We start from the raw sequence: 56,680 nt of genomic DNA on the forward strand, positions 1-56,680 counted from the left end.
AACCTTCATTCCCTAACAGGATCAGCAGCAATTCTGGCGCCCAGAATTGCAATATTCCCTGAAAAATCCCATGTATCAGGGAAGGTCTGACCAGAGACCCGTTCCTACCAGACTGCACCACGCACCAGGATTTCTCACATATCTCTAGCGATTTGCAAATATTGCCTTCGGGCGATGATTTTCCCGTTAACCTGGCACGCCATTTACGATGGATGCATCCACGCCCAGGTCGCGGGCAATCTCACGGGCGGTCATTTTAGCCGACATCATAACCGACGGCGTGCCGCCCCCTGGCTGTGTGCCTTGGCCGACGAGATAGAGATTGTGCACATCTTCCGACTTATTGTGCGGGCGGAAGAAAGCGGTCTGGGTCAACACGGGTTCGACGCCAAAGCCATTGCCCAGATAGGAACCCAAAGTTTCGGCAAAATAATCCGGCGTGATGAAACTCATATGCTTCAATCGCGCGGCAAGATCGGGAATATAGCCACGTTCTTCTAAGAAGCTCAGCACCCGCGCGCTCAGCTTGGGCCCCTCGACGTCCCAGTCGATGCCGCTGGCGTTATTGGGCACGGGGATAAGCGTATAGGCCGCATGATGCCCCGCAGGCGCCATGCTGGGATCGGTCAGCGTCGGGATGTGCAGATATTGCGAGAAGTCCGGGCTCATGACCTTCTGCTCAAAAATCTCATCTAGCAACGCTTCGTAGCGGGGGCCCAATATGATGTTATGGTGGCGCAAATCGGGGTCATTGTCGCGGCGTTCATAACCGAAATAAATCACCATCAACGACATGGATTGCTTACGGAATTTCACCAAAGCATCTCGGTTAATGCGCCTATGCGCCTTATCGACCAGCTTGAGATAAGTCGTGGCATAATCCGCGTTCGACACCACAACATCGGCAGCAATTTTTTCACCGCTTACAAGCTCGACGCCTTTGGCAACGCCGTCTTCGACCAATATGCGCTGCACGGGTGCATGCAACCGCAGCCGCCCGCCCATGTCTTCAAACTTTTTGACCAACCCCGCCACCAAAGCGCCGGTGCCGCCTTTGGCATAATGAATGCCCCAGGTTTTTTCGACGAAATGGATCATCGCATAAATCGCCGGCACCTTCATCGGGTTGCCGCCAACCAGCAAAGGTTCAAAGCTGAACACCTGACGCATTTTGTCTGACTTGAAATATTTGCTGACCATGCCGAACAGCGACCGCACCGCGCCAAGCTTCAGCAAGTCAGGCACCACGCGCAACATCGACCCAAGGCTGCCGAAATAGGTATAGCCCAGCGTCAAAAATCCACGTTGGAATATCGCGCGGGCTTGCTCGTGAAAGGCTTCATATCCCGCAAGATCCTCGGGCGCCAACTGCTGTATCTGTTCGCGCGTGCTGACAGGATCGCCATCATAATCAAAAAATGTGCCGTCATCGAAATAGATGCGGTAAAAGGGGAGTATCGGGATAATCTCGACATATTTGCTGGTATTCGGGCCGCCCGAAATGCCTTCGCGGACGCGGTTATCTTCGTCCAGAACATGGGCTGGAAAGTCCGGCTCTCCCAACATGGCATGGTCTTGCTGCAGGCTAAACAATTCCTCAATGAAATGCGGGACAGTTAGAACCGTTGGCCCCATGTCAAAGACAAAGCCATCGGCCTTGCGGACATATGCGCGGCCACCGGGGGCATCCAATGCCTCCAATATTTCGGTGTCAAAGCCCAGGCTTTGTAACCGCATGGCGCATGCTATGCCGCCAATACCTGCACCAATGACAACTGCTTTACGTCGCAACATTTTGTGGAACACCCCTTATGGCAACGCTGCTACTGCCTAAAGCGCCGCGCAACAACCTAGATGTTATCCTAGGTTTGGTTGGAGGCAACCCGTCACCGCGCAAAACCCCGTCGTACCAGTGGGGGCTGGTGCCCATCACATGTGTTTGGGGGGATCGACAGGCGCGATAGGCCCCAGCCTGCGCTGGGGCGACGGACGATGGGTTGATTGAATATACAGCGCCCGCCCCTTAACCCTTGACGCCGCCATCGGTTTCCCGTCATGCGGACGCTTATGCGTTTCTTTTCTGACAATGCCGCCCCGGTGCATCCTGCTGTCATGCAAGCCATGGCCGATGCGAACCATATCGACACCGCTTATGACGGTGACCAATATAGCACGCGGTTGGATGCGGCGTTTTCGGAACTCTTTGGCCGCGATGCCGCGGTTCTGTGGGTGGCAACAGGCACCAGTGCGAATTGCCTTGCGCTGGCCTCACTCGTGCAACCGCATCAGGGCATTATCTGCCATAAAGAGGCACATATTGAGGTTGATGAATGCGGCGCACCGGGTTTCTACACCGCGGGCGCGAAGTTGATGTTGGTCGATGGCGACGGCGCGAAGATAACGCCCGCGACCGTCACCTCTACGCTCGACGCCATTCGCAACGATGTGCATCAGGTGCAGGCCGCCGCTGTGTCGATTACCAACGCCACCGAATATGGCATGGTCTACACCCCAGCCGAGGTCGCGGCGCTGGGGGCCCTGTGCCGCGAACGCGGGCTTGGCCTGCATATGGACGGCGCGCGTTTTGCCAATGCGGTGGCGCATGTGGGATGCGCGCCAGCCGATATCACGGTCAATGCAGGCGTCGATATCTTAAGCTTCGGCTTTGTCAAAAATGGCGGCATGGGGGCCGAGGCCTTGGTCTATTTTGATCCCGCTCTGGCCGATGCCGCGCGCTATCGCCGCAAACGCGCGGGGCATTTGCAATCCAAGGGCCGGTTCTTGGCGGTGCAATTGCTCGCCATGCTGCAGGATGATCTATGGCTGCACAATGCGCGGTCCGCCAATACAGCGGCGATGGTCATTGCGCAGGCCGCGGGTGAACGCTTGTTATACCCTGTGCAAGCCAATGAGGTGTTCCTGCGGCTCATGCCTGCCGAGGCGGCGGCGTTACGGGCGCAGGGCTTTGACTTTTATGACTGGGGCGTGGTGGACGATCATTGGGGCGCGGCGCGCTTGGTTACAAGTTGGCAGCATACAGAAACCGACGTCGCCCCTCTGGCAAAGGCAATATCAGCCCTATGAACATAGCAAAAACTGAACCCGCCGAAGAGCTCAGCTTTCTGGAGCCACGGGTGTGGATACCCTTCATGGTGACGTCGTTGATTTGGGGGTCAACCTGGCTGGTGATCCGCGATCAATTGGGCACGGTGCCGACAACTTGGTCGGTGGCCTATCGTTTCATCCTTTCCGCGATCGGCATGTTCCTCTTGGCGCTTGTCATGCGGCAATCGCTGAAAATTGACCGGGCGATGGTCGGTTGGACGATGTTGCTTGGCCTGTTGCAATTCGGGGTGAACTTTAACTTTGTCTATACCGCCGAACATTATGTGACATCGGGCCTTGTCGCGGTGGTGTTCGCCTTGTTGATTGTGCCCAACGCCGTGTTGGCCAAATATTGGTTGGGACGCCCCATCAGCGGGGCGTTCAAATGGGGCTCCGCAATTGCCAGCGTCGGGGTCGGGTTGTTGATGTTACAGGAATATCGCGCTGCGCCAATGGGCGGAGCAGATGTGCTCTTTGGGCTATTTCTGGTGTTATGTTCGGTGGCGACGGTATCTGTGTCTAACGTCCTGCAGGTCACGCCAAAGATTGCGCGTTTTCCAACGATCACGATATTAGCATGGTCGATGTTGTGGGGCAGCATTGGCAACAGCATATATGCCTTCATCACGGCTGGTCCCCCCATTATCGACATGCGTCCCGGCTATATCGGCGGTGTTTTTTATCTCAGCATCATTGGAACGGTCGTCACCTTCCCGCTCTATTTCCGCCTGATCCGCGACATTGGCCCCGGCAAGGCGGCGTATACGGGCGTCGTCATTCCCGTGGTCGCAATGATCCTGTCGACAATATTCGAAGGCTATGTCTGGTCCACGTTGGCGCTGGCGGGCGGCGCGTTGGCGATGCTTGGCTTGGTCGTCGCGATGCAGACGCCTAAGCCCAGCCGGTAATCGGCATATCGCGGTAACCAGTTTAGTAAGCGCTTCGCCTTTTTATTCGCTACGCGGCGGTTTTCGGCATAAAATCCACGCGCCATAGGTGACAGTCCAGCCGCCTCGAGTGACATTAAAGGCGGCCAATCGCGATGCAGCAGGTCGCAGGCATATTCGATCACGTCATTTTGCGGCGCGGGCATGTCATCGGCGATATTGTAAACACCCGCGGGGCCATTGAAGGCGGCCATGACTGCATCGACGATGTCGTCCACATGTACGCGGCTGAAAATCTGATCGGGCATGTCGATGCGGTGCGCCTTACCTTCTGCCACCCGCTCCAGCGCCGATCTGCCGGGGCCGTAAATACCGGGCAAGCGGAAGACATGGACATCTTGGCGCAAGGCCTGCCACGCAAGGTCGGCTTCGGCCCGCGCGGTCCGGCGTCCCTCACCCACCGCGGCGCTTTCGTCGACCCACGCGCCGCCCGTATCGCCATAGACCCCGGTGGAGGACAGATAGCCAATCCATAAATCGGCGCGCGCCGCAATGGCCGCGCCATATTTCAAAAGCACCGGATCGCCGCCCTCGCTCATGGGCGGGACGCTCGACAAAATATGCGTCGCGGTCTCCATCGCGGTCAGCACCGCCACTTCATCGTCAAAGGCAATGGCATTGCCGCCGCTCATCCGCCTTGTGCCCGTGACCAACCAGCCATCAGCGCGCAAGGTGGCGGCAAGGCGAGTGGCGGTGTAGCCCATTCCAAATATCAGCATGTGTCTCTGCATATATTCTGGTTCGCAATCTAATGGCTTGCCGTCAAGCGCCGCAGTTGCGAATAGAGGCGGCGGGAGGAGGCGCAAGGCATGGCAGTTGAGGTAATCCAATCAGGCGTGCTGCGCACAGTCGCCCATGGCTTTTTGGGACGAAAGGGCGGGATTTCGACGGGAATCTATGCCGGACTAAACGTCGGGCTGGGTTCTGAAGATACGCGGGAATCCGTCATTGAAAATCGTTTACTGGGCGTGCAGTCGGTCCTGCCTGGCGCTATGCTTGCGCGCGTCTATCAGTTTCATTCTGCCGATGTTGTGCAGGTCGACAATGCTATTTCGCAAGATGATCCGCCGCGCGGCGACGCTATGGTGACGGATCAACCCAATGTGCTTTTGGGCATAGTAACCGCCGATTGTGTCCCCGTCTTATTTGCAGACACCGAGGCCGGAGTCATCGGCGCGGCGCATGCAGGCTGGAAAGGCGCGATAAATGGCGTGCTGGAAAACACCATAGCCGCGATGGAAAAACTTGGCGCGCAGGCAAGTCGCATAAGCTGCGCCATTGGCCCCTGCATTGCGCAAAAAAGCTATGAAGTGGACGAAGGATTTTTCCGTAACTTCGTCGCGCAGGCCGCGCAAAATGAACGATACTTTGCAGATGGTAAAGCAGGCCATTATCAATTTGATATTGAAGGCTATGTCGCGGCGCGATTGGCGGCGGCGGGTATCCGGACGGTCGCATGTCTAGGTGAAGACACCTATAGCCAGCCCGACCGCTTTTTCAGTTACCGGCGCAGCTGCCATTTAGGTGAGCCCGGATATGGCCGCCAACTTTCCCTGATTGGACTGCACCCATGAAGGTGGAAAGGATCGGTTTTTGGGGCGGTCTTATCGTCTTTGCCGTCATGCTGTTTTTGCCTGCGCCAACAGGTATGGAACCATCTGCGTGGCACGTCGCCGCGCTCACCATCTTGATGGCGACATATTGGATGACGCAAGCCTTGCCGTTAACGGTGACGGCATTGCTGCCGTTTCTGGCGCTACCGCTGATGAATATTATGACCGCGCAGGATGTCGCGAAGGAATATTATTCACCTATCCTGTTTCTCATTCTTGGTGGCGCATTTCTGGCGCTCACCATTGAACGTACGGGCATGCACCGCCGCGTCGCACTCGCCATATTGGGAAAATCAGGACATAGTGTCACGGGCCTGATGATCGCGTTCATGGGTTCAACCGCATTGCTCAGCATGGTGATGTCTAACACGTCCATCGCGCTCATCATGGTGCCGATCGCAATCGCAGTGCTTGCCGCAGGCGGAACCAAACCTGGAGAAACCGACGGGCTGGCTGGCGCGCTTATCATGGGTGTGGCCTTTGCCGCGTCGATTGGTGGACTTGGGACGCTTGTTGGTTCGCCGACCAACGCGATTGCAGCCGCGCTCGTGGAAAAGCAATTGGGCATCGAGATCAACTTTCTGACATGGATGCTCTACGGCCTGCCCGTGGTGATTATCGGTGTGCCGTTATGCGCGTTCATCCTTATGCGGGTTCAGAACGTAACCGCTAGCAGTTTTGACGTCGATACCGCGCGCGCGGCCATTGGCAAGGCGCGGCCTATGTCCGTTGCGGAAAAACGGCTCGTTCCAATATTTCTTTTGGTCATCTTTATGTGGATTGGCCAACCTTTGTTGGAACCGCTTTTGCCCAAGGGTGGGATTACCGACGGCAGCATTGCGATTGCGGGTTCACTGTTATTGTTCCTGATACCCGATGGCACAGGTCGCCCGTTGCTGACCTGGCAGGAGGCGGACAGAGCGCCTTGGGGAGTGATCATGATGTTTGGTGGTGGCTTGGCGCTCGCTGCCGGCATCACGCAGTCCGGGCTGGCAGCGTGGCTTGGTGAGGCATTAGAGCCTTTGTCAGTCGTACATCCCATCATCATCGCATTGGCGCTGACTGCTTTAGTCATATTAATCACTGAGTTTGCGAGCAACGTCGCAACCGCCAGCGGTGTGCTACCCGTGGTGGCTGGCCTCGTGGCAGCAACGGGCGCGGATCCATGGTTGATGGCGATGGCTGCCTCCATGGCGGCCAGCTGGGGTTTCATGATGCCATCCGGCACGGGGCCAAATGCCATTGCATGGGCCAGCGGGCATATCGCCCTGCCCAAAATGGTGAAGGCGGGATTTTATCTCGACCTCGCGGGCATTCCTCTCATTGTAGGAGCGGTATGGCTCGTGGGTGCGCTTTGGGTGCTATAAATTTAGGATCAATTTTCTGCCAAGCGCCAATCGACGATGGGCCAGCCCTTTGTCTCCGCCAGACGCGCCAGCGGGCCATGCGGATTGGTGGCGAAAGGTTCATCGGCAAAATTCAGCAATGGCGCGTCAGAGACATGGTCGGAATACGCACGGATATGACAATTGGCGCGCTCAAGGCCGTGTCGGTCCATCCAGCCCTTCACCAGCTCCAGCTTGGCCGCATCATAACAATTATGCCCGTCAATCCGCGCCAGCACATGGCCGCTGCTGTCGGTCGATAAGTCTGTTGCAATGACATCATCAAAGCCAAGCCGTTTGGCAATCGCCTCCACATATAAACGATAAGAGGCAGTCGCCATGATATGGCGATAGCCAGCCGCTTTCTCCTCCGCCACGCGCGCCAGCAATTGCGGATAGACGTTTTTGCCAACGACCAGATCCGCATGGCTTTCCAGATATTTGGCGAAATGCGCCCGAGGAACACGTCTGCCGATCAGCAGAATTTGCGAAAACTGCTTCAGCCGCGAGCGGTCCCAAATTTTCAGCGCATATAGAGCCAAACCAACCGGCAAAAACGGTGCAAGCAACAATCGCCACGGTGACTTGTTCAACGCCATATGCAGGAGGAACCCATTATAGGTTGCGCGCCGCGTGATTGTCTTATCCATATCATATATGGCGAGCAGGATCGTTTTGGATTTCGTCATCATGATCTTAAAGGCATAACTTTACCGAAGAAGTCTACAGGCTTGTGATAGTCCCCATAATAGGCCAATTATAGTGCTATGGCTAACTCTGCCGATTTCACTGTTGAAGATCTGCCCAGCGGGCAACTTCTCCGGCTGTCCGGTGACTTTGTCATTGCGTCCATTGGTGCACTAGACGGCAGTTTGCGCGACATTAGCGGTCCCGTTTCTGAAATCGACATTTCCGGCATCACCCATATGGACACCGTTGGCGCTTGGCTCGTCCATCGGACCGCTAAAGAGCATGATGCCCAAATCACCGGCGGCGCAAATGACGCCAGCCGCCTGATTGATGCTGTGCGCGGTGTCGATCAAGACGAAGTCGTCGCCAAACCACCTATTTCGTCGCTATATCATTTTTTGGCCGAAATAGGCGGCGCTGTTGTCGTCGGTGTAACGACGTTTTTGCAATTTCTGGGCTTTGTCGGGCAGGTGGTCAAAGCGTTCTTCAATTTACTTATGAACCCGCGCCGCTTTCGCTGGCACGCGGTGGTTCAGCATTTCGATATGGTGGGTGTCCGTGCATTGGGCATTGTCGGTCTGATGAGCTTCCTCATCGGCATCGTCATTGCGCAACAAGGCGCGGTGCAGCTGCGCCAATTTGGTGCGGAGGTTTTTACCATCAACCTGATTGGACGGCTTACACTGCGTGAACTCGGCATATTGATGACTGCGATCATGGTCGCTGGGCGGTCTGGATCTGCCTTTGCCGCACAGATCGGGACGATGAAGATTACCGAAGAAATTGACGCCATGCGCACAATCGGCGTTGTCCCTGTAGAAGCATTGGTCGTGCCGCGCGTAATCGCCGCGGTGGTCATGATGCCATTGCTGGGTATTTTCGCTTCGTTAATGTCCATCATTGGCGGCGGATTATTGTGCTGGATTGTCTTGGACATACCCCCGGCGACCTTTGTGCAGCGACTGCGCGAAGTAACGCCAATGACTGACTTTTGGGTTGGCATGATCAAGGCACCGGTCTTCGGCGCAATCATCGCTATGGCGGGCTGCTTTCAGGGGATGCAGGTGAAAGGCAATGCCGAACAAGTCGGGTTAAGAACAACTGCAGCGGTGGTGCAGGCCATTTTCCTCGTTATCGTTCTCGACGCATTTTTTGCCGTGTTCTTTAGCGAAATTGGTTGGGATTAAGCGATGAACGCACCCAACATCATCTCCGTGACTGGCCTGTGCAACAGCTTTGGCGACCAAGTCATCCATCAGGATCTCAACATCGAAGTGCGCCGCGGCGAGATATTGGGCGTCGTTGGCGGTTCTGGCACAGGTAAATCCGTGCTCATGCGGTCAATCATCGGCTTACAAAAACCCGATTCAGGCGAAATCCGCGTCTTTGATGAAGGCATGATTGGCAAGGAAGAAGATCAAGCTACCGACGTCCGGCGACGCTGGGGCGTCTTGTTTCAGGGTGGCGCATTGTTTTCGACCTTAACCGTCGCGGAAAATGTGCAGGTGCCCTTGCGCGAATTTTATCCGGATTTCAGTCAAGAGCTGCTCGACGAAATCGCCCGCTACAAAATATTCTTAAGCGGCCTTCCGCCAGAAGCGGCGCATAAATATCCATCCGAGCTATCGGGTGGAATGCGCAAGCGTGCGGGTGTGGCACGGGCATTGGCGATGGATCCGGAATTGTTGTTTCTGGATGAACCGACCGCTGGACTTGACCCCATTGGCGCCGCCAAATTCGACAATCTAACACGCGATTTGAAAGAGACGCTTGGACTAACCGTCTTTTTGATTACGCATGATTTGGATACGCTCTATTCCATTTGTGACCGCGTGGCCGTTTTGGCCGATCGGAAAGTTATAGCCATCGGTGCGATTGAAGAATTACTGGCTATCGACCACCCGTGGATCAACGATTATTTCAGCGGCCCACGCGGTCGCGCGGCACGGCGCGGTCACAGCGACCAAGGCGATTCCGCCCGTGCAAAGACGCAGCAGCTAGGAAGGTCATAAGGCATTAAGATGGAAACCAAATCCAATTATGTGATGGTGGGCGCTGTCACGCTTCTTCTTATCACGCTGCTGGCGGCCTTCACCGTTTGGCTTTCGCGGACAAGTGACGGCGACAGAAAAGAATATGACATATTCTTTCAACAATCGGTCAATGGCTTGGCCAAGGGCTCGGGCGTATCCTTTTCTGGCGTTCCAGTGGGCCAAATTGAAAGCATCGAATTATGGGAGCCCGATCCAGAATTCGTTCGGGTGCGCATCAGTATCAAGGATACGGTGCCCATACTTTTGGGTACGACTGCGACAATCAATGGTGTTGGTTTCACCGGTGTCTCGGAGATTCAGCTGGATGGTGCGGTTAAAGACGCACCTGCACTGGATTGCCCTAAAGTGAAACCGCAGACCGCATGCCCGACAGGCGTGCCTGTCATTCCGACAAAGCCCGGCGCTTTGGGTGAGCTGCTCAATAACGCGCCTTTGCTTTTGGAACGGCTGTCGACTTTGACTGAACGGCTGACCAACATATTGTCCGACAAGAATCAACAGTCCATCGAACAGATTTTGGACAATGTGGAAAGCCTTTCGGGATCATTGGCAACGCAAGGACCCGACTTGCGTGCAGCCATACAGGAATCGCGCATTGCCTTGCAAAAGGCAGGTCTGGCTGCGGATGAGATTACCAAAATGGCAGGCGCGACCAATAAGCTACTCGACAGCGACGGTCGCCCGATGCTGGATGAATTGCGCAAAACGCTGCGATCCGCAAATGGCAGTCTGGCTGCTTTGGAAACTACTTTGAACAATGCGAATCCGGCGATTGAAACTTTAAATTCCCAGACTTTGCCTGAAGTGACGCAACTGGCCCGCGACTTGAGAGACCTGTCGACATCGTTAAAGTCGGTGACCGAGAAAGTGGATCAAGGCGGCATAAGCAGTGTCGTCGGCGCGCCCGCCTTACCCGATTATAAACCCGGCAGCAGGAACCCAAAATGATGTTCAGCAAAATCTCCGGATCGCGCTTATGTGCGTTACCTCTCATCATGGCCCTTGGCGCGTGCGTAAGCTTCGGTGGTAAGGCGCCAGTCTCCATGCTCGTCCTGACAGCTGACAATACCGTGGCAGCCGGTGTCGCGCGAACAGCGACAGCGAAAGACATATTGGTAATCCAGATGCCACAAGTCCCGCGCAAGCTGGATCATAATCGGGTGCCAGTGCAGATTGATCCCAGCAGCATTGCCTATCTCAAAGACGCATTTTGGGCGGATAAACCCGCCCGTTTGATGCAGAGCTTACTCGTCGAAACCGTTTCGGCAAAGAGCGGGAACTTAGTGCTGAACGAAGCCGACGCAGGCGGCAAGGCCGTGCGCTTTTTATCGGGAAGCCTGCTAGAATTTGGCATCGATGCGGAAACGAGCGAAGCTGTAGTCGTCTATGACGCGGTCAAAATCATTCGCGGAAGTGCGACCGAAAAGCGCCGGTTTGAGGCGCGCCGTCCCGTATCCGCGATTGCACCCGTATCGGCAGGCGCGGCGTTAAATGCCGCCGCAAACGACGTTGCGGGTCAGATCGCCGACTGGGTAGGCTAAAGACCGAAACCCTCCGGCTGCGGCCAACCTTGGGCATAAGCGGCCAATGTCTTGAATAAGGCCCCCATGGCGTCAGGCTCTACCAGCCGTTGACGCGCCGCGTTTATGTCTGCAGCTCTGTCGGGGTTGGACGCAGCCAAATGTTGCGCACGCTGCTCAATGCCCAGACCCAAAAGCCATGCACCTTGGTCACTTGGTCCAGCCGTCAAAAGACCACTATTTTTCGCGCAGGTCGCCAATTCAAAAAAGTCGACATGCGCCGTCAAATCCAGCTGTCCCGGATTGGTAAACGGGTCGGCATAATTGTGGCTCTGGACCGCTTGTAACGTGTTGCCCAACGCAGGCTGTGTATAGCCATAGTCGATGACCAACATCACCCCGCCCTGCTTTACCAGCCGTGCCGAAAGCTGCTGCATGATCGACGATGCATCAGGACAGATTTCATAAATACTGCCCATGGCGGCCGTGCGAAAATGTGCGGGAATGAGGTCATCAGCCGAGGACGCGCCGGGCACAGCCGCAAAACCCGATTCACTATCCCGCACAACGACCCGTTCCCGCCAGCCAGATTGTGTCGCAACCATCTGTCGAACCGGTAAGGCGTCGAAAAACTCGTTTGCCACAATGCACAAAGGCGCATCGGTCGGAAGACTATCCAGATTGTCATGGAATGTCGCGTCTGGCACTGCCTGCAACTGCTTGGCGCGTAATGCCGGGCTGTTTTCCACGAAATGGACCGATGGTTCCCATCCAAAACGCTTCATTGTTCTGAGCGCGTCTGCTGCCAAAGTTCCCCGGCCAGGGCCAAGCTCCACATAATGGCAAGTGGCCGGACGATGGCGTAACCAGATATCGCTCAACCAAATGCCCACCATCTCGCCAAACATCTGGCTGATTTCTGGCGCAGTGATGAAATCACCTTCTGCGCCCAGCGGGTCAGCGCGACCATAATATGCGGTGTTGGCCACACGCATATATTCGGCAACGCTGATGGGTCCTGATGCCTCTATCTGCTGCGCTAGACGGACTGCAACTTGCGCGCTGTCAGGTGACACTATTACTGCCGGACATGGCCTCGGCGCGCTGCTTGCGGGCACCTGCGGTGAATACCAAGAACAGTCCAACCAATATCATCGGAGCGGTGAGCCACTGCCCCATGGTCAGGCCGCTTGTTTCCACCAGCCACTGCAACTGTAGGTCAGGTTCCCTGACAAACTCGATGGAAAAACGGGCTGTGCCATAAATGATTGCCGCCATACCTGTCAGGAGCCCGGGCCGATACCGCGCAGTGGTTTTCCAGAATAATGGCCACAATATTGCGGCCATCAACAGCCCTTCAAACACAGCTTCATACAGCTGGCTTGGATGGCGCGGCAAATCACCGCCATTGGGAAACACAATCGCCCATGGCACGTCGGTGACGCGGCCCCAAAGTTCATCATTCACAAAGTTCGCCAGGCGGACGAGAAATATCCCAAAAGGCACGACGCAGGCAACATAATCGCAGACCCGCAAGAAAGAGAGCTTATGCTTGCGCGCCAAAAGCCAGATCGAAAATATGATACCAATCGCGCCGCCATGGAATGACATCCCGCCTTCCCAAAGTTTGAAGATGTCCATAGGATTCTGCAAAATGGAGGGTTGGTAGAATAAAATATACCCAATCCGTCCACCCAAAATAATACCTAAGGTGGTATATAAGATTATGTCATCGGCTTGCTCGCGTGACATGGGCGCACCGGGACGTGCGAGCAATTTCAACAACATCCAATAGCCGAGCAAGATGCCGACCAAATATCCAAGCGAATACCAACGGATTTGGAAGAAGCCCAAATCGAGCGCAACGGGACCTACGCCAAGGCCCGTAAACTGAATAAAACCGGCAGCGGTTGAAATAATCTCGAATGACACAATATTTCCTCAGGATCTTTTGACATTCCTATAGAGCCAAATAGAAGTCGCACAAAGAGTTTAGGAGAGAATCACATGCCGTCGCAGTTGGACCTTGCAATCGATGCCACCATTAACCGGCTCATGGCCGATGATGGACCCTTAGCCGTTACCTATGCCGAGAAAAACGGTGTTCAAATGCCCGTTTTCGCCAAAGCACCGGGTAACATGGCCGACTATTTCGCATTTTTCTGTGCGACCCATGCGGACAAGGAATTTTTGGTCGATGGCGATATCCGCTTAAGTTTCGCAGAAACCTATGGTGCGGCGCGCGCTTTGGCTGGTGGTCTTGTAGAAGGCTACAAGCTGCAAAAGGGTGAGCGCGTCGGCATTGCGGCGCGTAATTCCGCCAATTGGATCGTTGCCTATATGGCGATTGTGATGGCCGGCGGCGTTGCAACGTTGCTCAATGGCTGGTGGCAAGGTGGAGAATTGGCAGAAGGCATTCGCATGGTTGGCTGCCGCTTTGTTCTCGCCGATGAACAGCGTGCCGCGCGGATGGCTGGACAAGATATTGGTGGGTGTGAACTGCTCATCATCAACCATGATTCCAAACCCTTGGATGGCTTATCGGTGATGACCGCTAAGGGTGGCGGCGCGGCGACAGCGCTGCCAACCATCGATCCACTCGATAACGCGACGATTTTATACACCTCTGGATCAACCGGACAGTCGAAGGGTGCGGTGTCAGACCATCGCGCTGTCGTCCAAGGCGCAATGAGCTATGTCGGTCAAACGCTTGTCTTTTTTGAGCTTATGTCCGCCAGTGGCCAGTCGATGCCGGCCCAGCCTTCAGCGCTCGTCAATGTGCCCTTGTTCCACGTTACTGCGTCGATACCTTTGGTGCTGCAAAGCTTCGCCATTGGCCGCAAGCTCGTTTTGATGCCCAAATGGGACGCAGAAGAAGCGATGCGGATTATCGAAAAAGAACGCATCACATATTTCGTGGGCGTTCCGTTGATGAGCATTGAGCTTGCAACGCACCCGGCCCGACACAAATATGATTTAACAAGCTGCACCGCATTTGCCGCCGGCGGCGCGCCACGCCCTGTCGAGCATGTCAAAAAAATCCGCAAGGAAATGAGCTGGGGTTATCCATTATTGGGCTACGGCCTTACTGAAACCAACGGCGTTGGCTGCGGCAATTTCACCGACAATTATCTAGAAAAGCCAACCAGCACGGGCCCTGCGACCAAGCCACTTGTCGAGGTCCAAATGCTGGACGATGATGGCAATGTATTGCCGCAGGGTGAACGCGGCGAAGTGGGCATTCGGACGATTGCCAATTTCAATGGCTATTGGAATAACGAAGATGCCACGCGTGATGCCTTCACCGCCGATGGATTTTTCCGGACCGGCGACATCGGCTATCTCGACGAAGATGGCTATTTGTTTATCGTCGATCGAAAGAAAGATATCATCATCCGGGGCGGCGAGAATATCAGTTGCCCAGAGGTCGAAGCTGCGGCCTATGAACATGACTCGATAGTCGAATTGTCTGTCTTTGGTATCGCTGATGACAAATATGGTGAGGTTCCGGGCATTGTCTATCAGACAAAGGAAGGCGTCACGCTAACCGCGGATGAATTGAAAGCGTTTTTGGCACCCCGTCTTGCACCATACAAAATTCCTGTACATTTCTGGCAAGTGGCCGAACCACTTCCCCGTCTGGGGACACAGAAAATCGACCGGGTGACGCTGCGACGCGAATATAATGCCAAGATATCTGCTTAATACTGACATGATGCCGGATCGCGACTAAGGTCGCGTGATGGCATCAACAGTAGAACGGATATTCAAGCAGCGCGACATTATCGACCGGAGCGTGCTGGCCGAGAAAATTGACGGCATTGTTCACGCATGTGGAGCCGAAGCACGCCGTCCACACGTCGTAGAGATATTGCAAACGGCACTGGCCAACGGTCGGACCGAAATTCAACGACGCCTCAATGCTGCGCCGTCGCAAGGCTATCGTGCGTCTGCGGAGCAAGCATTTCTTGTCGATCAAATCGTCCGGCTTATCTACGATTATGTCACTGTTCATGCTTATCCCGCTGCCAATCGCTCGGCATCCGAAAGGATCGCGGTTCTGGCTGTCGGTGGATATGGTCGCGGGGAAATGGCGCCACATAGCGACGTGGATATTGGCTTTGTAACGCCCTTCAAGCGCAGCTCTTGGACCGAGCAGGTCGTCGAAGCGATCCTCTATTTGCTCTGGGATCTTGGGTTGAAGGTTGGTCAATCAAGCAGATCCCTCGATGAAACGGTAAAGATGGCGCAAGAGGATTTAACCATTCGTACCGCGTTGCTGGAAAGCAGGTTTGTGTGGGGCGATCGCGGCGTTTACGAAGAGGTTTCACTACGTTTTTGGAATGAAGTTGTCGCAAACACGGCATCAGACTTTGTCCGCCTAAAAATGATTGAACGCGACGATCGGCATCGACGCATGGGTGACAGCCGATATGTGGTCGAACCCAATATCAAAGATGGCAAAGGCGGGCTTCGCGACCTCCACACACTCTACTGGATTGGGAAATATATCCATAAAGTGTCAGCCGTGTCCGAACTTGTCGATGTTGGCCTGCTCACAATCGATGAATATAATCGTTTTAGAAAAGCCGAGAATTTCTTGTGGTCCGTGCGTTGTCATATGCACAATATCACCGGACGCGGGGAAGACCGTCTGACATTTGATCTGCAACGCGAAGTAGCAGAGCTTATGCAATTTGCCGATCGCCCCGGCCGCTCAGCGGTTGAAAGGTTCATGCATTTTTACTTTTTGAACGCAAAAACGGTTGGCGATGTGACGGGACTTTTCCTGGCGCATTTGGATGAAGCTATGGCCCAAAAAGGCCGTCGATTTTTACCCAGCTTTGGCCGGAAGCCAAGAAAGCTCAACGGCTTTCAATTGGATCGTGGTCGCCTTGCGTTACCAGATGATGGCTTTTTTGCGCAAGACCCCGTGCGCTTGCTCGAGATATTTCATTTGGCGGACCTGCATGAATTGGAAATTCACCCGCTGGCGATGCGTGCCGCCCAAAGGGATGCCCGGCTGATCGACAAAGTATTGCGGCGCGACCCCAGAGCCAACGCCCTTTTCCTCGAAATATTAACATCGCCGCGCGACCCGGAAACGGTGTTGCGCTGGATGAATGAATCTACCGTTTTTGGGCGATTTATACCGGATTTCCGTCGCGTCGTAGCGCAGATGCAGTTCGACATGTACCACCATTACACGGTCGATGAACATTCGATCCGCGCCATTGGTTTGCTGGCCGATATCAACCGCGGAAAGCTCAAAAAAGATCACCCATTATCTACCGCGATGGTGCAACAGATTGTCAGCAAGCGGGTATTGTTTGTGGCAACCTTGCTCCATGATATTGCGAAGGGGCGTGGCGGCGACCATAGTGTGTTGGGCGCGGAGATTGCCGAAACCTTATGCCCGCGGCTCGGCCTTTCACCAGCCGAAACGGAAACCGTTGCGTGGCTCGTCCGTTATCATTTGTTGATGTCGGCCACTGCGTTCAAGCGGGACTTGGCAGATTTCAAGACCATCCTGGATTTTGCCCAGGCGGTACAGTCGCCCGAGCGGTTGAAGCTGCTATTGGTCTTAACCGTCGTTGATATCCGCGCGGTTGGACCAGGCGTTTGGAACAGTTGGAAACGACAGCTTTTGTCGGACCTGTTTGAAGCGACAGAAGAAGTGCTGCGCTTGGGACACAAACAACGCGGCCGGGATGAGAGGATCACCTCGAAAAAGGCGCAGCTGGAGTCCACGTTGCAACTACCGCCCGATAGCTTCGCGGCTTTTGCCAAAACGCTTCCTGACGCTTATTGGATCGCCGAACCAGACGACATCATTGAACGCAACGCCCAGCATCTTCTTTCCAATGCCGGTACAGAACTTGCCATTGATGCCTGTTTCTATCCTGATCGTGGGGCAACGCTCGTCACGGTTTTTGCGGCCGACCATCCAGGATTATTTTACCGCATAGCGGGCGCCATTCACCTAGCGGGCGGCAATATTATCGATGCGCGGATTCACACCAGCAGTGACGGCATGGCGGTCGACAATTTCCTGATCCAGGACCCGCTGGGTCGTCCGTTCCAGGAGCAAAGTCAGTTAAACCGCCTCAAGCGCAACATTGAAGAGGCGCTCACCAATCGCGCACGTTTGATGACACAACTGGACGCAAAGCCAAAAGCACTGCGCCGGGCTGACGCCTTTAAAATCGCGCCATCGGTGTTGATTGATAATCAAGCATCTAACAGGTTTACAGTGATTGAAGTGAATGCGCTGGATCGCCCCGCCTTGCTTAACAATTTGGCGCTCGCGCTGTTTGAATCCAAAGTCACATTGCACAGTGCGCATATCGCCACTTACGGGGAACGCGCCGTCGACACATTTTATGTGACGGATTTATTCGGCGGCAAAATCGAAAACAAAAACAAGTTAAAGGCACTTGAAGCGAGGCTTTTGGAATCCGCCGCAGTAAAGGCGCGAGCAAAGCCAAAGGTCGCAGCCTAAAGTTTGAGCCCCACCTGTGAGGTCGCACACAGGGGGTCAAAAAAAAGGCCGGTCTTTCGACCAGCCTTTCTTTTAACCTGAAATCAGATTGGGAATTACATTCCCGAACCTGGACCATAGGTGACTTCCACGCGACGGTTTTGCGGTTCACGCTCACCATCTGCAGTTTGTACCAATGGTGCAGTTTCACCGAATGCTTCGCTGGCAATCGCGCCAGCTGATACGCCCTTGGACTCAAGATACGTACGAACGGTATCGTTACGACGCTGTGAGAGGCCAACATTGTACTTTGCAGCACCCGACTTATCGGCGTGACCTGCAAGCATAACCTTCGCACTGCCACAGTTCGAATATTGCGCAACGGCATTATCGAGAACCGAAGCCGCGTCTGGACGCAGGTTCGATTTATCCCAATCGAAGAACACGATATAAGGACCCGTGTTGCACACTGGCGCAGGTGGCGGTGGTGGCGGTGGTGGGGGTGGTGCCACATAAGGTGGCGGTGGTGGTGGTGGTGCCACTTCAACAGGCGCAGGTGCACCGCCGAAGTTATAAACAAAGCTACCCATCACGCTGTGCGAACGGAAGCGTGTCTCTACGGCACGGCCAAGACGATCAACAAGACCGACCTTATCCGCGTTGAAGAAACGATACTTCAGGCCCACATCCCAGTTGTCGCTCAATGGCGCACGAACGCCAGCAAGTGCCTGCCATGCAAGACCCGTATCGGAGTCATCGAGGAATGAAGGTGCTGCTAAAGTGGTTTGCGCGTCTACACGAGCAACACCAACGCCGCCACCAACAAAGCCCTGAAGGCCGTCGTCATCACCGAAATCAAACATCGCATTGACCATGAAGCTCAATGCATTTGCATCACCAGCTACGGCGTAGTTACCGCCAGCTACCAAAGTCGTGGCCGTGCCCCGTGTGATCTGAGGTGCGGAGCTGTTGAAACCAGACACATTCGCTTTACGGTATGAGACTTCTGATTCGAGACGGAAACCGCCAAAATCATATCCGACTACGCCGCCGAAATCATAACCCTTGTCTGTGTCTACTGTTGCCGCATTTTTCTGGGCACCAATATCCAAAGCAAGGTCTTCTACTATCATGGCACCGCCATCAACTCCGACATACCACTGGTTATCGCGGGCCAAAGCCGGTGACGCCAGAGCAGTAGAAGCGAGTGCCAAACTTATGGCTAACTTACGCATCAACTTTCCCCTTATCTATCTTAGGAACGGAAATTCGAGAACGCTGGTTTACCCATTCTGTTCCATCGATGCAAGTCGCTATGTCCTTATACTGTTGCTAAAATGTCGCCATTTTTGGCGATTTATCATAATATTTGCTGCGTTTTTGAGCGTTATCGGCCCATGCTGCTAAGCTCATGTTGCTAATATGCCCAATAGCCGGAAATATTGCAAAATTGCCACAAGTGCCGCGCGCGCTTCGCTGTCGACGGCAGTGCCACCGGTTGGATTGGATATCGAAGGCGCGGTGGTCCATTGGCCTGATATGAACAAGCTATGCCGCCGTGTGGACTTATTCCAAACCCGCATAGCTTCATGGGGAGCGATAAAGCGCCAACTGCCGCCAATCCAGTAAGCGATTTGACCGGCTTTGTTCGCCCACGCCCCCGCTGGCGTTCCATTAATGATCCAAGATTTGCCAATATCATTGTCGGTTACGGCGGGTACCGCGGACAAGGCCAGCGCCCATGCGTCACGAAACGCCGGCGAGCGCCGCCGTTCGGCATGGACCGCACTGCTCAACACCCCCGCCGCGCGCGCCGACGCCGCCACATTCGCCGTCTGCGCCAAATGGTCCAGAAAAAGGCTACGGATTTTCATATTCAACCGCGCATCCGGCACGGGTGTTTTGTTGATGGCCATATCCAGCCCTCCTGAGCGCAAAGAAAAAGGGCCGAAGTTTGCGCTTCGACCCCAAAGGTGATGATGAAAGCGAGCCCCAACGCGACTCGCAATTTTCGACTATGACATAAATTAAGCTTTTATGGTTACGATGTCAATATGTTTTTAGCCTATTTGGTTATTACGTAAAGCCCCACACCCACAACAGCATTTCGCATCTCCCCCGCTTTCGCTAAAGCCCCCCCCCATGTCCCGCATCATCCTGTTCAACAAACCTTATGGCGTCTTGCCGCAATTTACCGACAAGGGGACGGAGGGCTCGCCGCGGCCGACTTTGTCGCAGTTCGTCGATGTGCCGGGCGTCTATCCGGCGGGGCGGCTCGATATGGACAGTGAGGGGTTGATGCTGTTGACCGATGATGGCCGGTTGCAGGCGCGGATTTCGGACCCGAAATATAAAATGGCGAAAAGCTATCTGGTGCAAGTCGAGGGCGATATGTCCGACGATGCGTTGCTGCAGTTAAGGCGCGGCGTTTCATTGAAGGATGGCCTGACCCTGCCTTGCGCGGCGGAGCGGATTGCCGACCCGATGCTCTGGCCACGCGACCCGCCGATCCGTGTGCGGCTGTCGGTGCCCGATAGCTGGATCATGCTCACCATTCGTGAAGGCCGCAACCGTCAGGTCCGGCGTATGACCGCCGCCGTTGGGCATCCGACATTACGGCTTGTCCGGCGCGCGATTGGCGAATGGACGATGGATGGCCTTGCACCAGGCACTTGGCGCGAGGTTGAGGGCTAAGGCTTTACCGGCCGTGCGATGCGCTTGCCCTTGGTCCGGCTGGTCAGATGAAATTGCCCGCAACGGTCGCAGGCATAATGCCGCAGCGTGATGGTCGCCGCTGCAATCGCCGATAGCGCGTCTGCCGCGGTCGCATAACGCGCTTTCTTCGCGCAGATGCTTAACCGCGTGCGCAGATCAATCCTCGCTATCGAACGCGATGCAGCCCTGATTGCAGAGTTGCGTCAGAAGATCGACGGCGGCGGGGCTGCCCGCGATGGCGGCATCCAGAACAAGGCTGTCCGCAGCGCACAAATCTTTAGCCAACGCCGCCGTCTCGCCAACACAGTCGAAACAGATGCCATCGGCAAACAGCATCAGCGCGTCCTTGCCGCCTGCGATAAAGGCCAGACGGCTCGCCGGATTACGCGCCAGCGGCAATTGCGCGTTGATCGCCGCGCGCAGTTCCTCCGGCGTAACGGGCTCTTCGGGCCGCCAATCCATATCGGGATATTTGGGGGTGCTGTTGAAGGTGCCGAACCAGCGGGCGAAATGGGCGGGGTCGGACAAGGATTCCAACATCATCTGCTGAAGCCGCCCAAGCGCATCGGGTAAAATCTCGCCTGGATTGGCTTGGGCCTTCAAATCGGGGTCGCGGTAGAGTTCATCATCTGGAATGCCGTCGAGAATATCGTCGACATAATGCCCCAAAATGTCGGCGCGCGATGGGGCGCGGAAACCGACCGAATAGGTCATGCAATCCGCGCCCATAGCAACGCCATTATGCGCGATGCCCGGCGGGACGTAGAGGATATCGCCGGGCTCCAGCACCCATTCCTCGGTCGCCTCAAATGCGCTCAGCAGTTTCAAATCCTCATGCGGCAGCAAAGGCGTATCGGCATCGCAGTGCGCGCCAATCTGCCAATGACGGCGGCCAAGCCCTTGGATCAGGAAAACATCATATTGGTCGAAATGCGGCCCGACCCCACCTTGGTCGGCGGCAAGGCTGACCATCACATCGTCGATGCGCCAATTGGGAATGAAACGAAACGGCGCGATCAGGTCGGCGACAGCAGGGACATGATGGTCCACCGCTTGCACCAGCAACGTCCAATGGCTTTCGCTTAAACCCGAAAGCCGTTCTTCGGCCAGCGGGCCTTGCTCCATCTCCCAACCAGTTTCGGTCTGAATAATCAGCCGCGATTCCGTTTCCTCTTCGCACGCCAGCCCCGCCAGCTCGTCCGGCTCCAGCGGGTTTTGCCAGTCGCGAAACGCATTGCGGATCAGCAGCGGTTTTTTCTGCCAATATTCGCACAGGAATAAGTCGATGTCGAAATTTTGAAGGTCCATGGCTTTGCGCTGTCGTCTAAAGCGGCAAAATGCAAGCGTCAGCGCGCAAACAAATTCGCGTCGTCGGCAAAGGCTTTGAACTCCAACGCATTGCCGCTGGGGTCATAAAAGAACATCGTGGCTTGCTCGCCCACTTGGCCCTTGAACCGGATATGCGGCTCGATACCAAAACGGACGCCCGCCGCCTTTACCCGTTCGGCCAATGCCGTCCATTGCGCCATATCCAAAACAACGCCGAAATGCGGAACGGGGACGTCATGGCCATCGACGGGATTATGTGTCGATACGCTGCGCGCTGACGCATCCAAATGCGCGACAATTTGGTGGCCGAAAAAATTGAAATCGATCCATTGATCCGATGACCGCCCTTCGGCGCAACCCATGACAAAGCCGTAAAAATGCCGTGCCTCGGCCAGATCATGGACGGGAAAGGCCAGATGGAATGGACGTAAGCTCATTTTTTGGTCACCGGTTTAGGCAAGGGTTGGTCGATGCTGTCAGCACTAGCAAGCTCTTGTGCCATTTGCACGGCGCAACTGTTGACCCGCGGCAAATTGCTTGGCCGCTGACTGAGCTGGCCCATTGTAAACCGCAAGCAACGACGCTGTTTGTCCGATTGCAATTGTCACATAGGGACGGCAAAGGCGGGGCATGCAGAAAATCTCCGCCCTGCTTCATCGATTTCCGCGCTGGGCCGCTATGGGCGCTGGCGCTTTGTCGGCTTATGGTTTTGAACCTTGGGGGCTTTGGCCACTGACTTTGGTCTGCTTTGCGTTGCTCATCCACCTGATCGCGCACGCCCCAAATACAAAGCACGCCTTCATTCTTGGCTGGCTGTTCGGGGTCGGGCATTTCACCTTTGGCAATCAATGGATTGCGGTCGCCTTCACCTTTCAAGCGGCGATGCCGATTTGGTTGGGCTATATCGCGGTGGTTGCGCTAGCGCTGTATCTGGCGGTCTATCCGGCTTTGGCGGCGGCGGGAGCCGTTTGGATACGCCAATTCGCAGCGAAAACCCCTCCGCCCGACCGCGACGATGTAAGGAACGGCGCTGCCACATATTCGCTCATCCTCTCCTTTGCCGGCTTGTGGATCCTGACCGAATGGCTGCGCAGTTGGGTGTTCACTGGCTATGTCTGGAACCCGCTCGCGGTCGGATTTGTTTCGCATTGGTTTGATCTATGGCTTCCGACAATCGGAACCTACGGCGTTGGGGGGCTGATGATCTTGGCCAGCGGTGCGATGGCGCTGCTCGGTAGTCGACGTTGGACAAACGGATTTGTTTTGGCGGCGATTGTCGGCGTGGCCATTTTGTCGTCGGCCAAAATTTATGTGACGGAGCCGTCGCTCAGCACGCGAACCGCCGTCACCGTCGTGCAACCCAATATCAGCCAAGCCGACAAATATGCACCGGGCTATGACGTGATCAACTTTGCCAAATTGGCGATGAACAGCCGCCCCTTGCCCGGCCAAGCGCCGCGCCTGATCCTCTGGCCGGAGGCTGCAATTCCAGACTATCTGGAGGACGGATATCCCTATCCATATTATCAGAGGCAAGCGGGCGAAAGCGCCGCCGGTGCGCGCGCACGCCTCACCACGCTGATGGCTGATGGTGATGTTCTGGTGACAGGGGCAAACCGCCTTATTTTTGAAAAACGTCAATTGGTCGCTGCGCGCAATAGCGTCTCCGCCATGGACGCCTTTGGCCGTATCCTTGGCCATTATGACAAGGCGCATTTGGTGCCTTATGGCGAATATCTGCCCATGCCATGGTTGCTGAAACCGCTTGGGTTGGCAAGATTGGTGCCGGGCAGCCTAGATTTTTGGCCCGGGCCCGGCGCGCAGACGATGACCGTGACCGTTGACGGCAAGCCTGTAAAAATTGGCATGCAGATTTGCTATGAAATGATTTTCTCTGGTCAGACGGTGGACCGCAATAACCGGCCCGATTTCATCTTCAATTCATCGAACGATGCCTGGTTCGGCACGATTGGCCCGCCGCAGCATTTGGCGCAGGCGCGGTTGCGCGCGATTGAAGAAGGCTTGCCCGTCATTCGTTCCACACCAACGGGGATCAGCGCGATAATCGACGCCGATGGCCGGATCCTGCAAAGCCTGCCCTTGGGCAAGGATGGCCGCATTGATGCGTTTTTGCCGCGCGCCAAAGCACCGACATTCTTTGCGCGATTTGGCAACGTCATTCCTTTGGCTTTTGCTGGGCTGCTGATCGTGTTGGCATTGTTACCGCTTGCCCAGCGGCGCGCTTCTCGCTAAGGGCGCATCACGATATAAAGAATTCTTTATACGCAGACACAGCAATAGACTGGAAAAACCATGCGCTCAAATTACCTCTTCACGTCCGAATCCGTGTCCGAAGGACATCCTGATAAGGTTTCGGATCAGATTTCCGACGCCATCGTCGATCTGTTTTTATCCAAAGATCCCGAAGCACGCATCGCGTGCGAAACCTTGACCACCACGCAATTGGTTGTGCTCGCGGGCGAAATTCGCTGCAAAGGCGTTTACGAAAATGGTCAATGGGCCGAAGGCGCGAAGGAAGAGATTGAAGCCACAGTCCGCCGCACCGTTAAGGAAATCGGCTACGCGCAAACGGGCTTCCACTGGGAAACCCTGCGCTTCGAAAATAACCTGCACGGCCAATCTGCACATATCGCGCAGGGTGTAGACGCAGGCGACAACAAGGACGAAGGCGCTGGCGACCAAGGCATCATGTTCGGCTATGCCTCGACTGAAACCCCTGACCTGATGCCCGCGACGCTGGATTACAGCCACAAGATCCTTGAGCGCATGGCCGCAGACCGCCATTCGGGCGCTGCGCCGTTTCTGGAACCCGATGCCAAAAGCCAAGTGACCTTGCGCTACAACAATGAAGGCAAGCCAGAGGCCGCGACCGCTATCGTCGTATCGACGCAGCACGCACCCGGATATGACGAAGGTGCGAAGGAAGCCGAGCTACACAATTATGTGAAGGGCGTCATCGCGGACCTGTTGCCAGCAAGCCTGCTGACCAACACCGAATATCATATCAACCCAACGGGCAGCTTCGAAATCGGCGGCCCGGATGGCGATGCTGGCCTGACCGGTCGCAAAATCATTGTCGACACTTATGGCGGCGCAGCGCCGCATGGCGGCGGTGCGTTTTCGGGTAAGGACCCGACGAAGGTTGACCGTTCGGCCGCCTACATCACGCGCTATTTGGCGAAGAATATCGTCGCCGCTGGTCTTGCCACACGCTGCACCATTCAATTGGCTTATGCGATTGGCGTGTCCAAGCCTTTGTCGCTTTATGTCGACACGCACCGCACGGGCACGGTCGGCGATGATCAGATTGAAGCGGCCATCATGGGCATTGCAAAACTGGGCGGCCTCACGCCACGCGGCATTCGCACGCATCTTGGCCTGAACAAGCCGATTTACCGTAAGACCGCCGCTTATGGCCATTTCGGTCGTAAGCCCGAAGGTGACTTCTTCCCATGGGAACGCACCGACTTGGTCGAGGACCTCAAAGCAGCGCTGGCTTAATTCAACTTGCAGGGAGGCTGCTGAAAGTTTAGCCGCCTCCCGCATGACTGCGAACAAAATCGGTGATCCAACGACGCTGAACCGCCTTTATGGCCGTTCAAAGGGCAAAAAGCTGCGTTCCGAGCAGAACGACTTGGTCGAAAATCTTCTGCCACAGATTTCGGTACCCGAGGAAGGCGCGCTGAGTAGTCAAGAGCTGTTCGGCGACGACCGCGCGATGCATTTCGAAATCGGTTTTGGCGGCGGCGAGCATTTGGCGTTCCGTGCGGACCTTTTGCCCGATCATGGCTTTATTGGCTGCGAGCCATTTCTGAACGGTGTCGCACAAGCGCTATCGCATATCCGCGAAGGCGGCCTGCACAATGTCCGCCTGCACATGGGCGATGCGTTGGAAATGTTGCGCCGTGTGCCCGACGGGTCTTTGTCCTTCGTCTATCTGCTGCATCCCGACCCTTGGCCAAAGGCGCGGCATGTGAAGCGCCGGATGATGAATGACGGGCCAGTCGATTTGATTGCGGCAAAGTTAAAACCCGGCGGTGAATTCCGTTTTGGCACTGACCATCCCATCTATGTCCGCCACGCGCTGATGATCATGCAGCGCCACCGGCAGCAATTTGACTGGCTAAACAACGGCGCTTCGGATTTCCAGAACCGCCCCGGCGGCTGGCCGGAAACCCGCTATGAAGCAAAGGCGCGCCGCCTTGGGCACGAAGTCTGGTATTTCCGCTATCGGCGCAAAGAGGCCTAGGGTCAGGAACACTGCCAAGTTAAACATTCGACAAACTTGGCGAAGCCTTCGACGAGAAACGATGCACGTGGTGCAAGCGGCGAAAAATGCGCTATGAAAGGATATGGAGAGATCTACACCCCCGCATCCGCTCATTGGTCACCAGATGGCATTGCTCACCATAATTGGCTTTTGGGCCTTTTATGCGCTGATCTTGTCGCTGCGCGCCGCATTGTTGGAATTTCCTGCGCAAGCTATCTTGTTCGAACGGCGCTTGATGGTGGCGTTCGTTGGCGTGCTGGTGACCTGGCTGCTGTATGTCGGTTTGCGTATGGCCGACCGCCGCGCGCTTGGCTTTCGGGTCAGTCTGGCGTTCGTGGGGGCCATTCCCTGCGCGATAATATTGGCCTCCGCCAATTTCTATATCTTTAACCTATATGAACCCATCAGCCTGTTTAAAGACCCAAGCCTTGGCCGCTCGGTTGAAAATCTGAAGGCGCAACTGGGCCTGTCATTTTGGCAGGAAATTGCCGATATTTCGGTAACGCATTATTTTTTCCTGATCGCCTGGGCCTCGCTCTACGTCGCCATTGGTTACGCCCGCGAAGTGCGCGAAGCCGAACGGAAAACGTCGCGCTTTGCGCAAGCCGCCCAAGATGCCGAGCTGCGTTCCTTGCGCTATCAGGTCAATCCACATTTCCTGTTCAATACGCTGAATTCGCTTTCGAGCTTGGTCATGACCGGAAAGCCGAAAGAAGCCGAAGCGATGATCCAGAATCTGTCCAATTTTTATCGGACAAGCCTGTCGTCCGATCCGCTGGAAGATGTCACGCTCGCAGACGAGGTAGAACTGCAGCGGCTCTATCTCGAAATTGAAAGCGTGCGTTATCCCAAAAGGCTCCGCGTCAAAATCGACATTCCAAGCGCATTGATGGGCCAGCATGTCCCGGCATTGATCCTGCAACCTTTGGTCGAAAACGCGATTAAATACGGCGTGTCCCGCACCACCCGTCCGGTAGAATTGCGCATCAGCGCTAAAGCTGAGGGCGGTGTTCTTATCCTCAGCGTCCTAGACGATGGCGAAGCGGTCGATCCCGACCATGTTGGCGGAAATGGCATTGGCTTGGCCAATGTCCGCGACCGATTGGAAGCCCGCTATAAATCGGCGGCGCGTCTCGATACGCAAGCGATAGCTGGCGGCGGCTTTGTCGCCAATCTGCGCTTGCCCCTAAGCCGAAGGATGGAACGATGAAGCGACTGCGGACGTTAATTGTCGATGACGAACCTTTGGCGATTGAGCGTCTGCAAATATTGAGCGCAGATCACCCCATGATCCAAATTGTCGGCACGGCAAATGACGGGGTGGAGGCGCTGCATATTGCCCAGACATTGACGCCTGACCTTATTTTTCTCGACATCGGCATGCCCAAAATGGACGGCATCAACGCTGCCCGCGCCTTGGGACTAATGCCGAAAAAACCCGCCATCATCCTGATCACCGCGTATGATAATTTCGCGGTTGAGGCGTTTGACCTCGACGTCGTCGACTATGTGCTAAAACCTGTGTCGAGCGAACGTCTTGGCCGTGCGATCACCCGCGCATCTGGCGCCCCTGAAACTGAGGCGGCTGTGACAGTGGCTTCGGCAAAAACGAACAGCCGCTACGCACATGAATTTTGGGTGTCGCATCGCGCAGAGCTTATTCGGGTCGCGGCGATGGATATTGAACGGATTGAGGCCGAGCGGGATTATATGCGGCTACATACCAACGGCCGCAGCTATTTGCTGCACCAGACGATTTCGGCGCTGGAACAAAGATTGGACCCCGAACAATTTCAGCGCATTCACCGCAGCCATATTGTCCGCCGCGATCTCATCACGGGGCTTCGGCATGAAGGTGGCGGGGTCTGGCACGCTTTGCTGGGCGAGGATCAGGCGATGCGCATCGGGCGCAAATATCTCGCCGACGTCAAACGGCTGGCCGGGAAATAGAAAACTCGGTTTTAAATCAATCCTGCAAGCGGGCTGGATGGGTCCGCATATAGTCGCCGTCCCATTCGGCCCGCCAGATAGGCCATGCGGCCCGACTGGACCGCCAATTTCATGGCCGTTGCCATCGCAACAGGATTTTTGGCTTCGGCAATCGCGGTGTTCATCAACACGCCTTCGCAACCCAATTCCATCGCCACGGCAGCGTCCGACGCCGTGCCAACACCCGCATCAACCAATACGGGCACCTTCGCGCCTTCGACAATCAAGCGGATGGTGACGCGGTTTTGAATGCCAAGCCCCGACCCAATCGGCGCGCCCAACGGCATCACGGCCACGGCACCAGCATCTTCCAATTGCTTGGCGGCAATGGGGTCATCGACGCAATAGACCATCGGCAAGAAACCTTCCTTGGCCAAAACCTCGGTCGCCTTTAACGTTTCGCGCATATCGGGATACAAAGTCTTGGCCTCGCCCAATACCTCCAGCTTGACCAGATCCCAGCCACCCGCCTCACGCGCCAACCGCAAGGTGCGGATCGCATCATCGGCGGTGAAGCATCCGGCGGTATTGGGCAAATAGGTATATTTTTTGGGATCGATATAATCGGTCAGCATCGGTGCCTTAGGGTCCGATACATTGACGCGGCGCACCGCGACTGTGATAATCTCCGCGCCCGACGCCACCAGCGCGGCGGCGTTTTGTTCAAAATCCTTATATTTGCCGGTCCCGACAATCAGCCGCGAATGAAATGTCCGTCCCGCCACGGTCCAGCTATCGCGCGCGGCGCTGTCCTGCCCGCCGCCGACAAAATGGACGATCTCCAGCCTATCACCATCCGCCAAGATCACATCTTCCAACGTTGAGCGCGAGACAATCTCCAAATTACGCTCCACTGCGACCTTTGCCGGGTCAAGGCCAATATCGCGGACAAGATCGGCCACGGTGGCATGGGCGCGAAAACGTCGCAGCTCGCCATTCAGTGTGAGGGAGATAGTATCGGAGGACAGGGTAGAGGTCATTTCATCTCGCATTTTTTATTCACTTGCATATAGTGACGGGCGAGCAATTTGCGCAACCGCTGCTTTGATATAATCTGGGGAATATAGTTTGGCTGATCAGCCGGTAATCTTTGTTCTAAACGGACCCAATCTCAATTTATTGGGGACAAGAGAGCCCGAAATTTACGGCACCGATACGCTGGATGATATTGCCGGCCATTTGGACGACCGTGCGCGTGCCGCAGGGGCAGTGATTGATTTTCGGCAGTCCAACCATGAAGGTCATTTGATCGACTGGCTGCATGAGGCGCAAGCCGTCGGCGCAAAGGCGGTGTTGCTGAACGCTGCTGGCTATACGCACACATCGATTGCGATCTTGGACGCGATCAAGGCGATTAATGTCCCGGTTTTTGAAGTGCATCTATCCGACCCGCATCAGCGGGAAGCTTTCCGGCATTTGAGTTATGTGAGCATGGCCGCAAAAGCGGTGTTTGCGGGGCATGGCGCAAAGTCGTACGAACTGGCGCTGGACGTAGCGTTACAACTTTGACATTAGGCGCTCCAAAGTAAATTCAGGGGCCAAGGAGTTTTACATGGCGGCAAAGACAGGAACTAGTGGCAGCATGCAGGTCGACACGGACCTCGTCCGCGAACTGGCGGCAATGCTGAACGACACAGGTCTCAGCGAAATTGAGGTTGAGGACGGCGAACGCAAAATCCGTGTATCCCGCAATATGACCGCAATTGCCGCACCGATGATGGCCGCGCCCGTGGCTGCCGCCGCTGCGCCAGCACCAGCAGCCGCCGCGCCCAGCGCCCCTGCGATATCTGCCAATGCCATGAAATCACCGATGGTGGGCACTGCTTATCTGACGCCGGAACCCGACGCCGCTCCCTTTATCAGCGTGGGTCAGCAAGTGAAGGCGGGCGATACTGTCATGATTATCGAAGCGATGAAGGTCATGAACCCGATTGTCGCCGCCACGTCGGGCACAGTCACCGAAATCTTGGTCGAAAGCGGCCAGCCGGTTGAATTTGACCAGCCCTTGTTGGTGATTGCGTAAACATGGCCATTGAAAAAATCCTTATCGCCAACCGTGGCGAAATTGCGCTGCGCATTCACCGTGCCGCGCATGAAATGGGGATCAAGACGGTTGCCGTCCATTCGACCGCTGATGCCGATGCCATGCATGTGCGGTTAGCAGATGAGGCAATTTGCATCGGGCCGCCCTCTGCGACCGACAGCTATTTGAACATTCCGGCAATTATTTCCGCCGCAGAAATCAGCCATGCCGATGCAATCCACCCTGGCTATGGTTTCTTGTCGGAAAACGCGCAATTTGCCGAAATCGTCGAAAGCCACAATATTACATGGATTGGCCCAAAGCCCGAGCATATCCGTACGATGGGCGACAAGGTCGAGGCCAAGCGGACCGCAGGCGCATTGGGCCTGCCGCTCGTCCCCGGCTCCGACGGCGCGATTGAGGATGTCAATGAAGCCAAAGCGATAGCGCGCGAAATTGGCTATCCTGTGATCATCAAGGCCGCCTCCGGTGGCGGTGGACGCGGCATGAAGGTCGTCAACAGCGAAGAAGAGCTGGAGACGCAAATGCAGCAAGCAGGGTCCGAAGCGAAAGCCGCCTTTGGCGACGCGACGGTCTATCTGGAAAAATATCTCGGCAACCCGCGCCATATCGAATTTCAAATTTTCGGCGATGGCAATGGCAACGCCGTCCACCTTGGCGAGCGCGACTGTTCATTGCAGCGGCGGCACCAAAAGGTATTGGAAGAAGCACCATCCCCTATATTGGCGACGGCCGAGCGGGATCGCATGGGCAATATCTGCGCCAAGGCGATGGCCGATATGGGCTATCGCGGGGCGGGCACCATTGAGTTCCTTTGGGAAAATGGTGAATTCTATTTCATCGAAATGAACACACGGTTACAGGTCGAACATCCGGTCACCGAAATGATTACGGGCATCGACCTTGTCCGCGAACAGATCCGAGTGGCAGAGGGCAAGCCGCTTTCGTTCAAGCAAGAGGATGTGACCTTCACCGGCCATGCTGTGGAATGCCGGATCAATGCCGAAGATCCGCGCACCTTCATGCCCTCACCTGGCACCGTAAGCTGGTATCACCCGCCCGGCGGCTTGTATGTCCGCGTCGATAGCGGGCTCTATCATGGCTATAAAGTCCCGCCATATTATGACAGCATGATCGCCAAGTTGATCGTCTATGGTCAGACACGCGAAGGCTGCCTGATGCGCTTACGCCGTGCGCTCGGCGAATTTGTGATTGAGGGCATGAAGACCACTATTCCGTTGCATCAACGGCTGTTGGAAGAGCCCGATTTCCAGAACGGCAATTACACCATTAAATGGCTTGAAGAATGGCTGGCGAAGGACGCGGAATAACCCTCTCCCGCCGTGCGGCTGCCCTTGGGCTGGCGGCCCTGCCGCTGGTTAGTTGCGCGCCTATGGGGCCCGACCGTGATGTGTTGTTTATTCCCGCGGACAAGGCCGCCGCGCTTAAGCCCGATGACCCCAAAAGATTATTGGAACTGATAAAGCTCGACCCCGCGATCCAGCTCGATATGCGTTATGCGACCACCAATAATTTTACCGGCCAAATATTGTATGACGAAGCCCGCGCCTTTTTGGCGGCCCCGGCGGCTTTGGCGGTTGCGCGCGCCAGCAAGGCGGCTTTAGCCGATGGCTTTGGCCTGACAATTTACGATGCCTATCGCCCTTGGCGCATTACTAAAAAGCTATGGGACGCAACGCCAGTTGGCCCGAAAAAAGAATATGTCGCCAACCCCAAGCGCGGGTCAAAACATAATCGTGGCTGCGCCGTCGATCTAACCTTGCATGATTTGCAAACCGGGCAGCTTGTCGAAATGCCGACCGAGTTTGATGATTTTTCGGAAAAAGCGCACCGCGATTATATGGGTGCGTCTGCGGCGGCCATTGCCAACCGTGCGCGGCTAGCACGTTATTTGGAAGCAGAAGGTTTCGTCGGCCTGTCCAACGAATGGTGGCATTTTGATTTTACCGGGTGGGAGCAGTTCCCGGTTATGGATAATCCATTTAACAAGATCGCTTAACATATTCGTTCATCAAAACACTTCCTTTCATGAACGTGAATGCACAGTTCAGTTTCGCTTCAGCTGAATCGGTGCAGACGGTTTTCAACGCAGACGCATGGTGCCTCTGCCATGGAGACCACCCATGAAAAAATATATGTTAATGTCTTTGGCGACCGCGACGGCGCTTTCGTCCATTGCGGCGCATGCTGCATCGGCCGCACCCGTGCGCGCCGACATGATGGTCGAAGACTTTGCGGATGTTTCGCGTGAAGAACGGCGTGCCGAACGGCAAGAGGCCCGCGCCAACCCGACACCCCCAGCAGACGTCATAAATCGCGCCGCGCCGCAACGTGATAACAAGCGCGCAGAACGTCCGCGGGATATTGCGCGCACCGAACGCCCCGAAGCGCGCCAAGACAGCCGTTATTATGACCGCAACCGTGATGGTGACCTCGACCGTCGCTGGGACCGTAATCGCGATGGCAGTTTGGACCGGAATTGGGACCGGAACCGCGATGGCCGGCTCGACCGCCGCTTCGACCGCAATGATGATGAACGCATTGACCGTCGGTATGACCGGAACCGCGATGGCCGGTTGGACCAGAACAAAATCGGCCGCTGGACCCACAACTGGCGCAATGACAATCGCTATAACTGGCGTAAATATCGTGAGCAGAACCGGAACTATTTCCGTCCCGGCCGGTATCACGCCCCCTATCGCGATCAGCAATATCGCCTGCCCGCCGCTTATGGAAGCTACCGTTGGGTGCGTTATTATGACGATGTCCTTTTGGTCGATGTGCGCAACGGACATGTGGTTGACGTCATTCGCGACTTTTTCTGGTAAATGCATAAAAATTAAAAGGCCCGGATCCAATTGTCCGGGCTTTTTTGCTTGTAACCTTGGTCCAAGCTGCCCAAACTCTCGCCCATAAACGGGGGAGAGTTTTTGATGTTACGTTGTCTATTATTTGCAAGCGCCGCTGTATCATTGGCCGCGTCCGCGTCCGCCGCGACGCAAGCTATCATCGTTGGCAACCTAATCCCCGATGCCGCAACTGGTGCCACTGGGCCAGCAGTCATCTTGGTCGAAGACGGGCGGATTAAAGACATCGCCAAGGGCATCAACAATCCGTTTCAGGCGAACACTGTGGTCGACCTGTCGACCAAGACCTTGGTCCCCGGCCTCATTGACCTCCATGTCCATTTAACTGGCGACCCTGGCGATGATTATCGCGACGAGGCGGTGAACCCCGATGAATGGGGCGTGGTCATGGGCGTGAAGAACGCGGCGTTGACGGTCAAGGCTGGTTTCACCACCGTGCGTGAGGCGGGCTCTGCACAAAATACCGCTTTTGTCCTGCGCCGCGGCACCGCAGAAGGCCGCATCATTGGCCCGCGCATCATCGCGGCGGGGCCAGCTTTGTCCATCGTCGGTGGCCATGCCGATGTCAGCGGTTTCCGCAATGACGTCATTGCCACGCTGGAATCGGGCTATACCTGCACAGGGCCCATCGAATGCGCCGAAAAAGTGCGTAAATCCTCGCGCGCGGGCGCGGATGTCATCAAAATCACCGCAACGGGCGGCGTCTTGTCGCAACAGGGCCGCGGATTAGAGGCGCATTTCACCAGCGAGGAAATGCTGTCCATTACCAACACCGCCCATTCGCTTGGCCTAAAGGTCATGGCGCACGCCCATGGTGCGCGCGGCATTGAAGCAGCATCCGCCGCGGGCATTGATTCCATCGAACATGGCACATTTGCCGATGAGGCGGCGTTGAAGATGATGAAGGCCAAGGGCACTGCCTTGGTGCCCACGTTAATGGCGCTGGAGGGCGTGCGCGCCCGTCTGGGCAAGGGCATCTACACCCCCACGGTTGAAGTGAAGGCAAAGCAAGCCGTTGAGGCCGCTGGCCGTCAAGTCCGCCGTGCCAAGGCCATGGGCGTCACTGTCGCCTTTGGCACCGACGCGGGTGTGTTTGAGCATGGCCGTAATGGCAGTGAGTTCGCTTTGTTAGTGAACGCCGGAATGACCCCGACCGAGGCATTGGCCAGCGCCACTACTGTGGCCGCCAAAACGCTTGGGCTGGAAAATGACATTGGCCGGATTGCGGTGGGCTATTCCGCGGATCTGGTCGCCGTGAACGAAAATCCTCTGACCAATATTCGCACTCTCGAAAAAGCGGAATGGGTCATGGTAAGAGGACGCATCATTCCGTGATTCGGTGATCCCATGACCACAGATACGCAAGCCAAAGAGTTTGACCCCAATAATGATCCCGCCAAGCTGGCGCGGATCGGCGCGCATGTCACCAAAAGGTTGAATGCCAATCCGCTAGTGCAGCAGGTCGAGCACCCCGATGCGCAATTATATGTCTATCAAGGGTTTTTAAGCGCCAAAGACTGCAAGACATTGATTGCGAAAATTGATGCCGATGCCGTCCCCTCCACTTTGTACAAAGGCACCGAGCAACAGGGCTTCCGCACCAGTTACAGTTGCCACCTCAACCGGTGGGACGCATTCATCTCCAAAGTCGAAGCTCGGATGAGCGATGTTTTGGGTATCGACAATGATTATGCCGAAACCATGCAGGGGCAGCGTTACCAAGTCGGCCAAGAGTTTAAGGCGCATCACGATTTTTTTCACCCAAGCCAAAGCTATTGGACGCACGAAGGCCCAGGGGGCGGCCAGCGCAGTTGGACCGCCATGATCTTCCTAAATGAACCCAAAGAGGGCGGCGCAACCGAATTTCCGCATCTTGGCCTTGGAATCCGTCCGCAAGCGGGAATGATGCTGATGTGGAACAATGCGCAGCCCGACGGGACACTGAACTATAAAACATTGCATACCGGCACGCCGGTCACAAAAGGGGTGAAGCACATCATCACCAAATGGTACCGGCAAAATAACTGGCTGGAGCTTACGAGCGCCAAGGCGTCTTGAAAGGCATCGCAGTGCGCTTGCCACGCGCTTATTGTCGTCTGTCGAAACCATATTGCGCTTGGCCGTCATGACGCCGACAGCCATTGCCAATCACACAGCCCAATTTATGCCCATCTTAGAAATTTGTTAAAAAAACATTCGGAGAGTTTCCCATGAAAATGAAGCACCATATCCTTCTGCTGAGCTGCGCTGCCTTGTTGTCGCCTGTCGCTGTGCAGGCGCAGGTCACCGCGACCGAAGCCGCCGCCACCGAAAGCCAGAAGCTGTCAGCATTATTTGCCGCCGATGATGAGGCAAGCCTACAGCGCAATCCGTTGAACGCCATGTTCCGGGGCGACATGCGCTATGCCGACCGTTTTGGTGATTTCATCAGCGATGCCTATTTCGCCAATGAACGCAAAGCCGCCGAAGCCAATTTGGAGGCGCTGAAAAGCATCGACCGTAGCCAGCTGAATGCGACCGACAAGATCGCCTATGACGTGTTCAAGCAGAACCAGACTGATGCGCTCAAGGGCTTATCAAAAGAGATTATGGACCTGACGGTTGTCCGTCCGCTCAATCACTTTTTCGGCTTTCACACTTTCTACCCAACCTTCGCCAGCGGACAGGGTGCAGCGCCATTCAAGACGGTGCAGGATTATGACAATAACTTGAAACGGCATAAGGAATTTATCGTCCTCATGGATCGGTCGATTGACCGCTTCCGTCAGGGCATGGCCTCGGGCGTGTTCGAAACGAAAATGACGATCACGAACGTTGTCGATCAATTGAATACGCAGCTCGCGCAAAAAACCGAAGAGTCGCCATATTATGGCCCCGTCCTGAAATTTCCGGAAGGTTTCAGCGATGCCGACAAGGCGCGTCTGACGGCCGAATATCGCGACATCATCGAAAACGGCCTCTACCCGGCCAATGCCCGTCTGCGCGATTTTCTGCGCGACAGCTATTTGCCCTTGGCGCGGGAGCAAGTTGGCCTTTCGGCGATGAAGGGCGGCGAAGGCCTGTATCAATATATGATCGAGCAAACGACGACATTGCCGTTGAAAGCCGACGAAGTGCACAATCTTGGATTGTCCGAAGTCGCGCGGATCACATCGGGGATGGAGGCGATCCGCAAAGAAGTCGGGTTCAAAGGCACTTTGCCCGAATTTTTTGAACATTTGCGTTCGGATCCGAAGTTCAAACTCGGCAGCCGTGAGGCGTTGACGCAAGGCTATTATGACATCGGCAAAATCGTCGATGCCAAGATTTCGACGCAGTTCAAATATCTTCCCAAGGCCCCGCTTGAAATTAAGCCTTATGAAGAATTCCGCGAAAAATACGAAGCTGGCGGCAGCTATCAATCCGGCACGCCCGATGGTTCACGCCCCGGTACATTTTATTTCAACGCCTATGACCTGCCAAGCCGAACGACCCCTGGCATGACCACACTTTATTTGCACGAAGGTGCGCCTGGACACCATTTCCAGATCAGCATCGCGCAGGAAAATGAAAAATTGCCTGCCTTCATGCGCTTTGGCGGCAACACCGCTTATGTGGAGGGCTGGGCGCTGTATTCGGAAACCTTGGGCTATGACATGGGCCTGTTCAAAGACCCGTATCAGCGCTTCGGCACATTGTCGGACGAAATGCTGCGCGCCATGCGCCTTGTCGTTGACACGGGCCTGCACAGCAAGGGTTGGACGCGCGAAAAGGCCATCGACTATATGCTCGCCAATAGCGACATGGGCAAAACCGACGCAACCGCCGAAGTGGAACGCTATATCGCCATTCCAACACAAGCCTTGGCGTATAAAATCGGTGCGCTCACCATCATGCGCCTCAAGGATAAGGCCAAGACGCAATTGGGCAAAAAATTCGACGTGCGCGAATTTCATAATCAGGTTTTGAACACTGGCGCATTGCCGTTGACCGTTCTGGAAAAGAAAATCGACGATTGGATTGCCGCGTCGAAATAAGCGCATAAGCTTCCCGGTGAGAATGCTTACCGGGAAGCTGCGGTCAGGACCACTTGATTGGTTTGGTAGGTTGATATAGCTCCTCGGTCAGGGGAGAGTTAATTATGCCAAGTTTTGCCGCCAGCCTTGCTGGTTTTATATTGCGCACCACGGGCTATTATCGCCGGATGTTCAGCGGTGGTCCGCAATTTGAAAAGAATATTGCAAAGATCCGTTCTGCACCCTTGCCATCGCCCAAGGCACATGCCGAGGTCGATATACGGCAAAGCGAATTTCAGGGCCGTCCTGTTTGGCACCTTGCCCCAAAAAATGCCTCGCCAACGGCGCATATCCTATTCTGGCATGGCGGCGGTTATGTTTATCCGGCAACCGACATCCACTGGAAATTTCTGTCGCGCATGGCCTCGGTATATGGTTGGTCCATCACCGCGCCGCTCTATCCGCTCGCGCCGGAAAATACGGCCGATCATATCACCAATTGGGCGATGGATTATTATACCACTTATAAGGCGGAGATGGGTGACACGGCCTTTGTCATGGGCGGCGATTCTGCCGGTGGCGGTCTGACTGCTGCATTGGCGCAAATGGCGCGCGACAAGGGGCACGCTTTGCCCGCCAGCCTGTTGCTCATCTGCCCATGGCTCAATCTTGACCCATCACATCCCGACCAACTGAAAACAGAACCCCGCGATGGCATCCTGACCATCAGCGGGATTTCCGCAGGCGGCTTGCTCTATGCGGGCGACTTGCCAAGCACCGACCCAAGATGCAGCCCGATTTTCGGCAATTGGGACGGCTTACCGCCAATCCTCGCTTTTGCGGGTGGTGACGACATCTTGGTCACGGACGCGCGGGCATTGAAGGCGAAGCTGCCTTCGGTGGAGCATATCGAGCTAGCGGGCATGCTGCATGATTGGCCGATTTTCAGTTTCAATGAATCGCGCAAGGCGCAGGCAAAAATGGCCAATTTTGTCACGCCAGCGGTGGCATGACGCATTTGCCCATACGCCAGCCGGGCTTTATGCTGTCTGCATGAACATAGACGCATCATGCCAGCGGTAAAGGCCGCCAATCCGCGCGACGTTTTCGCCGCAGAGGACTGGCGCGCCATCACCACCTTGTCGCGGTGGCGCGGCATCTGGTTGGTGCTGCATGGTTGGATGACTGTCGCCCTTGCGGCCTTTGGCGGCGCGGCGGCATGGGATTATCACTGGCTCGCCGGCATTCTGGTGACACCTTTGGCGCTGGCGATATTGGGCGGGCGGCAATTGGGGCTTTCGATCCTGATGCATGATGGCGCGCATGGCTTGCTGCACCCCAACCGCAAGGCCAATAACTGGCTGGGTCAATGGCCAACGGGCGCTGCGACAGGCAGCGATTTGTTCGCCTATCGCGCCTATCATTTGACGCACCATAAATTCACGCAGCAGCCCGAAGACCCAGACCTATCTCTTTCTGCGCCCTTCCCTACCAGCCGTGATAGCCTGCGCCGCAAGTTCATCCGCGATCTGACGGGGCAGACATTTTACAAACAACGGCGCGCACAATTTACGGCTGCTCTGCGCGGGACAGGCACCACCGCGCACACGGTGGGTCGGTTCTTAATCTTACAAGCCATATTGCTAACGATATCTTTGCTCGTCTGGGGCTGGACACCGTTTCTGCTTTGGCTGCTGGCACTGGCCACGACATTTCAGTTGTTCCTGCGTATCCGCAATATCGCTGAACATGCCTGCACGCCAACGGGCAGCGGTGATCCATTCACCCATGCGCGAACCACTTATGCCGGCCTGATCGCACGAGCGACCGTCGCGCCTTATTGGGTCAATTATCACAGCGAGCATCATCTGTTCATGGGTGTGCCCTGCTACAATCTGGCGGCGACCCATCGCTTGCTGGGATCCGGCGGCTATCATCCGAAGATGACTTTATCGCCCCATTATCGCGACGTTCTGGCGCAGGCGGTCAACTGACGGAGGACGTGCCCGCGTTTTCGCGTTTGATGATGTCCAGAAGCGCGTCGATTTTTGCGTGCAACCGCATGATTTCCAGTTCGGCGCGCAAATTGACTTCATAATCATGCGCCGCGGCGATGCGGTCTTTGGCCGACTGGCGATTTTGGCTCATCATGATGATCGGCGCTTGAATCGCGGCGACGGTTGACAGCATCAGGTTCAGAAAGATGAACGGATAGGGGTCAAATGCCTTCCCCAATTGGCCCATTATCCCGGAGTTCAACAGCATCCAGCCCAGCAGCACAGCGCCAAAGACCATGATGAATTTCCATGATCCGCCAACCGCTGCAACCTTGTCCGATAGGCGTTCGCCAAAAGTCGCCTGTTCATCGACAATATCGCCGACGTCACGGCTGGTGCGCTGCACATGGTGAATATGCTGCAACACCTTGGCCTCTTCGGCCTCCAATTGACCCAGTGATTTTCCCAGGAGATCAATCGCCAGTTTTTCGACAGACGGCAGTTCTTTCATGTCAACTCTCCTGCAATGTTCCGACCGGTCGGCGCGCGATGAAGCTATGCAAGCGCCTCGGCGATGAGCTTGCGCGAGTTTGCAATGCCATAGAGCGCGATGAAGCTGCCCATGCGCGGCCCCGCGCTGGAACCCAAAAGCGTTTCATACAAGGCCTTGAACCAGTCGCGCAGATTTTCAAATCCACCCTCTTTGCCGATTTCATAGACGATATTCTGAATATCCTCGGCGCTGGCATCGGCGGGCAATTCGGCCAGCCGCGCATCCAACGTCTGCAACGCGGCAATCTCGATGCCCTCGGGCTTACGCTTGTGCAAGGTTGGCGCGACGAAATCACGGTTATAGGCCAAAGCAATCGGGATAAGCTCGGCCAGTTCCGGCGCGTTTTCGGGCGAGACATTATCGGCATAATTGCCCAAATAAGCCCAAACCTGATCCTCGGTGGCGCCTGCCCCCATCACGCCGACAAGGTTCAATAACAGGCCGAATGTCACTGGCGGCTGCCCGCTGGGTACTTGGCCATTGTGGACATGGTGCACTGGGTTCCCCAACCGCTTTTCAATCGGTTGCTCATGCCATTGCGCACGGAATTGGAAATATTCGTCCACGGCCTTTGGCACCACGCCCAAATGCAGTTGCTTGGCGCTTTTGGGTTCGCGGAAGGCATAAAAGGCAACGCTGTTTTCCGTGCCATATTTCAGCCAATCCTCGAGTGCGAGGCCATTGCCCTTGGACTTGGAAATCTTCTCGCCTTTTTCGTCGAGGAACATTTCGTAAATCAGGCTTTCGGGCGGACGGCCGCCAAGCACACGCGCGATTTTACCCGATTGCACGCCGCTGTCGGTCAAATCCTTGCCATACATTTCATAATCGACGCCCAACGCGACCCAGCGCATTGCCCAGTCGACCTTCCATTGCAGCTTTGACTTGCCGCCCAAGACCGATTGCGTGACCATGTCGCCATCATCCTCGAACCGGACAAGGCCGGCTTCGGCATCAACAACCTCAACCGGCACCTGCAGCACGACGCCGCTCTTCTCGCTGATCGGCAATATCGGCGAATAGGTCGCGGCGCGTTCCTTGCGCAACGTGGGCAGCATGATGTCCAATATGCCCTGATAATGTCGCAATACATTTTTCAGGGCATCGTCAAACACGCCGCTTTCATATTGCGACGCAGATGAGATAAATTCATATTCAAAGCCAAACTGATCCAGAAAATCGCGCAGCATCGCATTGTTATGCGCGGCAAAGCTTTCAAATTTTTCAAACGGATCGGGAATGCGCGACAAGGGCTTGCCCAAATGTTCGGCGAGCATTTTTTGGTTCGGCACATTGTCCGGCACCTTGCGCAGGCCATCCATATCGTCCGAAAATTCAATCAGCCGCGTCGGCGCGTCGGACAAGGTCCGGAACGCATTGCGCACCATCGTCGTGCGCAGCACTTCGTTAAAGGTGCCGATATGCGGCAGACCCGATGGGCCATAGCCACATTCGAAGATAATCGCCTGATTATCGGCCTTGCCATTGGGATAGCGTTTCAGCAAACGCCGCGCCTCTTCATAAGGCCAGGCTTTTGATGCCAATGCTATGTCGCGGTGGTCAGTCACGTGTTGCTCTTTCGTTCCAAATAACCCAACAGGGCTTATGGGAACTCCACTAGCCTTTCCTGCGCTCCATGCAAGCCATGCCGGTATTTGGATGGGCAGCAACGATGGACAAGTGCAATCCATTGGCAAGGGCGAAGCGGCGGGCCGCGCTGCCGAAACGCCGATGGTCATGCTGAATGCGCCTTTGGTCGCACAACGGCTTGGCTATCCCGATTTGTCGGGGCTCGACCTTCTGGAGCTTTATGCCTTTGTCTACCCCGCGCGCTTTGCGGTGCCAACGCCCAAGGGATTGGCAAAGACTTTGGGCTTGCCCGCGCCCGCGACGGATCAAGATGTCCCGACTTTTTTGCTGCACGCCGCGCGCCATTTGCTGTCGGTGCTGGGTGAAGCGGATTGGGCCGAGCGCGAAGGCGCTTGGGATTCGGCGCAAGCCTTGATGCGCCTGCGCTGGCCATGGGCCAATCTGGTCTTGGCGCAGCTTAAAAAGCCCGAGCGGCCCGAGCGCTGGCTGTTTAGCCGCCTGCCCGAATGGGAGGAGGCCCCGCCCCGCACCCCGCCGCGCGTGGTCACATTGCAGGCCGATGCCGTGCAAGAACGCTTGGCGTCTTTGGTCGGTGGCTCTGCGGAAACACGGCAGGGCCAGCGCGATTTTGCGCAGGCGGCGGCAGAAATCTTTTCGCCGCGCAAGGGCAAAAGCGAGCCACATATGGTTTTGGCGGAGGCGGGCACGGGCATTGGCAAGACGCTCGGCTATCTAGCCCCTGCCAGCCTGTGGGCGACGGCGGCCGATGGCACGGTGTGGATTTCGACCTTCACCAAGGCGCTGCAACGGCAATTGGTGCGCGAGGCGAAGCGGATTTACCCCGACCATGAAACATTCAAGTCCAAGGTTGTGGTGCGTAAGGGCCGCGAAAATTATCTGTGCCTGTTAAATCTGGAGGATGCTTTGCAAGGCGGCTTTGCCGGACGCGCGGCGATCCTTGCGCATCTGGTCGCGCGCTGGGCGGCCTATTCGCATGATGGCGATATGATCGGCGGCGATTTGCCCGGTTGGCTACCGACCTTATTCCGGCGCAATGGCTCGACCGCTTTGACCGACCGGCGCGGCGAATGCATTTATGCCGGATGCCCGCATTATAAAAAATGTTTCATTGAACGCGCGGCGCGTTCATCGGTGCAGGCCGAGATCGTCATTGCCAATCACGCGTTGATGATGGTCAACGCGGCGCGCGGGCGCGATGAGCAAAACCGACCCAGCCGGATTATTTTTGACGAAGGTCATCATCTATTTGACGCGGCAGATTCGATGTTTGCTGCCGCGCTGACAGGGCAAGAAACCATTGAGCTGCGCCGCTGGGTCATTGGTCCCGAGGGCAAGGCACGCGGCAGGCGTCGCGGCTTGTCGGCGCGGCTGGCCGATGTTGCGTCTTATGACGAAGAAGGCGGCCTCGCCATTGAAATGGCGCGCGTCGCCGCGGAGGCTTTGCCCGGTGATGGATGGCTGGCACGCTTGGCCGAAGGGACGCCATCGGGACCAATTGAGCATTTGCTTGCCGCCGTTCGGGCGATGGTGTTCGCCCGCGACGAAAGCAATGCGACCGAAAGCGGCTACGGTCTGGAAACCGAGCTTGCCGATCCTGATCCCAATGTCATTGACGCCGCCGCCGATGCCGCAATCGCGCTGGAGGCGCTGGCAAGACCGCTGACGGTGCTGGGGCAGCGGTTGGAGGCGATGATAGCCGACCCGCCCGATTGGCTCGATGGCAGCGCCCGCGCGCGCGTGGAGGGCGCAACCGCAAGCCTAAGCTGGCGCATCGACACATTGCGCGCATGGATATCGATGTTGGCGCGCGCCGTTGGCCCCGTTGACCCTGAATATGTCGACTGGCTGGCGATTGACCGGTTTGAGGGGCGTGAGATGGACATTGGCATGCACCGCCGCTGGCTCGACCCGATGAAGCCCGTGGCAGAAATCGTCCTAAAACCCAGCCATGGCGTGCTCGCCACCTCCGCAACCTTGCGTAGCGGCGGCGACTGGCAAAATGCCGAGGCGCGGACAGGCGCCTTGCATCTCGATAAGCCCGCGACACATTTTTTGGCGGTCAGCCCGTTCGACTATAAAGCGCAGGCCGAGGTGCTGATTGTCACAGATATCAAAAAGGGTGACCCTGCCGCCTTGGCGGGGGCTTATGCGTCCTTGATCACGGCATCGGGCGGCGGCGCCTTGGGCCTGTTCACCGCGATACGGCGCTTGCGATCCACTTATGCGCGTATCGCCGACCGCTTGGCGCGGGATGGCCTGCCTTTATTTGCACAACATGTGGACCCCATTGATACCGGAACATTGGTCGACATATTCCGCGATGACCCGCATGCAAGCTTGCTCGGCACCGATGCACTGCGCGACGGGGTGGACGTGCCGGGCCATTCGCTGCGGCTTGTCATCATGGAGCAAATTCCCTGGCCCCGCCCCGACATATTGCACCGCGCGCGGCGGTTGAAACATGGCGGCATGGACTATGATGATCGCATCATCCGCGCCAAAATGGCGCAGGCCTTTGGCCGCCTCATCCGCAGCGCTGGCGACAAAGGCCATTTTGTGCTGTTGTCATCCGCCGTGCCAAGCCGGCTTTTGTCCACATTTCCGCCGGGGACACCCATTCGCCGGGTGACGCTGGAGGAGGCGGTGCATTCGGTAAAATCAGGTCTTTCGTCTGACACAAATTTGCGGCAGGACACCATAGACACGTTGGAAGAGAGCAACCCGATTTGACCTTCACCCTTACCTTGTTCCGCCATGCCAAATCGAGCTGGGATGACACCGTCCCGCGGGACTTTGACCGACCGCTTAATAAACGCGGCGAAAAGGCAGCGGTCACCATGGGCGTCTGGGTCAAACGCAACGGATTAACCTTTGACCATGTGGTCGCCAGCCCCGCCGTGCGCGTTATCGAAACCATTGACCAATTTGTGAAGGGCACAAGCGGACGGATGGAACCCAATTGGGACCGCCGGATTTATCTGGCGTCCTCTGCGACGTTAATGGACGTGCTGCGCGATCAGTCCGATGAACATAAAAATCTGCTGATGGTCGGGCATAATCCCGGGCTAGAGGATCTTGTATTCGACATTTGCCCCGATGACGGCAGTTCGCCTTTGCGCGATTTGGTCTGGGAAAAATATCCCACCGCGGCCATTGCGCGGATGGAGCTCAACATCTCGCACTGGTCCGAGCTGGATCGCAAATGTGGTCAGCTCACCCATTTCATCCGGCCGCGTGATCTCGACCCTGAACTTGGACCCGAAGACGAATGACGCCCGTTATTTGGCGTAACGCCGATGCGCGTGATGCCGAGGCTCTTGCCTATCTAGGCGCGGCGACGTTCATGGCAACCTTCGCCTTTGACCATCCCGGCCAACCGATGATGGAACATTTGCGGCAAGAACATAGCGCCGAATATTACGCTGCAGCGCTCCGTGACCCGGCTATTGATATTTTGCTTGGCGAAACCCCGCTAGGCGCGCCTATCGGCTATGCCATGGTCACGCCGCCGTCGCATCCCGCGTTGCAGCAAGAGGGCGATATCGAACTGAAACGCATCTATTTATTGGGCCCATGGCAGGGCAATGGTAACGGTAAAGACCTGCTAGATCGCGTTTTTGAGGTAACAGAAAAACGCAGGGCAAAACGCCTGTTGCTTTCTGTCTACGAAAAAAATGTCCGCACCATTGGCTTTTATGCGCGCGCCGGCTTTGGTGCCATTGGCGAAACAGTCTTCATGGTTGGCCCAGTGCCTTTCCGCGACTTGGTCTACGCGCGGAATATGGGTTAGGCGGCGGCCAAGGCGGACGCCAGCCGATCGCGCACAGCCTGCAAAGCCCTAAAATCGAATGCAGTAGTGGGCGCTATGGGTGCAGATGCAGATGCTGGCGCAGTTGGCTGCGCATCCTTTGCTCCGCCCTCCGTCAAAAAGCGGCGCGCGCCTTTCACGGTATAGCCTTCTTGATACAATAAACGATGGATATTGTGCAGCAGGGCCACATCTTCAGGCCGGTATAACCGCCGACCACCCGCACGCGTCAGCGGTTTCAACATGGGAAATTGTTCTTCCCAATAGCGCAATATGTGCGTGCGCACGCCCAACGCCTCCGCCATTTCACCAATATTCCGGAAAGCGTCAGCCGATTTTTCGGGCATGATGTTATTTTACCTTTTGACGCATGCCTTGGCTTGCACGGAATGTAAGAACCCTACGTGGGGTAATAGGCACTTCCACGCCCGTTTTCGGGTTGCGGCCGATACGCTCCGCTTTGTCGCGCAAAACGAAGGTGCCAAAACCAGAAATTTTGACATTATCGCCATTCAATAAAGCACTGGTCATATGGCCCAGAATAGATTCGACCATCGCTGCGGCGTCCGCACGCGACAAACCGACTTGACGGTTAAGCATCTCGGCCAAATCAGCGCGAGTCAATGTTCCTGCATCAGCCATATTCGTCTCCGGCCCTTGACGTCGATTATTAAGCGACTTTGGTTAGTAAGCCCATAGCATACAATAGAAATTCGATTTGTAAATTAGCGATGTTAGGGAAATTACATCCGGACGATCGATGCGCCCCAGGTGAACCCGCCGCCCATTGCTTCCAAAACGACAATGTCGCCTGTTTTTATCCGACCATCGCGCACCGCGACATCCAAGGCCAAGGGAACCGACGCGGCAGATGTGTTTGCATGCTGGTCAACAGTGAGGACAACTTTGCTGGGATCAAGTGCCAGTTTCTTCGCCGTCGCCTCAATAATCCGGGCATTTGCCTGATGCGGAACGACCCAGTCGATGTCGGCTGACGTCAATTCCGTTGCCGCCATCACCTCGTGCAATACATTGGTGAGATTGGTCACGGCGTGGCGGAACACCTCGCGCCCCTTCATCCGCAATTTGCCGACGGTACCCGTGGTGGATGGGCCGCCATCGACATATAATAATTCATTATGTTGGCCATCGGCGTGCAATTTGGTCGCCAGTGCGCCGCGCGTGCCAACTTCGCCTGACAAGACTACCGCGCCAGCGCCGTCGCCAAACAACACGCATGTGGTGCGGTCTTCCCAGTCCAATATCCGGCTAAAGGTTTCGGCCCCGATGACTAAAGCATTATGGGCGGAACCGGCGCGGATCATGCTTTCGGCGACGGAAAAGGCATATAAGAAGCCCGAGCAAACCGCAGCCACATCAAAAGCCACACCGCCATTGCAGCCAAGCGCGTGCTGCACAATTGTGGCAGAGGCGGGGAATGTCTGGTCGGGCGTTGCGGTCGCCAATATGATAAGATCAATGTCACTTGCCGACATGCCGGCCGCGTCGAGCGCCTTACGCGATGCTTCGATCGCCAGGCTGGAAGTGGTTTCATCAGGCTCGGCAATGTGGCGGAACTTTATACCCGTCCGCTCGGTAATCCATGCGTCTGTCGTATCAACCTTATTGGCTAATTCGGCGTTGGACACGCGGTTGCGGGGAAGCGCCGACCCAGTGCCCTTAATCACGGCGCGAAGAGCGACTTCAGTCACGCGGCCCGTATCCGCGCCAGATCTTGCGTGATCCGTGCTGTAATGTCTTCTTCGACCAATCGCGCCGCGACCTCGACCGCATGGGCCACGCCTTTGATATTGGCGCTGCCGTGGCTTTTGACGACCACACCGTTCAGCCCCATGAACACCGCGCCATTATGATTATTGGGATCCAGATGATGCCGCAGCAATTCAGTGGCGGGACGCGATACCAGAAATCCGAATTTTGAACGGATGGAACTGGTGAAGGCCCGGCGCAAAAGATCCGTCACGAAACGGGCAGTGCCTTCGATGGATTTCAATGCGATGTTGCCGGTAAAGCCATCGCAAACCACAACATCACATTCGCCCCGGTTGATCTTGTCGGCCTCAACAAAGCCCTGAAAATCCATGTGCAGCCCGGTCGCATCGCGCAAATGTTGCGCCGCGTCGCGCAATTCATCGGTGCCCTTCATTTCCTCGGTCCCGATATTCAGCAAGCGGACACGCGGACGGTCAAAGCCGAAGATTATACGCGAATACGCCGCACCCATCACGGCGAACTGGACAAGGTTCTTCGCTTCACACTCGGTGTTGGCACCCAGATCCAGCATCACCACATCGGTATCTTCAAGCGTCGGCAGCAAGGCCGACAAAGCGGGTCGGTCGATGCCGGGCATCGTGCGTAGGGCTAGTTTGGCGGTGGCCATTAAGGCGCCAGTGTTTCCCGCGCTGACAGCGGCGCTGGCATCGCCAGCCTTCACGGCATTGATCGCCATGCCCATCGAACTGGTCTTGGCCTTGCGCAAGGCGGCGCTAACCTTGTCATCAGCAGTGACGACAACATCGCTATGCAGTATTTCAGACGCAGCGCGCAAATTGGGGTGTTTATCGAGCGCAGATTTAATCTGCTTTTCGTCACCCACCAATAGAAACTGGAAGCTGTCATGCCGGTGACGTGCCAAAGCCGCGCCTGCAATCATCACAGGAACGCCTTCATCACCGCCCATCGCGTCAATGGCGATACGCGGTTTCATCGACACCAGCTATTCTCCTTGAACAGGATTAGGCGACTGCCACCACTTCGCGGCCATTATAATGGCCACAGGCATCGCACAGATGATGTGGACGCTTCAGCTCACCACAGTTGGCGCATTCTTGGTACGCAGCAACCTTAAGCGAATCATGGCTGCGACGCATGCCGCGCTTCGATGGGGAAGTTTTTCTTTTGGGGACAGCCATTTCGGCACCTGTTCCATTTCAAAATCAATAAGTTCTAAGACATGTTAGGCGAAAGAGTTGGTCGTGGCAAGCAATCGCCAGAATCGGCCTCATTCATCCGCACATGTCTGTGTGAGCGGCGCGCTATACTTGTTTTTCGGTGCTTTGCAAGCCGAGAGATAGCAGTTAGGGTCACGATCTCAAACTGGGAGAGAATATATGTTAAGTTTACCCGTCACCCTTACCATAGCCGCAGGTGCAGCCTTGGTGAATATCTGGCTGATGATCCGTTGCGGTCAGGCGCGCACCAAGGAACGCGTATCGATTGGCGATGGCGGCAATGAATTTGTCATCCGCCGGATGCGGGCGCACGCGAACTTCGTCGAAAGCGCGCCATTCATTTTGATACTCATCGCCGCGCTTGAAGCAACCAGCGGAACCAACCAATGGCTTTGGGGCCTTGGCCTCGTCTATATCATTGGTCGTTTCGCCCATGGCCTGGGCATGGACGGCGGGTCATTGGGCAAGGGCCGTATGGTCGGCACGCTGACCACGATGATTACGTTGCTGGCCCTTGCTGGCTGGGCCTTGTGGAACGTCTACGCAGCCATTCTCTGACTTATCGGGCAGCAAGCACATCGTCTGCAACAAAGGCGTTGTGCTTGCGCTCATAGCCAAATTGGCTGGTGGGGCCATGGCCGGGGATGAAGGTCACATCATCCCCCAATGGCCAAAGCTTCGTCGTGATCGCATTAATCAGGTCGGCATGATTACCACGCGGGAAATCGGTGCGACCGATCGATCCTTGAAACAACACATCCCCGACAATCGCCAGACGGCTGGGTTGATGATGGAAAATGACATGTCCGGGCGTATGGCCGGGGCAGTGAATGACATCGAGCGTCAGATTGCCAACGGTCACGGTATCTCCGTCGACCAGCCAGCGGTCCGGCTCAAAACTATGGGCTTCCATGCCATAGCGCGCGCCGTCATTGTCGAGCTTCTCAATCCAGAAACGGTCGTCCTCGTGCGGGCCTTCAATCTTCAGCCCCAATTCTTGCGCCAGCATCCCTGCTTGCCCGCAATGGTCCAGATGGCCGTGCGTCACCAATAATTTTTCCAGCTCAACGCCCGTTTGCGCCACCGCGGCTTTCAATTTGTCGAGATCACCGCCGGGGTCAACCAAAGCGCCCTTGTTCGTTTCGGTGCACCAAAACAGCGTGCAATTCTGCTGCAACGGGGTGACGGGAATGATCGCGGCCTTCAATGGCGGCGCCTTTGTGGGTGTGGATGTGACGTTAGACATAGATATTCATGTGCCGCACTCGCGCGGCGGAGGCAAGTGTTCACAGCCGCCGGCCTGCCCAAACCACCCTGCCGATGATCGCAACGGTGGCGCCGTCCACATCTGGCCAACCGGGATAGGCCGGATTATCCGACAGCACGGACAATCGCCCGCCGGGTCCGCTGGCCAGCCGTTTGACCATCAACGCATCATCCAGCCGAATGACATGAATGCCGTCACGCAACGGGCCTGTCGCAGCGCGGTTGTCGACCATGATATCATCCCCATGGTTCAATGTCGGCGACATGGAATCGCCATCCACCTGAATCAACGACAGCATGGCTGGATCCAGCCCCTGTTTACGCAACCATTTTTCGTCAAAGCCGATTTTCCCCGCGAGCGTTTCGCGGTCCGGAATTGCGCCGGGGCCCGCTGATGCGCCAACCGAAAGCTTGGGAATAAGCCGGATGCCCGTTCGGGTCGCGCCCGCCTCCGGCCCACCCAGCACGCTTTCATCCACGCCAAAATATCGTGCCAATATCCCACGCTCGGTCTCTGGCAGTTTTTTGGGTGATCCGCGTTTGATAAATTGTTGAATATAAGTCGGATTGCGTCCGACCAGTTTCGACAGACCAGCAAAATCTTCTGCATTTTCCGCAATCAAGCGCTCCAAAGCAGCCCTTGGGTCTTCCCCCATGTTGTTCCCTCCGGTTCGGTTGGAAATTTCCTAGACTTGTAGGATTTATCCTATCACTTTTGTTCTATATTTGTTCTTACCGATTCGGGCAAGCCAATCCGGGTCGACCGTGGAGGAGACATCATGCATATCACGCGCCTAATTGAGAGGTTTCTCCGGGAACAGGACCTGCCACCGACCAAATTCGGGCGCTTGGCCGCGGGCGATCCGCGCCTCGTACTCGACATCCGGATGGGGCGAGAAATCCGACCCGAAATGGAGGTAAAACTACGCCATTTCATGTCCCATTATGGCCAAACCGCCCAAACGCAGGACCGGAACGCGATATGAGCAGGCGGACACAATCGGGCACCCTCATAAACGCCTTGCGCGCAATCATCCCCACTGCCGACATAAGCATATTGCAGGAACGGCCATGGCACAGCCTCACCTTTTCTGGGACGCAAATAGGCCTGTCGGTGCAATATTCGGATGGACCATGGCAAAGCGACGTGGCGGCGCTGTCGCAGCTTTTGTCCGAATATGAATTTGACTTGGCCCACCAGATCGTCGCCGACATTGGCGTAACGCAAGCGGTTATCGGCAAAGGCACCCAATGTCTGATCATAGATGCGTTGTTGCTCGATAGCTGACACAAGGCAAAACTTGTGCACCGTCGCCATCGACCGTAAACAATGTGCATGACCACACAAACCGCACCGACCTTGCCCCGCATCGCACCCGAATCGATTGTCCCGCGCCTGCAAAGCTATTGGGACGCGCTCAATATGTGGGTGCAGACCAATTATCTGGAACTTGGCATTGCCGTGGTGGCGGCGATCATCGTGTTCGTTGCGCTGAGTTGGTTGAAAAGAATCGCCGCAAACATCGCGCGTGCCAGCGAGCACCGCGCACATTTGAAATCCATCATCGCCCGAACCTTAGCCCGCACAAGCAAGTTTTTCCGTGTCATGGTGTCGATTGAATTGGTCAATCAGATTGCCAATGCGCCAGTGGCGCTGACCCAGACCGTCGACATATTGTTCACCATCGCGATCGTCATTCAAATCGCCATCTGGCTGCGTGAAATCATCTTGGGCTTGATTGAGCGGCGCGCAGGCGAAGGCGTGCATGAACATGACACGCTGCAAAGCGCGATGGTGCTCATTCGCCTGCTCGTCAGCTTCGTGTTATTTGCCATTGCCGCCATTGTCGTACTCGACAATCTGGGCGTTAATGTCACAGGCCTCGTCGCCGGGCTTGGCGTTGGCGGCATTGCCATTGGCCTTGCCGCACAGGGCATTTTTTCCGACCTGTTTGCCGCCATCTCGATCATTTTCGACAAGCCATTCCGGCGCGGCGACACGGTGTCCTATGACAATACCGTTGCGCGGGTTGAAGTCATTGGCATGAAAAGCACAAGACTGCGCGCGCTGACGGGGGAAGAGAAAATTATCTCCAACAGCAAATTGCTGGAAAAGGAAATCACCAACAACACGCTGACCTTGTATCGGCGGGTTACTTTCGTACTCACCCTTGTATACCAAACGCCCCCTGCCCTTGCCCGCCGTGTGCCCGACATTCTGCGCCAAGCAGTTGAGGCGAACAATGCGCAATTCATTCGTGCTGGTTTCAATAATTTTGCCCCAAGCTCGCTCGATTTTCATCTGGTGTTCGACATTGAAAGCGATGATGTCGAAGAGATGTTTCAGGCCCGCCACAATATTGGCATCGCGATTATCGATAGCTTTGCCCGCGAAGGAATCTCTTTTGCCTATCCGACGCAGACGACGTTCACCGCCGCGCCAGATGGCACGATGGTGATGCCTTATGCCACGCCGTCCCAAACAGCTGAGGCACCTTCGAAAAGCTGATTCGCGGTTTAATGGGCAAAGCGCCGCTAGCATGCCGTAACGGCAAATAAGCGGGGCTTGTATTGCGCGTGTGAAACCGCCACGATACGTCCAAATTAAGAAGCAGGAGACTCCGTATGACCGCAATTACACCCGCTGAACTCGCAACCAAAGTTGGCGAAAATATTGGCGTATCGGAATGGATTTTGGTGGATCAGGAAATGATCAATAAATTTGCCGATGCAACGGGCGACCATCAATTCATTCACATCAACGAAGAAATGGCCAAGCAGACACCGTTCGGTGGCACCATTGCCCACGGCTTTCTGACCTTGTCTTTGTTCCCGGTGATGAGCGCCAAGTCAGACTGCCCCAAGGTTGCGGGCGTCAAAATGGGCGTCAATTATGGCGGCAACAAAACCCGTTTTCTCGCGCCTGTTCGTTCAGGCAAGCGCGTACGCGGCCATTTCAAATTGCTGGAGCTTGCCGAAAAGCGCCCCGGCCAATGGCAGCAGACGTTGGAGTTCACTGTCGAGATTGAGGGCGAGGAAAAGCCCGCACTTCAAGCTGAATGGATCAGCCAGTTTTTCGTATAATTTACATTTTAAGGAACCACTCACATGCGTGACGCAGTAATCGTATCCACCGCCCGTACCGCCATTGGTAAAGCCTATCGCGGCGGGTTCAACGCAACATCGGGCGCAACGCTCGGCAGCTATTCTTTGAAGGCCGCTGTTGCGCGCGCTGGCATCGAAGGTGGCGAAATCGACGATGTTCTCTGGGGCTCCGCGCTGCAGCAGGGCACGCAAGGCGGCAACCTTGCACGCCAGGTCGGACTGCGCGCTGGACTGCCCGTTTCGGTATCGGGCATGACAATGGATCGCCAATGTTCATCGGGCCTGATGTCGATTGCGACTGCGGCCAAGCAGATCATCGTCGACAATGTCGATATCATGGCTGCGGGCGGACAAGAATCGATCTCGCTGGTGCAAACGAAGGAAATGCGCGTTCAGCCAGACCGCGAATTGATCGAAATGCACAATGCCATTTACATGCCGATGCTGCAGACCGCCGAAGTCGTCGCCAAGCGTTATATTGTCAGCCGCGATGCGATGGACGAATATGCCCTGCAATCGCAGCAGCGCACCGCCGCCGCACAAGCCGCTGGCTATTTCGACGCCGAAATCGTGCCCGTGACCACGACCATGAACGTCGTGAACAAGGAAACCGGCGAAGTCAGCCAAAAGGAAGTGACCATCGCCAAGGATGAAGGCAATCGCGCAGATACGCAGCTTGCCGGTCTGCAAGCGCTTCAGCCTGTGCTTGGCCCTGACATGACGATCACTGCTGGTAACGCAAGCCAGCTGTCCGACGGTTCATCCGCCTCCATCCTGATGGAAGCAAAATTGGCGGAGAAAAAGGGTCTGAACCCGCTTGGCCGTTATGTCGGCATGGCGGTTGCAGGCACAGAGCCAGACGAAATGGGCATTGGTCCCGTATTCGCAATCCCGAAATTGCTGCAGCGTTTTGGCCTGAAGATGGACGATATCGGTATCTGGGAATTGAACGAAGCATTTGCCGTGCAAGTCCTCTATTGCCGTGACAAATTGGGCATTCCAAACGAACTGCTCAACGTCAATGGCGGGTCGATTTCGATTGGCCATCCTTATGGCATGACGGGCGCACGTTGCACGGGCCATGCCTTGATCGAAGGCAAGCGTCGCGGTGCGAAATATGGCGTTGTCACCATGTGCGTTGGCGGTGGCATGGGCGCCGCTGGCCTGTTCGAAATCTTTTAATCGCAAATAAGGAACAGCCGCATGTCCGCCATTGGTGTAATCGCGACGCTCACCGTCGCCGAAGGCAAGAACGAAGATTTTGAGGCTGTTTTTGCAGAATTGTCTGCAGCGGTTCGGGCCAATGAACCGGGGAATGTATTTTATACGCTCACCCGGTCACGGTCCAACCCGCAAGTGTACAAAGTGCTTGAGCAATATGCGGATCAGGACGCACTGACCGCGCATGGCGCCAGCGACTATTTCAAGGCCGCTGGACCCAAGCTGGGCGCATGCCTCGCTGGCGCACCGGATATTGAGTATCTGGACGGGCTGTAGGGCTTAAAACCTCTATTGGGCCGTGAACGCATAAATCTCACCTTCGCGGTTTGAGGCCATTTTGTTCAGTGCAAGGAATTCTCCGTAATTCCTGTCACCGTAAATTTGTCACCGTTATTCCCGCATGTGCATACCCTCTGCGTCCTATGCGCCTCTGCGTGCAAAATGGACACGCGCAGAGGCGCGGAGGGAGGGGATGTAAACATTCCCCACCCCCGTCACCCTGAACTTGTTTCAGGGTCCATTTATCCTCTCTAGCTCTGGGCGTGGTGCACGATGGACCCTGAAACAAGTTCAGGGTGACGAAGTGGAAGGATGACGGCCCGCACCTGCTCAAATTACCGTGACAGTGCACTAAATCATGGAATTCCAGCAACAGGTGCATTGCACCACGCGCGATGGTGAAATGGCCCTTCACTGGCCAGCGTTCGACTGCGGCGTTAATATGCAAGGTCATCGCTGAAAACCCGCAGAAATCGGTGCTTCGCAAAATGCCATTAAGCAGCTCCAAAAAAGGAGCAAAATTTCGTCGCTCAATTGTGCTTGGCTATCCAGTCTTCCACGATAGGCGCAATTTTTTCGCGCCATTTGCTGCCGTTGAAAATGCCATAATGGCCGACTTCTGGCACCATATGATATTTCTTAAACGCCGCAGGCAGGCTGGTCGCAATATTCAACGCAGCCTTTGTTTGGCCCAATCCGCTGATATCATCGCGCTCACCTTCAATCGCCAGCAAGCCGATATCGGTGATCGCAGCAGGATCAACCAGCTTACCGCGATAGTTGAATTCGCCCTTGGGCAGCAAATGACGCTGGAAAACCGTATCAACGGTTTGCAGGTAGAATTCCGCCGTCATATCGCACACCGCGCGATATTCGTCGTAAAACTCCTTATGCCGATCCGCACTTTCACCATCGCCTTTTACAAGGTCAGAGAACATCGACCAATGGCTCATCATATGGTTGCCCAAGTTCATCGACATAAAGCCCGAAAGCTGCAGAAAACCAGGATACACACGGCGGCCAGAGCCCTTGTAATAAGGCGGGACTGTCGCGATCACATTTTGCACGAACCATTCATGCGGACGCTGGGTCGCATGGTTGTTCACCGCCGTTGGCGCTTCGCGGGTGTCGATCGGTCCGCCCATCATCGTCAATGTGCGCGGACGCAGCGGGTGATCTTTCGCAGCCATAACCGCCGCGGCAGCATAAGCTGGAACCGATGGCTGGCAAACGGCGAGCATATGTGCGCCGCGCCCACCCGCGTCTGGGCCAAGGAATTCTAGCCACTCAATCAGATAATCAATGTAGGTTTCAAGGTCGAACCCGCCACCCGTCAACGGCACATCGCGCGCATCTTTCCAGTCGGTGATGTAGACGTCATGCGTACCCATCATCCGTTCGACTGTGCCACGCAGCAACGTCGCAAAATGCCCGGACATCGGCGCGCAGATTAGAAGCCGTGGCTTTTCGCTACTGCCTTCGTAAACGAAACGCTTCAGTTGGCCAAATGGCTTGCGCGCGACATTTTCTTCTTGAACGCCCAAGGTCTTGCCTTTGATGACCACTTCTTTCAAACCGAACGCTGGTTTTCCGCGTGGCAAAACCGAATGGGCGAAAACCTCAAGCGCCGAAGCCGCCACCGGGGCCATTCCGCCATAATTGAACGGCGAAGGCAGCGCGCTGAGCCATTCTGCCTGTTTCTGCGCGACCCAGCCTGCACCGGCAAGCCAGCCGCGTTGAAGGTCATATCCCGTATAAAGCATATTCAGGCCTTTAAGTTTCGCGGCGGTAATATTCTGCCGCAATAGCCTGTTGCTTTACGCATTTATTGTGCATTGCACCATAGGAAAAGCGTTTACATCCTCCGTAGCGGATTGTTACCCGTCCAGCGCACTGCTAGGCGGGCGCGATGACAAACGATTTTTCCGAAGCGCAAGCCATAACAACATCCGAAGAAGCTCCGGCCGCCAAGCCTAAGCTTAACTTTGGCAGTTTGCGCATGATCGGTCACTTTACCATCCGCTATCCGCGCCAGATCATGTTTGCGCTGCTGGCGCTGGTTGCAGCAGCCGCGTCTACGCTTGCCATCCCTTATGGTCTGCGTCTGATCATCGATGAAGGCTTTGTTAAAAATGGCGGTGATCCTGCGCCTTATTTCTATTTGCTGTTGGGCATCGTGGTTATCATCGGCGTTTCGACGGCGTTCCGTTTTTACTTCGTGAGCTGGCTCGGCGAGCGCGTGGTGGGCGATATTCGTGTTGCGGTGCAGCAAAATCTATTGCGTTTGGCACCACGCTTTTTCGAAGAAAATCGTCCGGGGGAAATTGCCAGCAGAATGACCGCCGATACGGCGATTATTGAACAAATTGTCGGCACCACTGTGTCCGTTGCATTGCGTAATATCTTCATTGGCGTGGGCGGTGTGTCCTTGCTATTCGGCCTTGCTCCAAGCCTGACCATATGGTTGCTCGCGGGAATTCCAGTGGTCGTCTTGCCCATTGTATTTCTGGGGCGGCGGCTGGAAAAGGCTTCGCGCAAAAGCCAGGACAATGTCGCCAGCGTCGGTACGATCATTTCAGAAGCACTTGGCGCGATCAAAATTGTTCAGGCTTTTGGACAGGAAAGCCGCGAAGGCGTAAGATTTGCCGATGCTGTCGAAGGGACATTTGCGGCTGCAAAAAAGCGTATAAGGTTGCGGGCCTTTTTGACCGCACTTGTAATGGCGCTGATATTTGGCGGTATCACATTGCTCGTTTGGGAAGGCACGGACCAAGTTAAAGAAGGCGTCATATCTTCGGGAACATTGTTCGCAGTCGTCTTGT

57 protein-coding genes (1 of these 57 cut by a window edge) are annotated in these 56,680 nt (G+C 55.7%); 37 read left to right on the forward strand and 20 right to left on the reverse strand.

What is annotated here, in order from left to right:
- Positions 1-186: 186 nt before the first annotated feature.
- Positions 187-1,794: a phytoene desaturase family protein gene (gene crtI, locus ACILP4_RS04605; RefSeq protein ID WP_395619576.1), complete on the reverse strand. Its 1,608-nt coding sequence runs from the start codon at positions 1,792-1,794 to the stop codon at positions 187-189.
- A 273-nt stretch (positions 1,795-2,067) separates the two neighbouring features.
- Here crtI and ACILP4_RS04610 point away from each other — a divergent pair, with 273 nt between their 5' ends.
- Entirely contained in the window at positions 2,068-3,084 is a 1,017-nt protein-coding gene (locus tag ACILP4_RS04610; protein WP_395619577.1) for a threonine aldolase family protein, read from the forward strand.
- Positions 3,081-4,013 carry a DMT family transporter gene (locus tag ACILP4_RS04615; RefSeq protein ID WP_395619578.1) on the forward strand — a complete coding sequence of 311 codons (933 nt, stop codon included), beginning with the start codon at positions 3,081-3,083 and terminating at the stop codon, positions 4,011-4,013. The genes ACILP4_RS04610 and ACILP4_RS04615 overlap by 4 nt, the downstream gene beginning before the upstream one ends.
- Here ACILP4_RS04615 and ACILP4_RS04620 read toward each other — a convergent pair.
- Positions 3,923-4,771 (reverse strand): SDR family oxidoreductase, encoded by an 849-nt coding sequence (locus ACILP4_RS04620; protein WP_395619579.1) that lies wholly within the window; start codon positions 4,769-4,771, stop codon positions 3,923-3,925. The two genes, ACILP4_RS04615 and ACILP4_RS04620, sit on opposite strands and share 91 nt — an antisense overlap.
- Before the next feature lie 90 nt (positions 4,772-4,861).
- Here ACILP4_RS04620 and pgeF point away from each other — a divergent pair, with 90 nt between their 5' ends.
- Together pgeF and ACILP4_RS04630 are read left to right on the forward strand one after the other, a co-directional pair.
- Positions 4,862-5,626, forward strand: a complete 765-nt coding sequence (pgeF, locus tag ACILP4_RS04625) for a peptidoglycan editing factor PgeF (protein ID WP_395619580.1) — start codon at positions 4,862-4,864, stop codon at positions 5,624-5,626.
- On the forward strand, positions 5,623-7,032 hold the full coding sequence (locus tag ACILP4_RS04630) for an SLC13 family permease (RefSeq protein WP_395619581.1): 1,410 nt from the start codon (positions 5,623-5,625) through the stop codon (positions 7,030-7,032). Before pgeF ends, ACILP4_RS04630 begins: the two co-directional genes overlap by 4 nt.
- An 8-nt stretch (positions 7,033-7,040) precedes the next feature.
- Here ACILP4_RS04630 and ACILP4_RS04635 read toward each other — a convergent pair whose 3' ends face one another.
- Complete coding sequence (locus ACILP4_RS04635; RefSeq protein ID WP_395619582.1) at positions 7,041-7,742, reverse strand: HAD family hydrolase; 702 nt, start codon at positions 7,740-7,742, stop codon at positions 7,041-7,043.
- 75 nt (positions 7,743-7,817) lie between these two features.
- Between ACILP4_RS04635 and ACILP4_RS04640 the strand changes: the two genes are divergently transcribed.
- From ACILP4_RS04640 to ACILP4_RS04655, 4 genes are read left to right on the forward strand one after another with little or no spacing between them, the layout of a single operon-like run.
- Entirely contained in the window at positions 7,818-8,927 is a 1,110-nt protein-coding gene (locus ACILP4_RS04640; RefSeq protein ID WP_395619583.1) for an MlaE family lipid ABC transporter permease subunit, read from the forward strand.
- Between the two features lie 3 nt (positions 8,928-8,930).
- A complete protein-coding gene (locus ACILP4_RS04645) occupies positions 8,931-9,752 on the forward strand; it encodes an ABC transporter ATP-binding protein (RefSeq protein ID WP_395619584.1) in 822 nt (273 codons plus the stop codon).
- A 9-nt stretch (positions 9,753-9,761) separates the two neighbouring features.
- On the forward strand, positions 9,762-10,742 hold the full coding sequence (locus ACILP4_RS04650; RefSeq protein WP_395619585.1) for an MlaD family protein: 981 nt from the start codon (positions 9,762-9,764) through the stop codon (positions 10,740-10,742).
- Entirely contained in the window at positions 10,739-11,335 is a 597-nt protein-coding gene (locus tag ACILP4_RS04655; RefSeq protein ID WP_395619586.1) for an ABC-type transport auxiliary lipoprotein family protein, read from the forward strand. The genes ACILP4_RS04650 and ACILP4_RS04655 overlap by 4 nt, the downstream gene beginning before the upstream one ends.
- Here ACILP4_RS04655 and ACILP4_RS04660 read toward each other — a convergent pair.
- Both ACILP4_RS04660 and lgt read right to left on the reverse strand, forming a co-directional pair.
- Positions 11,332-12,390: a class I SAM-dependent methyltransferase gene (locus ACILP4_RS04660; protein ID WP_395619587.1), complete on the reverse strand. Its 1,059-nt coding sequence runs from the start codon at positions 12,388-12,390 to the stop codon at positions 11,332-11,334. The two genes, ACILP4_RS04655 and ACILP4_RS04660, sit on opposite strands and share 4 nt — an antisense overlap.
- Positions 12,380-13,246 carry a prolipoprotein diacylglyceryl transferase gene (gene lgt / locus ACILP4_RS04665; RefSeq protein WP_395619588.1) on the reverse strand — a complete coding sequence of 289 codons (867 nt, stop codon included), beginning with the start codon at positions 13,244-13,246 and terminating at the stop codon, positions 12,380-12,382. The genes ACILP4_RS04660 and lgt overlap by 11 nt, the downstream gene beginning before the upstream one ends.
- Before the next feature lie 75 nt (positions 13,247-13,321).
- On the opposite strand from lgt, the gene ACILP4_RS04670 reads away from it, so the two are divergent.
- On the forward strand, positions 13,322-15,019 hold the full coding sequence (locus ACILP4_RS04670; protein ID WP_395619589.1) for a class I adenylate-forming enzyme family protein: 1,698 nt from the start codon (positions 13,322-13,324) through the stop codon (positions 15,017-15,019).
- A gap of 37 nt (positions 15,020-15,056) precedes the next feature.
- Positions 15,057-17,816 (forward strand): [protein-PII] uridylyltransferase, encoded by a 2,760-nt coding sequence (locus tag ACILP4_RS04675; RefSeq protein WP_395619590.1) that lies wholly within the window; start codon positions 15,057-15,059, stop codon positions 17,814-17,816.
- A 95-nt stretch (positions 17,817-17,911) separates the two neighbouring features.
- On the opposite strand, the gene ACILP4_RS04680 is transcribed toward ACILP4_RS04675, so the two are convergent.
- Positions 17,912-19,030 carry an OmpA family protein gene (locus ACILP4_RS04680; RefSeq protein ID WP_395619591.1) on the reverse strand — a complete coding sequence of 373 codons (1,119 nt, stop codon included), beginning with the start codon at positions 19,028-19,030 and terminating at the stop codon, positions 17,912-17,914.
- A gap of 174 nt (positions 19,031-19,204) precedes the next feature.
- Positions 19,205-19,711: a DUF2793 domain-containing protein gene (locus tag ACILP4_RS04685; RefSeq protein WP_395619592.1), complete on the reverse strand. Its 507-nt coding sequence runs from the start codon at positions 19,709-19,711 to the stop codon at positions 19,205-19,207.
- A 226-nt stretch (positions 19,712-19,937) separates the two neighbouring features.
- Here ACILP4_RS04685 and ACILP4_RS04690 point away from each other — a divergent pair, with 226 nt between their 5' ends.
- On the forward strand, positions 19,938-20,489 hold the full coding sequence (locus ACILP4_RS04690) for a pseudouridine synthase (RefSeq protein WP_395619593.1): 552 nt from the start codon (positions 19,938-19,940) through the stop codon (positions 20,487-20,489).
- A 177-nt stretch (positions 20,490-20,666) separates the two neighbouring features.
- Here the strand turns inward: ACILP4_RS04690 and ACILP4_RS04695 are convergent, their stop codons facing one another.
- Together ACILP4_RS04695 and ACILP4_RS04700 are read right to left on the reverse strand one after the other, a co-directional pair.
- Positions 20,667-21,818 carry a JmjC domain-containing protein gene (locus ACILP4_RS04695; RefSeq protein ID WP_395619594.1) on the reverse strand — a complete coding sequence of 384 codons (1,152 nt, stop codon included), beginning with the start codon at positions 21,816-21,818 and terminating at the stop codon, positions 20,667-20,669.
- 38 nt (positions 21,819-21,856) lie between these two features.
- Entirely contained in the window at positions 21,857-22,276 is a 420-nt protein-coding gene (locus ACILP4_RS04700; protein WP_395619595.1) for a VOC family protein, read from the reverse strand.
- A gap of 193 nt (positions 22,277-22,469) precedes the next feature.
- Between ACILP4_RS04700 and lnt the strand changes: the two genes are divergently transcribed.
- The 5 genes from lnt to ACILP4_RS04725 all read left to right on the forward strand — a co-directional run bounded on the left by lnt (position 22,470) and on the right by ACILP4_RS04725 (position 28,080).
- On the forward strand, positions 22,470-24,092 hold the full coding sequence (lnt, locus tag ACILP4_RS04705) for an apolipoprotein N-acyltransferase (protein WP_395619596.1): 1,623 nt from the start codon (positions 22,470-22,472) through the stop codon (positions 24,090-24,092).
- Positions 24,093-24,152: 60 nt separating this feature from the next.
- A complete protein-coding gene (gene metK, locus ACILP4_RS04710) occupies positions 24,153-25,361 on the forward strand; it encodes a methionine adenosyltransferase (RefSeq protein ID WP_395619597.1) in 1,209 nt (402 codons plus the stop codon).
- Between the two features lie 43 nt (positions 25,362-25,404).
- Positions 25,405-26,109, forward strand: coding sequence for a tRNA (guanine(46)-N(7))-methyltransferase TrmB (locus ACILP4_RS04715; RefSeq protein ID WP_395619598.1), 705 nt, complete (start codon positions 25,405-25,407; stop codon positions 26,107-26,109).
- Between the two features lie 103 nt (positions 26,110-26,212).
- Positions 26,213-27,340: a sensor histidine kinase gene (locus ACILP4_RS04720; protein WP_395619599.1), complete on the forward strand. Its 1,128-nt coding sequence runs from the start codon at positions 26,213-26,215 to the stop codon at positions 27,338-27,340.
- Positions 27,337-28,080 carry a LytR/AlgR family response regulator transcription factor gene (locus ACILP4_RS04725; RefSeq protein ID WP_395619600.1) on the forward strand — a complete coding sequence of 248 codons (744 nt, stop codon included), beginning with the start codon at positions 27,337-27,339 and terminating at the stop codon, positions 28,078-28,080. Before ACILP4_RS04720 ends, ACILP4_RS04725 begins: the two co-directional genes overlap by 4 nt.
- 11 nt (positions 28,081-28,091) lie before the next feature.
- Here ACILP4_RS04725 and thiS read toward each other — a convergent pair whose 3' ends face one another.
- Entirely contained in the window at positions 28,092-29,099 is a 1,008-nt protein-coding gene (gene thiS, locus ACILP4_RS04730) for a sulfur carrier protein ThiS (RefSeq protein ID WP_395619601.1), read from the reverse strand.
- Positions 29,100-29,187: 88 nt separating this feature from the next.
- Between thiS and ACILP4_RS04735 the strand changes: the two genes are divergently transcribed.
- The 10 genes from ACILP4_RS04735 to ACILP4_RS04780 all read left to right on the forward strand — a co-directional run bounded on the left by ACILP4_RS04735 (position 29,188) and on the right by ACILP4_RS04780 (position 39,040).
- A complete protein-coding gene (locus ACILP4_RS04735; RefSeq protein WP_395619602.1) occupies positions 29,188-29,628 on the forward strand; it encodes a type II 3-dehydroquinate dehydratase in 441 nt (146 codons plus the stop codon).
- Between the two features lie 43 nt (positions 29,629-29,671).
- Positions 29,672-30,142 carry an acetyl-CoA carboxylase biotin carboxyl carrier protein gene (accB, locus tag ACILP4_RS04740; protein WP_395619603.1) on the forward strand — a complete coding sequence of 157 codons (471 nt, stop codon included), beginning with the start codon at positions 29,672-29,674 and terminating at the stop codon, positions 30,140-30,142.
- A gap of 2 nt (positions 30,143-30,144) precedes the next feature.
- Entirely contained in the window at positions 30,145-31,494 is a 1,350-nt protein-coding gene (accC, locus tag ACILP4_RS04745; protein ID WP_395619604.1) for an acetyl-CoA carboxylase biotin carboxylase subunit, read from the forward strand.
- Entirely contained in the window at positions 31,470-32,183 is a 714-nt protein-coding gene (locus ACILP4_RS04750) for a M15 family metallopeptidase (protein ID WP_395619605.1), read from the forward strand. The genes accC and ACILP4_RS04750 overlap by 25 nt, the downstream gene beginning before the upstream one ends.
- Before the next feature lie 124 nt (positions 32,184-32,307).
- On the forward strand, positions 32,308-33,012 hold the full coding sequence (locus ACILP4_RS04755) for a hypothetical protein (protein ID WP_395619606.1): 705 nt from the start codon (positions 32,308-32,310) through the stop codon (positions 33,010-33,012).
- Between the two features lie 105 nt (positions 33,013-33,117).
- Positions 33,118-34,386 (forward strand): amidohydrolase family protein, encoded by a 1,269-nt coding sequence (locus ACILP4_RS04760; protein ID WP_395619607.1) that lies wholly within the window; start codon positions 33,118-33,120, stop codon positions 34,384-34,386.
- Between the two features lie 12 nt (positions 34,387-34,398).
- The gene (locus tag ACILP4_RS04765) at positions 34,399-35,109 is read left to right on the forward strand and encodes a prolyl hydroxylase family protein (RefSeq protein ID WP_395619608.1); all 711 of its coding nucleotides are present in this window, start codon (positions 34,399-34,401) and stop codon (positions 35,107-35,109) included.
- 152 nt (positions 35,110-35,261) lie between these two features.
- Positions 35,262-37,067: a DUF885 domain-containing protein gene (locus tag ACILP4_RS04770; RefSeq protein WP_395619609.1), complete on the forward strand. Its 1,806-nt coding sequence runs from the start codon at positions 35,262-35,264 to the stop codon at positions 37,065-37,067.
- A 104-nt stretch (positions 37,068-37,171) separates the two neighbouring features.
- Positions 37,172-38,059 carry an alpha/beta hydrolase fold domain-containing protein gene (locus tag ACILP4_RS04775; protein WP_395619610.1) on the forward strand — a complete coding sequence of 296 codons (888 nt, stop codon included), beginning with the start codon at positions 37,172-37,174 and terminating at the stop codon, positions 38,057-38,059.
- Positions 38,060-38,116: 57 nt separating this feature from the next.
- Positions 38,117-39,040, forward strand: a complete 924-nt coding sequence (locus ACILP4_RS04780; RefSeq protein ID WP_395619611.1) for a fatty acid desaturase family protein — start codon at positions 38,117-38,119, stop codon at positions 39,038-39,040.
- Here the strand turns inward: ACILP4_RS04780 and ACILP4_RS04785 are convergent.
- Both ACILP4_RS04785 and ACILP4_RS04790 read right to left on the reverse strand, forming a co-directional pair.
- A complete protein-coding gene (locus tag ACILP4_RS04785) occupies positions 39,033-39,554 on the reverse strand; it encodes a DUF1003 domain-containing protein (RefSeq protein WP_395619612.1) in 522 nt (173 codons plus the stop codon). The genes ACILP4_RS04780 and ACILP4_RS04785 overlap by 8 nt on opposite strands.
- Positions 39,555-39,598: 44 nt before the next feature.
- Positions 39,599-41,164, reverse strand: coding sequence for a lysine--tRNA ligase (locus tag ACILP4_RS04790; RefSeq protein WP_395619613.1), 1,566 nt, complete (start codon positions 41,162-41,164; stop codon positions 39,599-39,601).
- A 37-nt stretch (positions 41,165-41,201) separates the two neighbouring features.
- On the opposite strand from ACILP4_RS04790, the gene ACILP4_RS04795 reads away from it, so the two are divergent.
- Genes ACILP4_RS04795 through ACILP4_RS04805 form a run of 3 tightly spaced genes read left to right on the forward strand, consistent with a single transcriptional unit; the run spans position 41,202 to position 44,997 of the window.
- On the forward strand, positions 41,202-43,937 hold the full coding sequence (locus tag ACILP4_RS04795; protein WP_395619614.1) for an ATP-dependent DNA helicase: 2,736 nt from the start codon (positions 41,202-41,204) through the stop codon (positions 43,935-43,937).
- Positions 43,934-44,479, forward strand: a complete 546-nt coding sequence (locus ACILP4_RS04800; RefSeq protein ID WP_395619615.1) for a SixA phosphatase family protein — start codon at positions 43,934-43,936, stop codon at positions 44,477-44,479. Before ACILP4_RS04795 ends, ACILP4_RS04800 begins: the two co-directional genes overlap by 4 nt.
- A complete protein-coding gene (locus ACILP4_RS04805) occupies positions 44,476-44,997 on the forward strand; it encodes a GNAT family N-acetyltransferase (protein WP_395619616.1) in 522 nt (173 codons plus the stop codon). Before ACILP4_RS04800 ends, ACILP4_RS04805 begins: the two co-directional genes overlap by 4 nt.
- On the opposite strand, the gene ACILP4_RS04810 is transcribed toward ACILP4_RS04805, so the two are convergent.
- From ACILP4_RS04810 to rpmF, 5 genes are all read right to left on the reverse strand, one after another.
- Complete coding sequence (locus ACILP4_RS04810) at positions 44,994-45,362, reverse strand: MerR family transcriptional regulator (RefSeq protein ID WP_395619617.1); 369 nt, start codon at positions 45,360-45,362, stop codon at positions 44,994-44,996. The genes ACILP4_RS04805 and ACILP4_RS04810 overlap by 4 nt on opposite strands.
- Before the next feature lie 4 nt (positions 45,363-45,366).
- Entirely contained in the window at positions 45,367-45,657 is a 291-nt protein-coding gene (locus ACILP4_RS04815) for an integration host factor subunit alpha (RefSeq protein ID WP_395619618.1), read from the reverse strand.
- Between the two features lie 101 nt (positions 45,658-45,758).
- Positions 45,759-46,727 (reverse strand): beta-ketoacyl-ACP synthase III, encoded by a 969-nt coding sequence (locus ACILP4_RS04820; RefSeq protein ID WP_395619619.1) that lies wholly within the window; start codon positions 46,725-46,727, stop codon positions 45,759-45,761.
- Positions 46,724-47,743: a phosphate acyltransferase PlsX gene (gene plsX / locus ACILP4_RS04825; RefSeq protein ID WP_395619657.1), complete on the reverse strand. Its 1,020-nt coding sequence runs from the start codon at positions 47,741-47,743 to the stop codon at positions 46,724-46,726. The genes ACILP4_RS04820 and plsX overlap by 4 nt, the downstream gene beginning before the upstream one ends.
- Positions 47,744-47,771: 28 nt before the next feature.
- Complete coding sequence (gene rpmF / locus ACILP4_RS04830) at positions 47,772-47,948, reverse strand: 50S ribosomal protein L32 (RefSeq protein ID WP_125229645.1); 177 nt, start codon at positions 47,946-47,948, stop codon at positions 47,772-47,774.
- A 198-nt stretch (positions 47,949-48,146) separates the two neighbouring features.
- On the opposite strand from rpmF, the gene ACILP4_RS04835 reads away from it, so the two are divergent.
- The gene (locus ACILP4_RS04835) at positions 48,147-48,545 is read left to right on the forward strand and encodes an MAPEG family protein (RefSeq protein ID WP_395619620.1); all 399 of its coding nucleotides are present in this window, start codon (positions 48,147-48,149) and stop codon (positions 48,543-48,545) included.
- Position 48,546: 1 nt separating this feature from the next.
- On the opposite strand, the gene ACILP4_RS04840 is transcribed toward ACILP4_RS04835, so the two are convergent.
- Together ACILP4_RS04840 and ACILP4_RS04845 are read right to left on the reverse strand one after the other, a co-directional pair.
- Positions 48,547-49,233 carry an MBL fold metallo-hydrolase gene (locus ACILP4_RS04840; RefSeq protein ID WP_395619621.1) on the reverse strand — a complete coding sequence of 229 codons (687 nt, stop codon included), beginning with the start codon at positions 49,231-49,233 and terminating at the stop codon, positions 48,547-48,549.
- Between the two features lie 40 nt (positions 49,234-49,273).
- Positions 49,274-49,909, reverse strand: coding sequence for a helix-turn-helix transcriptional regulator (locus tag ACILP4_RS04845; RefSeq protein ID WP_395619622.1), 636 nt, complete (start codon positions 49,907-49,909; stop codon positions 49,274-49,276).
- Between the two features lie 123 nt (positions 49,910-50,032).
- On the opposite strand from ACILP4_RS04845, the gene ACILP4_RS04850 reads away from it, so the two are divergent.
- The 6 genes from ACILP4_RS04850 to ACILP4_RS04875 all read left to right on the forward strand — a co-directional run bounded on the left by ACILP4_RS04850 (position 50,033) and on the right by ACILP4_RS04875 (position 53,855).
- Positions 50,033-50,239 (forward strand): hypothetical protein, encoded by a 207-nt coding sequence (locus ACILP4_RS04850; protein ID WP_395619623.1) that lies wholly within the window; start codon positions 50,033-50,035, stop codon positions 50,237-50,239.
- Positions 50,236-50,541 carry a hypothetical protein gene (locus tag ACILP4_RS04855; protein ID WP_395619624.1) on the forward strand — a complete coding sequence of 102 codons (306 nt, stop codon included), beginning with the start codon at positions 50,236-50,238 and terminating at the stop codon, positions 50,539-50,541. The genes ACILP4_RS04850 and ACILP4_RS04855 overlap by 4 nt, the downstream gene beginning before the upstream one ends.
- A gap of 48 nt (positions 50,542-50,589) precedes the next feature.
- Positions 50,590-51,762, forward strand: a complete 1,173-nt coding sequence (locus tag ACILP4_RS04860; RefSeq protein ID WP_395619625.1) for a mechanosensitive ion channel family protein — start codon at positions 50,590-50,592, stop codon at positions 51,760-51,762.
- A gap of 116 nt (positions 51,763-51,878) precedes the next feature.
- Entirely contained in the window at positions 51,879-52,337 is a 459-nt protein-coding gene (locus ACILP4_RS04865; RefSeq protein WP_395619626.1) for a MaoC family dehydratase, read from the forward strand.
- A 24-nt stretch (positions 52,338-52,361) separates the two neighbouring features.
- Entirely contained in the window at positions 52,362-53,540 is a 1,179-nt protein-coding gene (locus ACILP4_RS04870; RefSeq protein WP_395619627.1) for an acetyl-CoA C-acyltransferase, read from the forward strand.
- Positions 53,541-53,561: 21 nt separating this feature from the next.
- Positions 53,562-53,855 carry a putative quinol monooxygenase gene (locus ACILP4_RS04875; RefSeq protein ID WP_395619628.1) on the forward strand — a complete coding sequence of 98 codons (294 nt, stop codon included), beginning with the start codon at positions 53,562-53,564 and terminating at the stop codon, positions 53,853-53,855.
- Between the two features lie 533 nt (positions 53,856-54,388).
- Here the strand turns inward: ACILP4_RS04875 and ACILP4_RS04880 are convergent.
- Positions 54,389-55,621, reverse strand: a complete 1,233-nt coding sequence (locus ACILP4_RS04880; RefSeq protein WP_395619629.1) for a polyhydroxyalkanoate depolymerase — start codon at positions 55,619-55,621, stop codon at positions 54,389-54,391.
- A gap of 146 nt (positions 55,622-55,767) precedes the next feature.
- Here ACILP4_RS04880 and ACILP4_RS04885 point away from each other — a divergent pair, with 146 nt between their 5' ends.
- A protein-coding gene (locus tag ACILP4_RS04885; protein WP_395619630.1) for an ABC transporter transmembrane domain-containing protein crosses the window boundary here: on the forward strand, positions 55,768-56,680 show its 5' portion. Its footprint extends 887 nt past the window's final position; only the first 913 of its 1,800 coding nucleotides appear in the window; the start codon lies at positions 55,768-55,770; the stop codon falls past the right edge of the window.

This window comes from Sphingorhabdus sp. (assembly GCF_044239045.1).
In the GTDB taxonomy this organism is placed as follows: Bacteria; Pseudomonadota; Alphaproteobacteria; order Sphingomonadales; family Sphingomonadaceae; genus Sphingorhabdus_B.

Coding starts and splice junctions, on each gene's coding strand:
- crtI (WP_395619576.1), bottom strand. CDS start 1,794: ATGTTGCGACGTAAAGCAGTTGTCATTGGTGCAGGTATTGGCGGCATA.
- ACILP4_RS04610 (WP_395619577.1), top strand. CDS start 2,068: ATGCGTTTCTTTTCTGACAATGCCGCCCCGGTGCATCCTGCTGTCATG.
- ACILP4_RS04615 (WP_395619578.1), top strand. CDS start 3,081: ATGAACATAGCAAAAACTGAACCCGCCGAAGAGCTCAGCTTTCTGGAG.
- ACILP4_RS04620 (WP_395619579.1), bottom strand. CDS start 4,771: ATGCTGATATTTGGAATGGGCTACACCGCCACTCGCCTTGCCGCCACC.
- pgeF (WP_395619580.1), top strand. CDS start 4,862: ATGGCAGTTGAGGTAATCCAATCAGGCGTGCTGCGCACAGTCGCCCAT.
- ACILP4_RS04630 (WP_395619581.1), top strand. CDS start 5,623: ATGAAGGTGGAAAGGATCGGTTTTTGGGGCGGTCTTATCGTCTTTGCC.
- ACILP4_RS04635 (WP_395619582.1), bottom strand. CDS start 7,742: ATGATGACGAAATCCAAAACGATCCTGCTCGCCATATATGATATGGAT.
- ACILP4_RS04640 (WP_395619583.1), top strand. CDS start 7,818: ATGGCTAACTCTGCCGATTTCACTGTTGAAGATCTGCCCAGCGGGCAA.
- ACILP4_RS04645 (WP_395619584.1), top strand. CDS start 8,931: ATGAACGCACCCAACATCATCTCCGTGACTGGCCTGTGCAACAGCTTT.
- ACILP4_RS04650 (WP_395619585.1), top strand. CDS start 9,762: ATGGAAACCAAATCCAATTATGTGATGGTGGGCGCTGTCACGCTTCTT.
- ACILP4_RS04655 (WP_395619586.1), top strand. CDS start 10,739: ATGATGTTCAGCAAAATCTCCGGATCGCGCTTATGTGCGTTACCTCTC.
- ACILP4_RS04670 (WP_395619589.1), top strand. CDS start 13,322: ATGCCGTCGCAGTTGGACCTTGCAATCGATGCCACCATTAACCGGCTC.
- ACILP4_RS04675 (WP_395619590.1), top strand. CDS start 15,057: ATGGCATCAACAGTAGAACGGATATTCAAGCAGCGCGACATTATCGAC.
- ACILP4_RS04680 (WP_395619591.1), bottom strand. CDS start 19,030: ATGCGTAAGTTAGCCATAAGTTTGGCACTCGCTTCTACTGCTCTGGCG.
- ACILP4_RS04685 (WP_395619592.1), bottom strand. CDS start 19,711: ATGGCCATCAACAAAACACCCGTGCCGGATGCGCGGTTGAATATGAAA.
- ACILP4_RS04690 (WP_395619593.1), top strand. CDS start 19,938: ATGTCCCGCATCATCCTGTTCAACAAACCTTATGGCGTCTTGCCGCAA.
- ACILP4_RS04695 (WP_395619594.1), bottom strand. CDS start 21,818: ATGGACCTTCAAAATTTCGACATCGACTTATTCCTGTGCGAATATTGG.
- ACILP4_RS04700 (WP_395619595.1), bottom strand. CDS start 22,276: ATGAGCTTACGTCCATTCCATCTGGCCTTTCCCGTCCATGATCTGGCC.
- lnt (WP_395619596.1), top strand. CDS start 22,470: ATGCAGAAAATCTCCGCCCTGCTTCATCGATTTCCGCGCTGGGCCGCT.
- metK (WP_395619597.1), top strand. CDS start 24,153: ATGCGCTCAAATTACCTCTTCACGTCCGAATCCGTGTCCGAAGGACAT.
- ACILP4_RS04715 (WP_395619598.1), top strand. CDS start 25,405: ATGACTGCGAACAAAATCGGTGATCCAACGACGCTGAACCGCCTTTAT.
- ACILP4_RS04720 (WP_395619599.1), top strand. CDS start 26,213: ATGGAGAGATCTACACCCCCGCATCCGCTCATTGGTCACCAGATGGCA.
- ACILP4_RS04725 (WP_395619600.1), top strand. CDS start 27,337: ATGAAGCGACTGCGGACGTTAATTGTCGATGACGAACCTTTGGCGATT.
- thiS (WP_395619601.1), bottom strand. CDS start 29,099: ATGACCTCTACCCTGTCCTCCGATACTATCTCCCTCACACTGAATGGC.
- accB (WP_395619603.1), top strand. CDS start 29,672: ATGGCGGCAAAGACAGGAACTAGTGGCAGCATGCAGGTCGACACGGAC.
- accC (WP_395619604.1), top strand. CDS start 30,145: ATGGCCATTGAAAAAATCCTTATCGCCAACCGTGGCGAAATTGCGCTG.
- ACILP4_RS04750 (WP_395619605.1), top strand. CDS start 31,470: ATGGCTGGCGAAGGACGCGGAATAACCCTCTCCCGCCGTGCGGCTGCC.
- ACILP4_RS04755 (WP_395619606.1), top strand. CDS start 32,308: ATGAAAAAATATATGTTAATGTCTTTGGCGACCGCGACGGCGCTTTCG.
- ACILP4_RS04760 (WP_395619607.1), top strand. CDS start 33,118: ATGTTACGTTGTCTATTATTTGCAAGCGCCGCTGTATCATTGGCCGCG.
- ACILP4_RS04765 (WP_395619608.1), top strand. CDS start 34,399: ATGACCACAGATACGCAAGCCAAAGAGTTTGACCCCAATAATGATCCC.
- ACILP4_RS04770 (WP_395619609.1), top strand. CDS start 35,262: ATGAAAATGAAGCACCATATCCTTCTGCTGAGCTGCGCTGCCTTGTTG.
- ACILP4_RS04775 (WP_395619610.1), top strand. CDS start 37,172: ATGCCAAGTTTTGCCGCCAGCCTTGCTGGTTTTATATTGCGCACCACG.
- ACILP4_RS04780 (WP_395619611.1), top strand. CDS start 38,117: ATGCCAGCGGTAAAGGCCGCCAATCCGCGCGACGTTTTCGCCGCAGAG.
- ACILP4_RS04785 (WP_395619612.1), bottom strand. CDS start 39,554: ATGAAAGAACTGCCGTCTGTCGAAAAACTGGCGATTGATCTCCTGGGA.
- ACILP4_RS04795 (WP_395619614.1), top strand. CDS start 41,202: ATGGGAACTCCACTAGCCTTTCCTGCGCTCCATGCAAGCCATGCCGGT.
- ACILP4_RS04805 (WP_395619616.1), top strand. CDS start 44,476: ATGACGCCCGTTATTTGGCGTAACGCCGATGCGCGTGATGCCGAGGCT.
- ACILP4_RS04810 (WP_395619617.1), bottom strand. CDS start 45,362: ATGCCCGAAAAATCGGCTGACGCTTTCCGGAATATTGGTGAAATGGCG.
- ACILP4_RS04815 (WP_395619618.1), bottom strand. CDS start 45,657: ATGGCTGATGCAGGAACATTGACTCGCGCTGATTTGGCCGAGATGCTT.
- plsX (WP_395619657.1), bottom strand. CDS start 47,743: ATGAAACCGCGTATCGCCATTGACGCGATGGGCGGTGATGAAGGCGTT.
- rpmF (WP_125229645.1), bottom strand. CDS start 47,948: ATGGCTGTCCCCAAAAGAAAAACTTCCCCATCGAAGCGCGGCATGCGT.
- ACILP4_RS04835 (WP_395619620.1), top strand. CDS start 48,147: ATGTTAAGTTTACCCGTCACCCTTACCATAGCCGCAGGTGCAGCCTTG.
- ACILP4_RS04840 (WP_395619621.1), bottom strand. CDS start 49,233: ATGTCTAACGTCACATCCACACCCACAAAGGCGCCGCCATTGAAGGCC.
- ACILP4_RS04845 (WP_395619622.1), bottom strand. CDS start 49,909: ATGGGGGAAGACCCAAGGGCTGCTTTGGAGCGCTTGATTGCGGAAAAT.
- ACILP4_RS04850 (WP_395619623.1), top strand. CDS start 50,033: ATGCATATCACGCGCCTAATTGAGAGGTTTCTCCGGGAACAGGACCTG.
- ACILP4_RS04855 (WP_395619624.1), top strand. CDS start 50,236: ATGAGCAGGCGGACACAATCGGGCACCCTCATAAACGCCTTGCGCGCA.
- ACILP4_RS04860 (WP_395619625.1), top strand. CDS start 50,590: ATGACCACACAAACCGCACCGACCTTGCCCCGCATCGCACCCGAATCG.
- ACILP4_RS04865 (WP_395619626.1), top strand. CDS start 51,879: ATGACCGCAATTACACCCGCTGAACTCGCAACCAAAGTTGGCGAAAAT.
- ACILP4_RS04870 (WP_395619627.1), top strand. CDS start 52,362: ATGCGTGACGCAGTAATCGTATCCACCGCCCGTACCGCCATTGGTAAA.
- ACILP4_RS04875 (WP_395619628.1), top strand. CDS start 53,562: ATGTCCGCCATTGGTGTAATCGCGACGCTCACCGTCGCCGAAGGCAAG.
- ACILP4_RS04880 (WP_395619629.1), bottom strand. CDS start 55,621: ATGCTTTATACGGGATATGACCTTCAACGCGGCTGGCTTGCCGGTGCA.